This window comes from Pseudomonas sp. S2_H10 (assembly GCF_054668285.1).
Window position 1 is genome coordinate 2,093,384 of record NZ_CP162754.1, and the last position, 56,294, is coordinate 2,149,677.

A 56,294-nucleotide genomic window follows, 5' to 3' on the forward strand; every position below is an offset into this window, starting at 1 on the left:
AGCTGCTGAACAACTTCCCGAACAAAGTCGTCGGCTGCCTGTTGCGGGTGATCGTGTTCCCGTTCGGGCGCCGGCACAAAGGGCCATCGGACAAACTCGGAGCCGAAGTCGCTGCGTTGATCGGCCGCGCCAAGGGCGACCCGGCCCTGGAGGAACTGCTTCTGGGCTGCTATCGCCCACAAGCGAGCAACGATCCGGTCGGCGCATTGCAGCACGCCTGCGATCTGCTGGGCGCGGCACAGCCGCTGCAGAAAAAACTGCATGTGGCACTCAAGAGCGGCCAGGTCAAAACGGTGGCCGGCGAGTCGCTGATCGATGCCGCGCTCGAGGCTGGCGTGCTGCAGCCGGTGGAAGCGCAAACCCTGCGTGAAGCCGAGGCGGCGCGGCGCAAGGTGATCGATGTCGATGACTTTGACCAAGAGGCTTTGACACTGGCCGCAGGAAAAGTCCGCTGATCCCTTCAAACATGTAAAAACGGGCGCGGGCGCTTTATACTCCCGCGCCCGTTTTGCTCTTGAGGACTTATCTCGTGTCCAACATCGTTGCCGATCATCTCGTTTTACTCGACCACCTGCGCAGCATCCTGGTCGCCGTAGGTGAGGCCGAGCAGGTTCCCGACGAAAGTCATGCCTTGTTCCTTGAGCGCTTCGACGAACTGCTCGCGTCACTGCCGATCGATCCGATCGAAAGCCAGTACCTGGGCCAGGATATCCTGTGCCAGGTCATCACTCGCTACCCGCAAATCGCCCATCTGGTGCCACGCGACCTGCTGTGGTATTTCGCCGGTGACTGCCTGCATTACATGCCCGATGATGAAATCGACCTGTACCAGGCCCTGGAAGAGCGGCGCTTCGAAGCCGAACAGAACGACGAACCTTTCGACTGGAATCAGGAAAAGCAGCTGCTGGCGTTGTCGAACCAGGACAGCAAGCACTGATCCCCGATCGGTCATGCAAAAAAGGCCCGCATGGTTGAACATGCGGGCCTTTTTTTGGTTTGGAGCTCACGCGGCCCCTTGTAGGAGCGAGCCTGCTCGCGATGGACGTCAACGATGACGCGTGCAGACTGGGTAAACGCGGCGCACTCGAGTCCATCGCCGGCAAGCCGGCTCCTACGGTTTTCCAGGATTGCGTGAAGAACCTGCTTTTCGTTCAGAACAAGCCGTCACTTTCCGGCAGCTCATACTCCGATGGCGACCAGCCCGGCCCATTCGACTTGCCGGGCTTGCCCAGCGTCGGCTCCTTCGCCAGACACTCCACCAGGTAATCGATCAACACCCGCAGTTTGGGCGGCAGGTAGCGGGTTGGCGAATGCAGCAGCCAGGCACCGCCGTGATAGGACGCGAGGAAGGTCCAGTCCGGCAATACTTGCACCATCAAGCCCTTCTCCAATGCATGCCGTGCGGTGAAGTACGGCAGGCTGCCGATCCCGATGTGCTGCAACACCGCGCCATAACGTACGCCGGTGTGATTGGCGGCGTAGCGTCCACGCACGCCGACGGTGACCGTCTTGCTGCCTTTCTTGAATTTCCAGCGCGCATCGCTCGGGGTTTCGCCCAGGTAGATGCAACTGTGGTTGAGCAAGTCGTGGGGGTGAGTCGGCGTACCGTGTTCGGCCAGATACTGCGGAGTGGCGCACAGCAAATGATCGATGGTCAGCAGCTGCCGCCCCACCAGCCCCGCGGGTGGCCGGTCGGTGATGCGAATCGCCAGGTCGACGTGATCATCGATCAAGTCGACCTGGCGGTCCTCAAGCAACAGCTCCACGTCCACCTTGGGATAACGGCGCAAGAACTCCGGCATGTGCGGGTGGATCACGATCCGGCCCACCGCTTTCGGCACGCTGATACGCACCAGGCCCTCGGGCTCATCCGTGAATTGACCACTGATCTCCATCACTGACCGGGCGGCATTGACCATTTCCTGGCAACGCTTGAACACCTCTTCGCCACCGTCGCTCAGGCGCAACTTGCGCGTGGTTCGTTGCAGTAGTCGCGTGGCGAGCGCCTTTTCCAGACGCGAAATGCTCCGGCTTACCGCCGAAGGCGAAGTACCCAACTGGCGAGCCGCCTCGGAAAAACTGCCGGTCTCGACAACCTTGACGAAAATCGCCATTTCACCCAGCAGCGGCAGCGGAAGATTTATGCTCACAGCGCAACAGTCCTTTGATGTTTGCCCGGATTATCACGCATTTACAGGCTTTCTATAATAAAAACAGATTATCAATACGAGCCTGGAATATGACGCTGCGCCTTTTTTTCCATAGTGATGAGCTCAAGGCCAACGTGGAAGTCCTGGAATGCACCCCCTGCGAACACGAATTTGCCGTGGTACTGCGCGCTACCCTGTTCCACCCTCAAGGCGGCGGACAGCCTTGTGACACTGGCTGGATCGGCGAAAGCCAGGTACTGCGAGTGGTGCAGGATCCCGAACGGATCATTCATTTTGTCGACCAACCGGTAAAAACCGGGATGACGCAGATCCGCGTCGACGAGCAGCGCCGGTTGTTCAATACGCGCATGCATTCAGCCGGGCATTTGATCGGCCACTTTGTACAAGCCATGGGCTGGATGCCGATCAAGGCGCATCACTGGCCTGGGGAAGGCCGTGTGCAATTCAAGCCGGGCAGTTCAGCCCAGGACGTTGAGGCCCAGGCGATCGAGCATGGCATCGGCCAGTGGATCGACCAGGACCTGCCGCGCCTGACCTCGCTGCGTGAAGGCGCCAGGGAAATCGGTTTCGGCGAACTGCCTGCCTACGGTTGCGGCGGCACCCACGTTCGCAGCCTGAAAGATTTGGGCGCGGTCACGATCAACGCTCTTTCGCAAAAGAAAGGCACGCTGTCCGTCCACTACCACGTGGACTGAACACCGGGCGATGCAAGCATTACCCGAAACGCAAAAGGCCCGCCCAGTCAGAATGGCGGGCCTATTTTTGCGTCGAGCATAAATCGAGGACAAACAAAAACGCCGCTCAATGAGCGGCGTTTTTGTTAAATATGGAGCGGGAAACGAGACTCGAACTCGCGACCCCGACCTTGGCAAGGTCGTGCTCTACCAACTGAGCTATTCCCGCAAATGGCGTCCCCTAGGGGACTCGAACCCCTGTTACCGCCGTGAAAGGGCGGTGTCCTAGGCCACTAGACGAAGGGGACACGCTGCCCGGAACACATGGTGTGTGTTTCGGTGCCCAGATCCGCATCCGAAGACTTGGTTCTGGTTTCACTCAGCCCTGCCCGAAAGCAACGCTGTTTAAAAATGGAGCGGGAAACGAGACTCGAACTCGCGACCCCGACCTTGGCAAGGTCGTGCTCTACCAACTGAGCTATTCCCGCATTGGCGTCCCCTAGGGGACTCGAACCCCTGTTACCGCCGTGAAAGGGCGGTGTCCTAGGCCACTAGACGAAGGGGACACACTACAACATTCACTCCCTGCTTCGTTTCGCTGTGTGCTTTACGCTGCAAGTGGCGCGCATTCTATGGATGGATTGAGAGGTCGTCAACCCCCTGATATAAATTTATTTAAATCAATGACTTCGCCATGCTTTTGGACGCCTTTGCGGTTTTTCCGCTGCCCGGCGTTTGACGCCTATATTCTGACACCCGCCAAGACGTTATAGTCCATCAGTGATGGCAATCTGTATATCGCGTGCCACCATTTATGGAAGCGCGGCTGCGGCCGATATAAGCGCAGGCATGTCCGATCCAACCCGTCATGCGGGCCTAGGCGCTCATATGCCAAGCCACTAAACTCGCATGCGTACCCTAAAAAGAGGTCTTACCGGTGACGCCACTCATGATCACCCTGCTAGTAGTAGCCGGGATCGCGCTGTTGATCGCCATTGGCTACATGAACCATGTAGTGGAAAACAACAAGCTGGAAAAGGCCCGTACCAAGATCGAGCTCAACGATCGCCTGCGACGCTGCGGCGAAATCACCGAGACTTTTCCCGGCCAGTTGATGACCCCGGCACTTAAACTGTTGTTGGCTCGCCTGGAAATGAACGTCTGCCAGCGCCTGCTCAACCTTGAAAAATCCAGCGCCAACCTCAAGGCACGGATCGCCGAACTGGAAACCCTTGTCGGCCAGGGTGAATCGATCCCGGTCAACAATCCGCCGGCACCGATCCAGACCGAAGCCAAGGCCAAGGATGTGCGCTTCCTGCTCGAAGCCCTGCACGGCCAGATCACCCGCGCGGCACAGGACGGCTTCCTGGCGCCGAACGAAGCCAAACGCTGGATCCGCGAGGTGCGCCACATTCTCGTGCTGCTGCACATCGAGTTCTTCAACAACCTCGGCCAGCATTCCCTGCAACAGAACCAGCCCGGGCAGGCTCGCCTGGCATTCGAACGCGGCGTGCAATACCTGCGCAAGCAACAGGAGCCACAGGTCTACGCCGAGCAACTGGAGTACCTGGAAAAACTCCTGGCCCGCGCCAATGACCAGGTCATGGATCGCATTGCACCGGTCGAAGGCGAGGTCAACCAGTTGACCGAAGGCCTCAAGGATGTCGAGGCGGACGCAGACTGGAAGAAGAAAGTGATCTACGACTGATCAGTGAAAACAGAAAAGCCACCAAGAGGTGGCTTTTTTTTGGTGTCTTGTTTGGGTGGCGAGTACAACCGGGGGGAAATACATCGCCTGCGTGACCATCATCGCGAGCAGGCCCGCTCCCACACTGTTGAGAGGAGTACACCCGTAGCTCTTCACCACTCAACAGGCCGAGCGTTAGCTCGCCTAGCGTTTTTGATTTTGATCCACCCGCCCCTTCGGGAGGCTGAGTGGAGGTTCTGCGCAGTGGGCAGCCCGGCATGGATGCCGGGCTAGCCGCCCCCGGCCATGGATGGCCGATGGCGGCGGGCCCACGGAGCAGGACCGGAGCGAAGGTACGCCGAGCCTAGGCGAGGTGCCGGACGCCGGGGCAAAGCCTTTTGCTTACTTTTCGGCGTTTGGAAAAGTGAGTCGCCGTAAGGGCGAAACCATAAGTGGCCGTTACCGCAGAATTGGATATACACACCATCCAAACGCTTGGTCGGCTTTCCCGCCGCCATCGCGGGCAAGCCCGCTCCCACAGGGTTCCGGGTACATTTCAAGTCCAACACCGGCCATTAACGCCGCAAGACTCAAAGCCTGAAATGCCCCACCATACCCTTCAGTTCAACGCCCAGTTGTGCCAACTCGATACTGGACGCCGCATTGCCCTGCATTGCCAGCGATGACTGATCGGCACTGGCGCGAATGCTGGTGACACTGCGGTTGATCTCTTCAGCCACCGAGCTCTGCTCCTCGGCCGCCGCGGCAATCTGCTGGTTCATCTGCTGGATCAACGAGACCGCCGCCGCAATGCTGCCCAGCGCGCTCTCGGTCTGCAAGGCATCGCTGACCGCCAGCTTCACCAACTCGCCACTGCTCTGGATCTGCTGCACCGACGAGTGCGCCGCCGAGCGCAAAGCGCTGACCAAGCGTTCGATTTCCTCGGTCGATTGCTGGGTTCGCCTGGCCAGTGCGCGCACTTCATCGGCCACCACCGCAAAGCCCCTGCCCTGCTCGCCAGCCCGGGCCGCCTCGATTGCGGCGTTCAGCGCCAGCAGGTTGGTTTGCTCCGCCACGCTTTTGATCACACTCAAGACCGTGCCGATGTTCTGGATTTCTGCACTCAGGCTTTCGATGCTCGAACTGGCCGAGGACGCCGAATCCGCCAGCTGTTCGATCCGCGCCATGCTCTGGCGCACCACCTGCTGACCCGTTTCAACCTTGCCGTCAGCCGTTTGCGCAGCCTGGGCGGCTTCCTCTGCGTTACGCGCGACATCATGCACCGTGGCCGTCATCTGATTCATCGCGGTGGCGACCTGTTCGGTTTCTTCCTTCTGCGTACTGACTTCGAGGTTGGTCTGTTCAGTGACCGCCGACAGCGATTGGGCGGAACTGGCCAACTGTTCGATACCCGCCTGCAAGCCGCTGACGATTTGGCTGAGCCCCGCGCCCATTTGCTGCATTGCCTGCATCAACTGGCCGATTTCGTCACGCCGGGTCACGTCAATGGTCGCACTCAAATCCCCCGAGGCAATCTGCTGCGCCACATGAATCACACTGCGCAGCGGCGCCACGATCACGCGGGTGATGAACCACGCGGCAACCAGCCCGACCAGCAACGCCAGGGCGGAAGAGGCCAGGATCAGCATCGAGTTCTTTTTCAGTTCGGCCTGCATCGCCTGGTCTTGCGCGACATAAGCCTGATCCACGCGCTCGACCACTTGGGCGGCACGCTGGTGCAATTGTTGATAGACGGTTTTTTCCTGTTCCAGCAGGCCGGTGTACTCGGAGAGTTTTTCACTGAAACTGGCGATATGACCCGCCACCTCGTTGAGCACGGTCTGGTAACCCTCGTCCTTGACCGTGGTCTTGAGCTGCTCGGCCTGGGCCAGGGCCTGGCTGGCCTGTTCGATCTTGCCCTGCCCGGCGCTGTCGTCGCTCTTGCGGCTTTGATCCAGACGCACGCGCGCTTCATTCATGGCTTGCAGCATCAGGCGTGAAACCTGGCTGACCTGACTGGCCTGTTCGATGAATTGCGCACCGTCCTTGCCCTCGGAGTCCTTGAGCGTATAGGCGCCGTCATCGGCGAGCCCGGATTGCAGTACATCCAGATTGTTGGCCACGCTGGACACCGACCAACTGGCCATTTCCAGCGCCAGGTCCTTGGCCTGGGTGAGCGAGACAAACTCGTCGAAGGCCTTGCGATAGGCACCCAGGGACTGTTCGACATCATTCATCACCGGTACGTTGGCCGCCGACGCGGCCTTGAGCTGGCTGGCCAGGGCGATCAGACCATCGACGCCCTCGTGCAGGGCATCGACGGTTTTCGGATTGCCGTGCAAGGCGTACTCCTGCTCCAGCAGCCGTACCTTGAGCAAACCGCTGTTGAGCGATGACATCTGCTTGAGCCCGTCGAAGCGCTGACTGATGGTTTGCAGGGACCAGACGCCAATGCCTGCCACCAGTGCAGTCAACAACAGCACCAGGACAAACCCGACACCCAGTTTTTTCGCCATACCGAGGTTGGCAAAACGTCCTTGCACGGCCGAAATCATTTGCACTTAGTCCCCTGCCAAAGTCTGTAGACGCAGATTCGCAACGGGCCAGTAGCAACACAAGGCTCTGGCGCCGGAATAATGGCAAAAAGCTACGCCAGCGTCGTTTTCAGAACGCTTGAGGTCGATCCCGAGCAGTGGCCTGAAAGAACGCACGGGCACGCGAGTCGCAGGCATAGGCCACGTTGATACGCTGCCAGTCACTGGCTTCACCCGAGGGGTTGAAGGCCGTCTTCGACGACAGCAATACACCCAGACGCCGCGCCTGGGCCCGCACCTGATCGTAGTCCGACATTTGTGAGCGCGCCCAGATGAACAAGCCTCCCGCCGGCTTGCCGAAAACCTCCCACTCGGCGTCCTCGAGCATTTGCAGCACCGCCAGCCGGTCGTTGTTCAAACGTTGGCGCTGGCGTTGCACCAGTTTGCCGTAGGCACCATTGGCCAACAGGCACGCCAGCACCGACTCGCAAAACCGCGAGGCTCCCATGCCGGTGATCATCTTGACCTCGGCCAGCCGCGCAATGACTGCGCAACCGGCCACCACAAAACCGACCCGCAGCGAACTGCTGAGGGTCTTGGAATAGCTGCCCACATAAATCACGCTGTCGTCCAGCGCAGCCAGTCGCGTACCGGAACCGCTGCGCAAGTCCGCATAAACGTCGTCTTCGATCACCTGCACGCCAAAACTCCTCGCCAACTGCAGCACGCGGCGCGCCACCACCGGCGCCAGACTGGTTCCGGTGGGGTTGTGATAGAAGCTATTGATGAGCAACCCTTGAGGCCGGTGCTCGACCAGCACCGATTCGAGCGCCTCCACGTCCAGCCCGCGCGGCGTTCGCGGCACATGGACCATTTGAATGCCGTGCAGCCTGAGCAGATCGAACAACACCGGATAACCGGGACTCTCCACGACCACACAATCACCGGGCTTGAACAGTGTCCGCACAATCAGGTCCAGGCCCTGACTGGCACCTGCGGTGGTCATGATCCGGTTGTCCTGCACGCGGATGTCCAGCTGCCTGAGGCGCTTGAGTATCTGTTGTCGCAAGGCTGGCGAACCCAGCGGCGTGCTGTAGTTGAACAGGCTGGCCGTATCGGTACGACTGACTTGCTGGATCGCGTAAATCAAATCGTCGGTCTCGCGCCAGCTTTCAGGCAGCCCGCCACAGCCCAGCCTCAACCCATCCGACAAAGCCCCACACTCGGGCTCCGTCCCCTCGAACCACGCAGACTCTCGCCTTGCCCCCGTGGCCAATGCCGGATTGGCAACCCTATAGCCAGGCCCATGGCCTGACGCCAGCACTCCCTGCGTCACCAGACGCTCACACGCCTGAGCGACGGCTGACTGACTGAGCAAATTGATCCGAGCTATCTGTCGCACCGAAGGCAGGCGCGTACCGGGCGACATCCCACTGGACTGAAGCCAGCAGGTCAGCGCATCGACAATTTGCTGTACGACGGGCACCAGCGCCTGTCGGTCGATTCTCAACTCCATGAGCAAGCAAACTCCTGTTTTTTTTGCGACAAACAGTTAATCACAGGAGTATTCGAAGGCATGTGCGACAACGCCGCCAAAAACATTCGAACTAATCATTTGCAACACATTGCCCGATCCCTTTGTGAAACCAAAAAACCTGCGGGAGCGGCGGTGCGTCACTTGTTAAAAGGCAGTAACGCCACCATCCACCGCCAGCGAATGGCCGGTAGTGAACGCCGCGCCATCGCTGCACAGGTACAGCACCGCGCTGGCGATCTCTTCGACCTTGCCGATGCGACCGACCGGGTGCATGGCGTTGGCGAACTCGGCTTTTTTCGGGTCGGCTTCATAAGCACGACGGAACATATCGGTGTCGATCACCGCCGGGCACACGGCGTTGACCCGGATCTTTTTCTTCGCGTACTCGATGGCTGCCGACTTGGTCAGACCGATCACCGCATGCTTGGAGGCTGCGTAGATGCTCATTTTCGGCGCGGCCCCAAGGCCGGCCACCGATGCCGTATTGACGATCGCGCCGCCCCCTTGCGCCAGTAGCAACGGCAGCTGGTATTTCATGCACAACCACACGCCTTTGACGTTGACGCCCATGATCGCGTCGAACTCATCGAGCGTACCTTCGGCCAACTTGCCTTTCTCGATTTCGATGCCGGCATTGTTGAAGGCATAGTCGAGACGACCGTAAGTATTGATCACCTCATCCATCAGGTTTTTTACGTCGCTTTCCAGGGTAACGTTGCAGCGCACGTAGGTCGCTTCGCCACCGGCCGTACGAATCAGCTCCACCGTGCCCTCTCCGCCCGCCGCGTCCATATCGGCAACCACGACCTTCAGGCCCTCGGCGGCGAATGCCTGTGCGGTCGCGCGGCCAATACCGGCGGCCCCGCCTGTCACCACGACCACCTGGCCGGAAAACGTCATGCTCATTGTTATGTCCTCGAAGAGATGAAAGCGGAAGATCGCGCAGGACCAGTCTAGCCATGACGGTCTTGAACACGGCAGCACTATCAAGACTCCGGTTGGGCCCCCATGAGTTGCAGTGATGGAACTTCCGTACCAACTATCACTGCACTGGATCAGCATGCATTCGCCGCATCAGCCGAACTTGCGGCATCGGCGCTGACGGGCTATCAACAAGGCTTCATTCACTTTGAGTGCCTGCCCCATGACCTCCCTGACCAATCGCCAATTCCTGCTCGCCAAACGTCCGGTTGGCGCGGCGACCCGCGAGACATTCACTTACCAGGAAGTACCGGTCGGCGAACCGGCGGCGGGTCAGATCCTGGTCGAAAACCAATACCTGTCCCTGGACCCGGCCATGCGCGGCTGGATGAACGAAGGCAAGTCCTACATCCCGCCGGTAGGCCTGGGTGAAGTCATGCGCGCCTTGGGTGTAGGCAAGGTCATTGCATCGAACAACCCGGGGTTCGCGGTCGGGGACTACGTGAATGGCGCCATTGGTGTGCAGGATTATTTCCTCGGCGAGCCACGAGGTTTCTATAAGGTCGATCCGAAACTGGCACCTCTTGAACGTTACCTGTCCGCATTGGGCATGACCGGGATGACCGCGTACTTTGCCCTGCTCGACGTCGGCGCTCCGAAGACCGGCGACACCGTGGTGTTGTCGGGTGCGGCCGGCGCCGTGGGCAGCATCGCCGGGCAGATCGCCAAGATCAAAGGGTGCCGTGTCGTCGGCATCGCCGGCGGCGCGGACAAGTGCAAGTTCCTGATCGATGAACTGGGTTTCGATGGCGCTATCGACTACAAGAACGAGGACGTCCTCGCCGGCCTCAAGCGCGAGTGCCCGAAAGGCGTCGACGTGTATTTCGATAACGTGGGTGGCGACATCCTTGATGCGGTGTTGAGCCGTCTGAACATGAAAGCCCGCGTGGTGATTTGCGGAGCCATCAGCCAGTACAACAACAAGGAAGCGGTCAAGGGACCGGCCAACTACCTGTCACTGCTGGTCAACCGTGCGCGCATGGAAGGTTTTGTGGTGATGGACTACGCCGCCCAATACGCCAGCGCCGCTCAGGAAATGGCCGGTTGGATGGCCAAGGGCCAACTCAAGAGCAAGGAAGACATCGTCGAAGGACTGGAGACCTTCCCGGAAACGCTGATGAAATTGTTCAGCGGGGAGAATTTCGGAAAGCTGGTACTGAAGGTCTGACACAGCCCTTGTAGGAGCGAGCCTGCTCGCGAAGAACTCAAAGACACCGCGTTTATCCATGATATGCGCGCCATCGTTGACGACCATCGCGAGCAGGCTCGCTCCTACAGGGTTGGTGTTTAAGCCAATTCGGCCACAACCGAAGCCAGTGCCTTGGCCGGATCTGCCGCCTGGCTGATCGGACGGCCGATCACCAGATAGTCGGAACCGGCATCCAGCGCCTGACGCGGGGTGAGGATACGACGCTGATCGTCCTGGGCGCTGCCCGCCGGGCGAATCCCCGGAGTTACCAGTTGCAGCGACGGGTGCGCGGTTTTCAGCGCCTGGGCTTCCAGGGCCGAGCACACCAGGCCATCCATCCCGGCTTTCTCCGCCAGGGCGGCCAGGCGTAGCACCTGCTCTTGTGGCTCGATGTCCAGGCCGATGCCCGCCAGGTCTTCACGCTCCATGCTGGTCAATACGGTCACGCCGATCAACAGCGGTTTCGGACCGTTGCGCTGATCCAGCACTTCACGGCACGCGGCCATCATGCGCAGACCGCCGGAGCAATGCACGTTGACCATCCACACGCCCATTTCCGCAGCCGCCTTGACGGCCATCGCGGTGGTGTTCGGGATGTCGTGGAACTTGAGGTCCAGGAACACTTCGAAACCCTTGTCGCGCAGGGTGCCGACGATTTCCGAGGCGCAGCTGGTGAACAGTTCCTTACCGACTTTGACCCGGCACAGCTTCGGGTCCAACTGATCGGCCAGCTTCAGTGCGGCGTCACGGGTAGGGAAATCCAGGGCGACGATGATAGGAGTCTGGCAGGCGGACATGAGTGGGCTCTCAGGCAAGTCGAAATCGGCGCGCATTGTAGCGGAACCAGCGCCGCTGCGGGACCCGATGATCGGTAAATCGTCGAGACGGCTCAGGCAAGACTAGCCCCTGAAGCCATTGTGTCGAGTTCGATACACACATGACACGCCCGCAACACCCGCGCCCGCTACCCTCGGCAACCGCAACGGGTCCTTACAACAGCACTTCCCGCCTCAGGGCCGGACGCCTATGCTGGAACCACAACCTCGCAGCCTATCTTTGTGGTTGGCAGCCTATCTGGCAGATGAACGCACGCATGCACAACACCCCAGCACCCGTGAACGACGACCAAAAAACGCCAGGCGACGACAAACGCTGGAGCATTCGCGCCCTGATCGTCGACGATGACGTCCCGATCCGCGAACTGATGATCGACTACCTGGCTCGGTTCAACATCCACGCCAGCGGCGTCACCGACGGCGCCGCGATGCGCCTGGCGATGCAGGCGGAGCATTTCGACGTGGTGGTGCTCGATCTGATGCTGCCTGGTGAAGACGGTCTGTCGCTGTGCCGCTGGCTGCGCGCCGAGTCGGACATTCCGATCCTGATGCTCACCGCCCGCTGCGAACCGACCGACCGGATCATCGGCCTCGAACTCGGTGCCGACGACTACATGGCCAAGCCGTTCGAGCCTCGCGAGCTGGTCGCACGAATCCAGACCATCCTGCGTCGGGTGCGCGATGACCGCAGCGAACAGCGGGCGAACATTCGTTTCGACAATTGGCGCCTGAACAGCGTATTGCGCCAACTGATTGCCGACAATGGCCTGGTGGTGCCGCTGTCCAACGCCGAATTCCGCCTGCTCTGGGTATTTATCGAGCGTCCGCGTCGCGTGCTCAGCCGCGAACAACTGCTGGACGCCGCTCGCGGTCGTTCGATCGAAGCCTTCGACCGCAGCATCGATCTGCTGGTGTCGCGCCTGCGCCAGAAACTCGGCGACGATCCCAAGGCTCCGCAGTTGATCAAGACCGTTCGCGGCGAGGGCTACCTGTTCGATGCCCGAGACATCGGCTGATGCGCGGGCGCTTCGATACGCTGTTCGGCCGCCTGTTTGGCGTGCTGTTGCTGGCGATTATCCTCGCGCACCTGCTGGCGTTCGCCTGGTTTCATCATTACGGCCCACCGCCACCGCCGCCTCCTGCGGAGTTTTCCGAAGGCCTGGACGGGCCACGTCCGCCACTGGACCCGCGCTTCGAGAAGCGGCCACCACGGCCATGGTTCGGCGGCCCCCTGGTGCCGCTCACCTTTCAATTGGTCTCGCTGATCATTGCCGCCTGGTACGGCGCCAAACTCCTGAGTCGACCGATCCAGCGTCTGAGCGATGCGGCCGAGCGCTTGAGCGAAAACCTCGACAGCCCGCCACTGGAAGAGTCCGGGCCACGGGAAGCACGGCAGGCGGCGCACACGTTCAACAAAATGCAGCGGCGCATCCTGGAACAGGTCAAGCAGCGCTCACGCATGCTCGGCGCCGTGTCCCACGACCTGCGTACGCCGCTGTCACGGCTCAAACTGCGGCTGGAGAAAATCGACGACGACAAGCTGCAAGGCCAGATGCGCCAGGACCTCGACGACATGATCAGCATGCTCGACGCCACCCTCACCTACCTGCATGAACAGCGCACCAGCGAAGCCCCGCAGTGGATGGACGTGCAGGCACTGGTGGAGTCCCTGAGCGAAAACGCCCAGGACCAGGGCGCAAACGTCCAGGCCAGCGGCCACTGCGCGCCCCTGCAGGTTCAGCCGATGGCCTTGCGTTCTTGCATCAACAACCTGATGGACAATGCCCTGCGCTACGCCGGACAGGCGCTGATCACTCTGGAGGACCAGCGCGAACAACTGGTGATTCGGGTCATCGACCATGGCCCGGGTATCGCCGCCGAACAACGTGAAGCCGTGTTCGAACCCTTCTTTCGCCTTGAAGGCTCGCGTAATCGCAACTCCGGTGGCGTTGGACTGGGCATGACCATTGCCCGCGAAGCCGCGCAACGAATGGGCGGCCAACTGACACTGGAAGAAACCCCCGGTGGTGGCCTGACAGCGCTGATTCGCCTGCCGCGAACCTGAGCCACCCACAGGTTCAGCGACTTTTTTGTGTGTACCACTCGGTACAAACTCCACATACCCGCGACAACTCGCCCCTTGAGTCTGGATCAGCCGGTACACCACCGGTTTATCTTTCCAGGGAGTGAGCCCGATGATCGGTAGCATCAGCAGCAATTACTCGAACTACACCAGCACCAACAGCACATCCAATAGCGCTCGCAGCCAGCAATTCCAGAAGGACCTGCTGGCCAGACTCGACAGCAACACCGACGGTACGGTCGATCAGGATGAACTCGAAAGTGCGTTGTCGCAGAAATCCGACGACGGATTGCTGGTCAGCCTGAGCAAGAATTTCACCGACCTCGACAGCGATGGCAGTGGCAGCCTGAGCAGCGAAGAAATGGCCACGATGGCGCCCCCGCCGCCTCCACCGGGCGATATGGCACCCAATACCGACCTCGCTGACGCACTGATCAGCGCGCTGGATGCCGACGGCGATGGCGTTATCAGCAGCGATGAGCTGAGTAATGGCCTGAGCAGTGCCAGCAGCAATTCGTCGACCAGCACCGACACCAGTGCCGCGCTGCTCAAGGCGCTGGACAGCGATAGCAGCGGTGACGTCAGCAGTGACGAACTCAAGGCGGCCCTGCAGGCCGGTCGCGAACAGAACACCGACAGCACCACCGATCAGGCGAGCATCAACGATGCATTGCAGAAAATGATCGCCAACCTGAGCAAGCAATACTCACTGGACAACGTGGCGAGCGTGGGCAAACACCTGAACGTGGCGACCTGAGTCAAAAAGCTCGCGAATCGGATTGCAGGAGCCGGCTTGCCGGCGATGGCGGTCTTGAAGTGCCATCGCCAGCAAGCCGGCTCCTACATTGATGGATGCAAGGAGGTTTCAGGGCAGGCGATCCTCGACCCGTGCCTGAGTCTTGCTCCAGTCGATCAACAGGCTGTAGGCCACCGCCAGCAATGTCGGGCCGATGAACAGGCCGATAAAACCAAAGGCTATCAACCCGCCAAACACCCCGAGCAGCACGATGACCAGCGGCAGGTTACCGCCACGGCTGATCAGGTACGGCTTGAGCACGTTGTCGACGCCGCTGATGACGAATGTGCCCCAGATGCCGAGGAATATGGCCATCCCGTAATCGCCTTTCCAGGCCAGCCACGCGGTCGCCGGAATCCATACCAGTGGCGGGCCCATCGGGATCAGGCTGAGCATGAAGGTCACGATGCCAAGCACCAGCGCACCCGGTACGCCAGCGATCAGGAAGCCGATCAGCGCGAGGATCGCCTGGGCCGCCGCCGTGCCGATCACGCCGTTCACCACCCGCTGTACAGTGCCCGCCACCAGCTCGATGTAGTAGCCGGCCCGCTGACCGATCAACCGCTCCAGCAACGTGTGGACAAACGCCGCCAGGCGCGGCCCGTCACGATAGAAAAAGAACACGAAGACGATGCTCAGGGTCAGTTCGAGAATACCGCCGCCGATCTGCGCGCTGCGCGCCAGCAACCAGTTACCCACCTGCCCCAGATAAGGCTTGAGCGACACCATCATCGCCGCGCCCTGCTCATCGATGCTGTTCCAGATCCCGACCAGCCGCTCGCCCACCAGGGGAATCGCCCCCAACCAGTGCGGTGCTTCGGGCAGCCCCTCGACCTGCGCATCCTTGATGAATGCGGTGGCATCACGCACATGATCGGCGAGGTTGAACCCCAGCCACACCAGCGGTGCCGCGACCAGCACCATCCAGCCCAGCGTCAACAATGCCGCCGCCAGCGACTCGCGGCCATTGAGCCAACGGGTCAGCAAGCGCATCAACGGCCAACTGGCAAATGCCAGGACCGCGCCCCAGAACATCGCCGACCAGAACGGCGCCATCACCCAGAAGCTCGCGCCGAACAGCACCACGAGCAGGATCTGCACCAACAGGCGATCGTTATTGATCATCAAGAATCCCGAAAATGTCAGTCAGCAAAAGAGTAGGCGAACGCAGCCTGCACGTTCGCCCGGTACAGCCTAGCGCAATAGCTCGATGTGCAGGCCAGAGCCTTCGGCACTGCCGGTTTCCAACCGCGCGGCACGCACGCCCTGGGTAATCAGGGCCTGACGCCAGGCTTCGGCGTTCGCTCCGGAAATACTGACCCGCAAAGTGGTGTCCAGATTCAGTCCGCGAGAAATCAAACGCAGCCAGGTCGCGTCAGGGGCGCTGTTCAACGTGGAAAAATCGAGCTCGCCGGTGCTCTTGAGTTCACGCAGCAAAGTCGCGGAGGTCGGCAACAACTCGCCCAGCGGTGCCGAAGCGTCGAACTGTTCGACATGCAGGTAGGCTTTGCGATTACCGCGGGTAATGCCGTACAGCGCGACGAGCGTGTTTTCCCGTGGAGCGGCAAGGCGCAGCAGAAGATAGGCTTGTTGATCGTCGGCGCCGTACAGCTTGGCATTGCCGAAGACTTCATTGGCCCAGAGGCTGCTTTCGCCGCAATCACGCGCCTGGCACCAGAAGAGCAACCCGGCGTCCTGCTTTTGTAAAGCCTCACGGGCAGCGGTAAACGCCTCGAGGGAAGAATGCTCCGGCGGCAACTCGTAGGTCACCGACGTGACGTTGCCGCGAGCGCTGACCTGACCGTCGAAGCGTAACTGGCCACTGATCTTGCGGATCGAACCCAAGGGGTAGATCCGCTCCAGCTCGGCGGCGGGGCGATAATCGACAATCTGCGCGTCGACCATGCGCGGCACTATCGGCAGGTCCTGACTGCCTGGAACATCGGCGGCGAACAACAAGGGACTGAAACTGCACAGCACCAGCAGACTGAATGAACGCATGGATAGACTCATCGGATCAGCATGGCCTGGGCACGGTCGACAATCGCCGGAATCCGGCCATTGGGGTTGATCTTGAGGAAGTCCGCGGACTTCTGTTCCTTCTTGTCGAAACTCAGGGCATGCACCGTGTAGGGCAGGCCGAGTTCCTCGAGCACGATAGAGACCTTATGGCCATTCGGGGTCGCAGCGGTGTAGAGATCTATCATGGTTGTCTCCCTTTTCAACCCGCCAAGCCTCGACAGTTGCCCGGCGCAAGTCAAGGAATGGCGAAAAACCGATTGAAACAGTCTGCGACAAGATCGGCACCGGCTTCGTCATTGAGGTGCAAATGGTGGCCGCCAGGCAGCTGTACACGGCTAAAGGGTAGACGCTCCAGCAATTCAGGATGTTTGGCGAGCATGCCGTCAGCCGCGACCACCAGTGTTGCTGGACATTTGATCCGCTGGACGAAGGCCATGGCCTGTTCGGTGGTCAGGCGCAGTGGCGACGGCAGCGTGAGGCGATTGTCGGTGCGCCAGGTGTAACCGCCCGGCACCGGCATCAGCCCCCGCTGCGCCAGCAGTTCGGCAGCTTCGCGACTGACCGCCACCAACCCTTTCATGCGCGCCTTGATGGCACGGTCGAGGGTGTCGTAGACCGGTTTGCGCTTTTCCCGCAGATCCAGTTGCGCCTGCAGAGCCATGCCCATGCGCTCGGCAGCGTTTTCACCCTTGTCTGTCGGTGGAATGATGCCGTCGATCAACGCCAGGTGGGTGATCCGCTCGGGCATCGATCCGGCGATGATCAACGAAGCGATCGCGCCCATCGAATGTCCCATCAGCGCAAACTTGTTCAATCCCAGCTGTTCGGCGACCTGCAGCACATCGTGGGCATAGTCCCACATGGCGTAGCCGGCGCCCGGCGGGCGATGGCCGGAATGACCGTGACCGGCCATGTCCAGGGCGATGATGCGCAGGCCTTTGAGTTTCGGCGCCAGACGGGCAAAGCTGTTGGCATTGTCCAGCCAGCCATGCAGGGCAATGACCGGCAAACCGTCTTCAGGCCCGAACAGGTGCGCCGCCAGTTCGATGTGCGGCAGGCTCAGGCGGACTTCTTCGACGACGTGACTCATGCGCAATCCTGTTGTCGACGGCCGCCCCAACGATGGAACAGGCCTTTGAGCATTTGTGCGGTATCAAGGGGACGTTCGAGCGGAAACATGTGGCCGCCGGGCATAGTCAACGACTCGCCCAACGGCAGGCGGTCGACCGAACTGGCGTGATGGCGCATCACCACACGGCTGTTGTGCCCGCGAACCACCGCCAGTGGCACCTGCAACTTGCGGGTGCTGCCTGGACTCGTGTGCGGCACGCCGCGATAGATGCTGATTTCCGTGGCCGGATCGAACCGCAGGCGCAGCTTGTCGTCGACCCGGTGCAAGCCATGTTGCAGGTAGGCATCGAAGCACTCCGGGTCGAAGCCGCGAAACAGGGTTTTGCCGGCAAAATACTTGCGGGCGCTGTCCAGGTCGGCGAACTCCTCTCGGCGGCCCAGGGTGCGCCCGGCCGGGGTCAGGCGATCAATGAAACCGAAGCGTTTGGCCGCACGAATGACCCATCGATCGGCTCGGGTCAGCACTGGTGAGTCGAGCATCACCACCCCGCGATACAACTCGGGGCAGCGCAAGGCCGCATGCAGGTGCAACACGCCACCGAAGGAGTGACCGACGCCCCACACGGGCTCGGCCTGTTGTTGCAGATGATGGATCAGCTCATCCACCAGGTTGTACCAGTTGTCGTCCGCCGGGAAACGCGGGTCGTGGGCGTGCTGCTCCAGATGCGTCACCTGAAACTCGGGTGCCAGCGCCGCAAACAACTTGCCATAGGTCCCCGAAGGAAAACCGTTGGCGTGGGCGAAAAAGATCTGTTGCGACATACCTGCAAATCCATGAGCGAAACAAAGGCTGATTGTCCGCAAAGAAACATCTTGCAGCAATGACCGTAACTGCCAGGAATGATGACAGACCTGCCGTGGCTATGGCACCACCGTGGGCGCCACCTGTTACTTCTGACAGTTGACTGTCAACCGGCATCAAGTGGATAAGAAGGGCTGTTCGTCGAGCCATGGGCACATTCACGATGACCCACGCCAACACTCCGGCCATCCAGGTTTTTGACCCTCGCGGGCTGAGCGTGCGTGGTGTGGGGTATCTGCGGCGCGAGAATGCGTCGACTCCGCAGCCTTGCATCACTCAGCAGGAATATGACGGCGCCGGTCGCGCCATTCTCAGTCGTGATCCACGCCTGTTCCGTTTACATCAGGACGGCCAAACGGCAGTCAATCAGCAGAACGTTTTCAGTTTTTCGGACGCGGTCATCCTTGCGCAAAACAGCGACGCGGGCTGGCGCCTGGGATTGCGCGGCGCCCATGGGCAAAGTGTTGAAGGATGGGATCAGAAACTCAGTCAGAGTCGCGTCGCCTATGATCTCCAGTGTCGCCCGGTCGCCAGTTTCGAGCGCGCGTGGCAAGGACCGGAACGTTGTATCGCACGGTTCACCTATGCCAGTACCGAGGCCGATGCCGACCGAAACCTGCGCGGTCAGTTGATTCGGCACGACGACACCGCCGGCACCCTGCTCTTCACCGGGTTCAGTCTCAACGCTACGCCGTTGCAACACGGCCGCGCCTTCATCGCCGACCCGCAATGGCTGGTTGACTGGCCCGAATCAGAGCCTGAACGCGACGCCTTGCTGGAGAGCGAGCGAGCCATCACGCGCCTTCAGTGCAACGCCGCCGGCGAGCCTGTCAGCCAGACCGATGCATGGGGCAACCGGCAAACGTTCATTCATACCTGCGCAGGCGAACTGCGCGAAATCCGCGTGAAGCTTGCCGGACCGGCCGATGAAACGACACTGGTCCGGGATATCCGGTACAACGCCTTCGCCCAGATCGAACTGCAACGTGCGGGAAACGGCGTTGTTTCATGTGCGACTTATCGGCCCGAGGACGGTCGACTGCAACACCTCAAAGCCTATGTAACAGGACAACCGGCCCTGCAGGATCTGACTTATGAGTATGACGCGGTGGGCAATGTCACCGGCATCACCGACGCCGCCGAAGCGACTCACTATCATCGCAACCAGCGCATCGAACCCGTCAGTCGCTATCGCTACGACAGCCTCTACCGCCTGATCGAGGCCAGTGGCCGGCAACTACGCAACGCGGCGGGTGGACCACAGCTGCCGGATTTCCAGTGCGCTGCCGACCCCGGTCAGCTGGAGAACTACACGCGTTTGTACACCTACGATGAAGCCGGCAACCTGACGATCATGCAGCATCAGGCCGACAGCGCCAGCCGCACCGAACTGACGGCTGTGGCACGGTTCAGCAATCGCAGCCTGCCCGAAAAAGCCAATGGCGAGCTGCCCGACGAACAGGAAATCGCCTTCGGTCATGACCCGAATGGCAACCGTACCGGCCTTCAACCGGGGCAAACGCTGCAATGGGATCTGCGCAATCAACTGCGGCAGGTCGATCAGGTGGTGCGTGAAGATGAACCGGACGATTGCGAGTTCTATGTGTACGACGGCACTGGTCAGCGTCAACGAAAAATCCGTCGGGCCTACACCGGCACATTGATCCGCACCCACGAAACACGATACTTGCCAGGTATGGAAGTGCGCATTTCTGCCGAAGAGACGCTCCACGTCCTGACGATCAAGGCCGGACGCTGTACGGTGCAAATCCTGCACTGGCAGGCCGAACCGCCAGCCGGAATCTCCCAGGACCAGCATCGCTACAGTTTTACCGATCATTTGGGTTCCAGCGCTCTGGAGCTGGACAAAACAGCCCTGCTCATCTCCCGGGAAAGTTACTACCCCTACGGCGGGACCTGCTGGTGGACCGGGCGCAACAAGCTCGAAGCCAGCTACAAGACGCTGCGCTATTGCGGTCAAGAGCGGGATGCCACCGGGTTGTACTACTACGGGTTGCGCTATTACGTACCCTGGTGCCAACGCTGGCTCAACGCGGACCCGGCGGGAATTGCCGATGGGTTGAACCTGTATGCCATGGTGCATGGCAATCCGATCGGGCACGTGGATCTTCAGGGGCTGATCACCGTGGGAGAGGTGTTCGGTGCAGCCGCCGCGACGCTTGGCCGCGACGGTGTGAGTGCCCTGGCCGGTGGCTTTGTCCGGTACTTTGCAGGACAAGGACTGGAGCAGCTGGCAAGCACGTCCACGGATGATCCGGATGCCCGGTCGGTTGCCCCCGCCGCCAATCTGGCGCTGACCCTTGCAGGCGCTACGGTCGGGGCATTCGCGGGTGGATCCATGGGGGTGGGCGCGGGAAGCAACATCGCCTCCCGATACAGCAACAACCGCGCTGCGCAGTGGGCAGGCGCAGCCATCGGCGGGTTGGTCGGCGCGGCAGCAGGTGCCGCTACCCCGCTCTATTCCTATTGGAGCAACCCTGAAAGCCTCAATGCAGTAGCCGTCAGCCTCATCACCAGCGCGGTCGGCAATCTGACACGGGAAACAGGGCAACGCATCAGCGCAGAACTGGGCCCCAGACTTTCACTCCCGCCGTCAGGTGTCGCAAGTGCCCTGCGCACAGGCGTCTATGGCGGATTGCTGTTCGCTGGCGGCATGATTCGCGAAGAGCTTCCGCCCCTGTCAGACGTCGCCATCAATGCCGCCGTCGAGGGTCTTGATGGCGTATCCATCGTCATTATCAATGCCTGGCGCGGAGGCACCTTCACCCGGGGCACTAATGCATTGAGCAGACCGAATGGCCTGGAAGTGCTGTATGGCTGGGCTACGCGCACGGCCGGCTCAGGCTTGACCGCCTCGCTGACATTCATGTCCACCCCGCTGACCGGCGCGATTGCCAACCCCAATCTGCGGATGGGCGCCATTGCTGCAATGGCTACCCTCACAGAACTGCGAACGTATTTGGGGCAACATGTTCAACGCGGCATCGCCGCATTGTTCAGATATGACGATGCAGACTTCGTGCTGGACCACTTCACCCAGGCGAACAGCCTGTGGAACGGGCACCCGGACATACCCACTGACAACGCACTTCCAATGATAGCGTTCAGGTCCCGTGCTTCGAGCTTGCCTTAACGCGCTGGCGGTGCCTCACCCAACGGCACCACCGCCATGGTCAGCCGCGACACGCAACTGGCCTTGCCCTCATCGCTGGTCAGGCGAATGTCCCAGACATGGGTCGTGCGGCCGATGTGGATCGGCCTGGCCACCGCCGTCACCCGGCCGCTGCGCAGGCCGCGCAAATGGTTGGCGTTGATTTCCAGGCCCACGCAATAGAACTTGCTGGCATCGATGCACAGGTAGCTGGCCATGGAGCCGACCGATTCGGCCAGCACCACCGAGGCGCCGCCATGCAGCAAACCGTAAGGCTGATGGGTGCGGTGATCGATGACCATGCTGGCGGTCAGGGACTCCTCGTCGAATGCTTCGAAACGGATGTCCAGCACTTCGCCGATGGTGTTTTTCTGGATTGCGTTCAACTGTTCGATGTTCGGGGTGGTGCGCCACAGGCTCATCGCAGAGTTTCCTTGTTGGTTTTGTTCGTGGATCAATCCTGCCACAGCACGGCTTCGCTGCGCTCGCTCCATTCCTCGAAGCGCCCACCGTAAGCGGCTTCGATCACGTTGCGCTTGATCTTCAAGGTCGGCGTAAGAAAGCCGTTTTCCACGGCCCAGCTGTCCTTGACCACCACCAGGCGCCGCAGTTGTTCATGCTTGTCGAGGGCGCCGTTGACCTCTTCCAGCAGTTTTTCCAGGCTCGAATGCAAGCCGACGCGCCCGACCCCGCCGGCATCCTGCTGGCCGACCGCCGACAACACGCACAACCCCAGCGGCGCACTCAAGCCATCGCCCACCACGCAGACCTGTTCGATGCGCGAATGCACGGCCAGGCGATTTTCGATCGGTGCCGGCGCCACGTATTTGCCTTTGCTGGTCTTGAAGATTTCCTTCAGGCGCCCGGTCAGGCGCAGATTGCCTTCTGCGTCCTCCTCGCCCTTGTCGCCGGTGCGCAGGAAGCCGTCCTCGGTAATGGTTTCAGCAGTTTTTTCCGGCTCCTTGAAATAGCCGAGCATGGTCGCGCCACTGCGCACCATGACCTCCCCCGTCTCGGCGATCCGCACTTCGACTTCCGGGCACGGCTTGCCGATCCAGCCCGGTTTGTTCTGGCCCGGCATGCAGATGTGCGAATAGCCGCAGCTCTCTGTCATGCCGTAGACCTCCAACACGTCCAGCCCCAGCTTGCGGTACCACAGCAACAAGGTCTGCGGCACCGGCGCAGCGCCGGACAGCGCAATGCGCAATGCATCCAGGCCCAATCCGGCGAGGACCTTATGCCCGACCCGTTTGCCGATGATTGGCAGGCCGAGCAGGAAGTCGAGGCGTTTTGCCGGGATCTTGCTGTACACGCCCATCTGGAACTTGGTCCAGATGCGTGGCACGCCAAACAGCGCGGTCGGGCGCGCACGCTTCAGGTCGGTGAGAAAGGTGTCGAGGCTCTCGGCGAAAAACACCGTCTGGCCGGTATAGATCGACGCCAGTTCGACGAACATACGTTCAGCAACGTGGCATAGCGGCAGGTAGGACAGCAACCGGTCCGACTCGTTGAGGCCGAACAACGAAGTGCCACGCGTGGTGGCGAACCCCAGATTGCCGAAGCTGTGCATCACCCCTTTGGGCATGCCCGTGGTGCCGGATGTGTAAATGATGGTCGCCAGTTGATCGGCGCCAGGCTTGGGATTGTCCTGGATCGGCGAGCTGCGTTGCAGGTCGGCCCAGCTGAAATCGAACATGCCCGGCGGATGCAGGGGCAGACTGACGGTCGGCAGGTCGGGGCTGACGCCACGGGACATGCCAGGCCAGTCGTCGAGCTTGCCGATGAACGCCAGCGCTGCTTCCGAGTGTTCGAGCACCTGGGCAACCGACTCGGCGGTGAGGTTGGGGTACAACGGCACCGACACATGGCCGGCCATCCAGATCGCCAGGTCGGCAATGATCCAGTGCGCACAGTTCTTCGAGATCAGGGCGATATGGCTGCCCTGCGGCAGTTCCCGCGCCCGCAACCAATGGGCCGCGCAACGGGCCTGATGACCGACGTCGGCCCAGGTCAAGGTCTCGACCTGGCCGCCTCCCACAGGCTGGACCAGAAAGCGCTGGCGGGGATGACGGGCCTCACGCTCGTAGAAAACGTCCAGTGGCAAACGAAAAGCAGCAGACATGCGACTCGCTCCTGTGATTTTGGTCTGGAGCAAGCGTAGTCAACCAAGCAAGTGCTTGGTTGACTATTTTATTCAAAACCTTCGGGGTGAGACGTACCTGTGGGAGCGTGGCTTGCCCGCGATGCAGGCGCCACGGTTCATCAGATAAACCGCGGCGATGCCTTCGCGGGCAAGCCACGCTCCCACAGAAAAGCGGCGCTACGGGTGCTTGATGCTGTCGAGTTTCATCGACCCGACCAGCAGCTCATCACCCTTGAGCTCCGCCAGACCGGCAGTGCTGACCCTCTCCGGCGGATGTCCGGCACCATGTTGCAGGTAGCTCAGCAGATTCCCCACCAGCGGGTTGTGACTGACCAGCAACACGTTGCTGACCGCGACCATCTGCTCGGCCACCTTGTCCGGCTCCGTGTCCGGTGTCAGCCACTCGACGGTGCGGATTTCCGGTTCGAAACCCAATGCATCCCGTACCAGCTGCGCGGTTTGCTGCGCTCGCCGGTACGGGCTGGCGTAAATGCCGGTCAGCGGCTGCCCCACCAGCTCTGCGGCGACTTTCAATACTTCCTTGCGACCGTTTTCCGTCAGTTCCCGCTCCGAATCGTGGGGACGGGAGCCGTGCGGTACAGCTTCACCATGACGCAATACCCAGAGTTTCATAGCTTGGGTTCCTCATCTCGGGCCGGATGCGGTGCCGGTGCCACGACATGCGGCGCTTCACCTTCCGGCGTACGCGGCGTCGGCCAGTCGGCGAACGGCCAGGGCTTCTGGTCGCTGTGAAAGCTGCCGAACCGGCCGATCTGCGCCAGAAACTGGCTCAGGCTGTCGCCGAAGTTCATCAGGCTGGCGCTCGGGGCGCCATAGAACAAACGATAGATCAACTGCACCAGCACGACGGCGCCAAGGATGAACTGCGCCACTTGCCACACCAGCACGAAGACGATCATCCACAACGCGCGCAGGAGGATGGACTCGTATTGGGCTTCTACTTTTGGATCGTTCATGCGCAACTCCCTGCTTTTCTGGCAAGCGTGATTAGTTGAAACCACTGGTGGAAATAAAGTCGACGTCGGTTTTCGGCTCGCCACGCATCAACAGACCGATGACCTGCTCCAGCGTGCGCCCCTCGAACAGGATCGCGTGAAGCCCGGCGACCAGCGGCATGTACACGCCAACCTCCTGAGCCTTGGCCTTGAGTACTTTAAGGGTGTTGACCCCTTCGGCGACCTCGCCCAGGCGTGTGACGGCTTCGTCCAGGCTCAGGCCCTGACCGAGGGCGAAGCCGACCTGATAGTTGCGGCTCTTGGGCGACGAACAGGTCACGATCAGATCGCCCACGCCCGCCAGGCCCAGGAAGGTCATCGGGTTGGCGCCCTGATTCACCGCAAAACGGGTCATTTCCGCCAATGCCCGGGTGATCAGCATGCTCTTGGTGTTTTCCCCCATGCCCAGCGCCACCGCCATGCCGGCAATGATCGCGTAGACGTTTTTCAACGCCCCGCCCAACTCCACGCCGAAACGGTCGGCGCTGGCGTACACACGAAAGGTGCGGCCATGCAGCGCGGCCTGGACCTGCTGGCACAGCGCTTCGTCTTCACTGGCGACCACCGTGGCGGTCAGCGCATGCTCGGCGATTTCACGGGCCAGGTTGGGGCCGGACAGGACGCCGATGCGCGCCTGCGGGGCGATCTCTTCGAGGATTTCGCTCATCAGCTTGAACGTGTGGGCTTCGATGCCCTTGGTCAGGCTCACCAGCATCTTGCCGGTCAGGCGATCGGCGTGCGGCACCAGCACCGAGCGCAGTGCGCTGGACGGCAATGCGACGAAACACAGGTCACAGGCATCCAGGGTGGCTTGCAGGTCGGTCACCGCTGTGACGCCAGGCAGAATCTTGATGCCTTTGAGGTAACGCGGGTTTTCGCGATTGACCCGAATGGCCTCGGCCTGTTCGGGGTCACGCATCCACTGAAGGACCTGATGCCCGTTCTCGGCCAGCAGATTAGCCACGGCGGTTCCAAAACTTCCGCCTCCCAGGACCGCAATCGGGCGCTGTTCAGTCATATGCAATCCGTTAATCCATACCAGTGGCGATCTCGGCATTATACGGGGCAGCCCATCGGCGGCCAGCCCCGACATCAAATACAGCTACCCGTAGGAAGAAGACCAATAAAGCCGAGGAAAATGCAGACATCGTGAATGGAAAAGTCGTTCGGCTCGGTTAACATGCGCGCCATCAATCATGGACAGGGATGTGTTGTGTCGGCTCCTTCACCGCATTCGCCTCTGGTACTGGCGCTGATGTTCAGCTCGCCATTGCTGGCCGACGATCTGTTCCTGGACAGCGAACAGCTGCCGCAGGTGCTCACGGCCACGCGCCTGAAGCAATCGCCGGCCGCGGTTCCCGGAAGCATGACGGTGATCGACAGCGCCCTGATCCACGCCAGTGGTGCCCGCGACATCAGCGAGCTGCTGCGACTGGTGCCGGGGATGATGGTCGGCAACATCAGCGGCAATCAGGCGGCGGTGAACTACCACGGCACCAATGCGACGCAAGCGCGGCGCATGCAAGTGCTGATCGACGGGCGCTCGGTGTATCGCGCCGGCCTGGCCACGGTGGACTGGAGTGACATTCCGGTGGCCATGGAGGACATCGAGCGCATCGAAGTCTTTCGCGGGCCGAATACCGTCAGCTACGGCGCCAACGCCCTGATGGCGGTGGTCAACATCATCACCCGGCGGCCGGCCGACAGTCACGGCACGCGCCTGAAAGTCACCCGGGGCCAGCGCGGCATCAACGACTTTTACGCCAGCCAGGGCATGGGTTGGGAAGACGGTGACTTGCGCCTGTCCCTGTCCGGCCAGCAGGACGACGGCTTCGACACTGACCGAAGCGGAGCCGACTATCATGACAGTCGCCGCCTCGATCGCTTCAACCTGGCTGTCAGCCAGGCCCTCGACGAACGGCAAAGCCTCGATTGGCAATTGAATGCCAAGGACGGCACCAACCAGCGGCCCTATACCTACCGACCGGTGTTCCCGGGGATTACCCGCGCGGGCGACGACTCCGACGTCACGGCCAAGGACTACGCCGGCTCATTGCGCTGGAATCTGGACATCAATCCCGACCACAGCCTTTATATCCAGGGCTCGGCCCAACACTGGGATCGCCAGCAAACCTGGCGCGCCTGCGACGCAGAAGTGTCGTTCAGCCCGCAACTGACCGAACTCTGGCAGTTGAACCCGAACTACACCGAACGGCTGGCCCGCAACATCACACGCTTCATCGGCCGTGGCGCGCCGGCCGGCACACCCGCCGAGCAGGCGCTGGCCAACCAGGTACTCGATCAATGGCGCAACGGCGCGAGCCAGACCGTTTGTGGCGACATCGACCAGAGCACCCGGGAATCGCGCTACGACCTCGAACTGCAGGACACCCTGAGCCTTGCCGATAACCTGCGGCTGGTCAGCGGCATGAACTATCGTTACGACCGGGCGGATTCCGAGACCTACTTCAATGGCACTCTCGATGACACGATCTGGCGGGCGTTCGGCCAGTTCGAGTGGCGCGCCAGCGAACACTGGCTGCTGCAGGGCGGTGCCATGTTCGAGGACACCCGCTTGATCGGCAGCTCGCTGACACCTCGCATGGCCGTGAACTACCTGATCAATCCGCGCCACGGCTTGCGTGCGGTGTATTCCGAGGCTGTGCGTTCGCCGGACATGTTCGAGAACAACGTCAACTGGAGCTATCAGGTCTCCAACCTCAGGCCCGGCGCCTTTGGCCAGTCCAGCGCCCGCTATTTCGTCAGGACCCGCGGCCCCGGCGACCTTGATCAAGAGCACATGCGCTCCCGGGAACTGGGCTACAACGGCTACTTTCCGGAGCCTGGGCTGGCGCTCGACGTGAAGCTGTTCCACGACGAAATCACCGGCATGATCAGCGAACCACTGCGCAACAATCAGTACATCGCCAGCAATGCGAACAAAGAGCGTTTTACGGGAGCCGAAACCCAGCTGGACTGGCGTGTCGGCAACCTCGATCGCCTGCGATTGACCTATGCCTACGTCGATGCCGACGCCAGCAACCCGCTGGATGCCAGGCAGACCGCACGCAACAGCGGTTCGGCCGGATGGCTGAGGGATTGGGGACAAGGCTGGAACAGTGCGCTTTTCTATTATGGCGATGACGCCCTCAACGGCTATCGCTTCGAACGGGTCGATGCGCGCATTGCCAAACGCATCGCCTTGGGCAAGGCCAGCCTGGAACTGGCCGGAGTGCTCCAGCAGCGGTTGGACAATCAGCCAGCCACCTTCAACGACAACAACTATGACCAGCGCCACGTGATGTATTTCAGCGCGGAGCTGGAGCTTTAGGATGCGTTATCGCCCGGCCTGGAAAATGCCGTCCCTGGGTCGGTTGCTGGCCATGCTGTGCCTGTTGTTCGGCAGCCCGGCGGGTAACGCCGCCGACATTTTGCTCACGGGGGCCGAAGACAGCCCCGGTGTGCGGGCGTTTACCCAGGCCTTGAGCGAGTTGCGACCGAGCGACAACGTACGATTCCAGGCACTGGCCAGTTTGCCGATCCCCGACAGGTTGCCGGAAAACATCCGTTTGATACTGCTCGACCTGCCCAGCCTCGACTGGCGCCTGCAGGACGCCGAGGGCCCGGCGACACTGGTGCTGCGCATCAGCCGCCTGCAAGCCCGGCAACGCTTGAACAACACGCTGCCTGCGCGTCTTTGCCTGCTATGGAGCGATCCACCCGTGGATCGCCAGTTGCGCTTGACCCACACCCTGTTACCCCAAGCCAAACGCATCGGCGTGCTCTACGACAACCACAGTGAGTTCCTGTTGGCTGAGCTGCGTGAAGCCGCCCGCCCCCTGGGTCTCGAGGTGGTCACCCAGCGCTGGGACAACATTCACGACAGTCGTCCGTTGCAGGCCTTGCTGAAGAACAGCGACGTGTTGCTGGGCCTGGACGACGCCGACCTGTACAACCCGCAAACCGCAAAAAACCTGCTGCTGAGCAGCTACTCGCGCCAAGTGGCGCTGATCGGACCCAACGCCGGATTCGTCAAGGCCGGGAGCCTGGCCAGCACCTATAGCGATCAGGACGATTGGCTGGCGGTACTCAACGAATTGCTCGACCGGCCCCCGGCCACCTGGCCGCGCAGCCATTATCCCCAGCGATTCAAAGTCGCGAGCAACCCGCAAGTAGCGCGCTCCCTGGGTATCGAGCAGATCAACGAAGCGTCTGTCGCCACGTTGCTGGCTGAAGGAGAACGCCGCCCATGAACTTTCGCCGTCGCTGGGACATCAACACCCGCACCCAACTCATCAGCCTCGGCCCTGCCCTGCTGCTGACCTTGTTGCTGATCAGTTTCTTCACCTTCGTACGCATTCAGGATCTGCGTCAGGAAATCACTCACACCGGCCAATTGATCGCCAACCAACTGGCCCCCGCCACCGAATACGGGGTGATCTCGGGCAACAGCGAAGTGCTCGAAACCTTGCTCAAGGCAACGCTGGCCACGCCCAACGTGAGCTTTCTGGAGATCCAGGACAGCGCCAACCGGGTTCTGGTGTACGTCGAACAACCGAACGAACACCACAACCGCGCGCAACAACTCGAAGTATTCCAGGCACCGATCCGGCTCCAGCGCATCGCGCTGCACAATGACTTTTTCCAGAGCAGCAAAACCGTCAGCGCGGCCCCCGCCGAAGACTATCTGGGCCGGGTGATCGTCGGCCTGTCCAACGATGCCTTCAGCCGTCGCCAGCAGGAAATCGTCCTCAAGGCTGCGATTCTGGCGCTGTTCGCCCTGCTGTTTACCTTCATCGTGGCCCGGCGTCTGGCGGGCAGCCTGTCGCAACCGATCCGTGATATCGGCAATGCGGTCAAGGCGATTCAGGACGGCGACTACAAAACACCGCTGCCCATTGTCGACGACGCCGAACTGGGGGCGTTGTCGCAACACATCAACAACCTCGCCAGCGGTCTCGAACAGGCCAGCCGCGAACAGCATCAAGCCATGGCGCAGTTGATCCAGACACGCGAAGAAGCGGAAAAGGCCAACAATGCCAAGTCCGACTTCCTCGCCATGATGAGCCATGAACTGCGCACGCCCATGAATGGCGTACTGGGCATGCTGCAGTTGTTGGAAACCACCGACATGACCGAGGAACAGGTCGAGTACGCGGCACTGGCCTCGGAATCCACCGAGCACCTGCTCAAGGTCATCAACGACATCCTCGTTTTCTCGCGGATCGAACGTTCGGAACTGGAGCTGGAGCACATTGCGTTCAACCTCAGCGACCTGATCGGCAGTTGCGCCCAGTCGTTCCAGCACAGCGCCGCGCAACGCGGTCTCGACCTGCAACTGATGATCCCCGACGACATGCGCAGCCTGCAGGTCAAGGGCGACCCGACGCGTATCCGGCAGATTCTGGTCAACCTGGTCGGCAATGCGTTGAAGTTCACCGAACAGGGCCGCGTCACCATCGAGGCACAGTGGCAGTCGCTGGACCACGAGTTGCTGTGGTTCACCTGCACCGTGCGCGACAGCGGCATCGGCATTCCGGCGCAAAGCCTGGAATTGATGTTCGACGCGTTCCAGCAGGCCGACAGCTCCATTTCAAGGCGCTACGGCGGCACCGGGCTGGGCCTGCCGATTGCCCGCACCCTCGCCGAACGCATGGGTGGCACCCTGCGCGCGCAGAGTGAGGAAGGCCGCGGTTCGGTGTTCACCCTGGAAATTCCCCTGGCACTGCACCAGCAGACACAACCGCCGCTGGCGCCACGCGCGCAACCGCGCAACAGCGACGGCGAAGGACGCAATGTGCTGCTGGTCGAAGACAATCCGGTCAACCAGACGGTCATCGAAGCCATGTTGCGCAGCCTGGGTTTCAAGGTCAGTGTCGTGGCCGACGGCGCCCAGGCGGTACGCAGTGCCGAGAGCCTGATTTTCGAAGCGATCCTGATGGATTGCCGCTTGCCGGTCATCGATGGCTACGAAGCCACCCGGCAGATCCGCAAGCTGCCCGGTTGCACCGACCTGCCGATCATCGCGCTGACTGCCAACGCCCTGCAGGGCGATCGCGAAGCCTGCCTGTCGGCAGGGATGAACGATTACCTGGCCAAGCCGTTCAAACGCACTGATCTGCAGCAAATTCTGCAACGTTGGGTGCAGTAGTGCAGGCCTTTCGACCATCTGCGACTGGCGTGAAAGGCGAAAGTGCGGCAGTCTTAGGCACCCGTACAGGCCCGAAAAGGGGCTTGAATAAAAATTTCAGTGCACAAGTGTACATTCATGTCCTTGGTGCTGTGACTTTCACCACAACGCAATAGTCTATGAGTAGGCTGCCGGTTCGAGGCATGAACGCTTCGATCGGCCGGGAAGATTTGCCCCACCTGCCGCATGGGACTATTGAGGAGCTCGCATGACCAAACAAAACGCCTTTACCCGGGAAGACCTGCTGCGCTGCAGTCGCGGTGAGCTGTTCGGCCCAGGTAACGCGCAACTGCCCGCCCCGAACATGCTGATGGTTGATCGCATCACCCTGATCAGCGAAGAAGGTGGCAAGTACGGCAAAGGTGAATTGGTCGCCGAGCTGGATATCAATCCGGACCTGTGGTTCTTCGCCTGCCACTTCGAAGGCGATCCGGTGATGCCGGGCTGCCTGGGCCTCGACGCCATGTGGCAACTGGTCGGCTTCTTCCTGGGCTGGCAAGGCCTGCCGGGCCGTGGCCGTGCGCTGGGTTCGGGCGAAGTGAAATTCTTCGGCCAGGTCCTGCCGACCGCCAAGAAAGTCACCTATAACATTCATATCAAGCGCGTCCTCAAGGGCAAGCTGAACCTGGCCATTGCCGACGGTTCGGTGACTGTCGACGGTCGCGAAATCTACACCGCCGAAGGCCTCCGGGTCGGCGTGTTCACCTCCACTGACAACTTCTAAGGGTTATCCGCATGCGCCGCGTCGTTATCACTGGTCTGGGCATCGTTTCTTGCCTGGGCAATGACAAAGAGACCGTCTCCGCTAACCTGCGTGCAAGCCGCCCTGGCATCCGGTTCAACCCGGAATATGCCGAAATGGGTCTGCGTAGCCAGGTTTCCGGCTCCATCGACCTCAACCTTGAAGAACTGATCGATCGCAAGATCTATCGCTTCGTCGGCCACGCGGCAGCTTATGCCTACCTGGCCATGAAAGACGCCATCACCGACTCCGGCCTGACCGAAGAGCAGGTGTCCAACCCGCGTACCGGCCTGATCGCCGGTTCCGGTGGCGCATCGACACTGAACCAGATGGAAGCGCTGGACATCCTGCGCGAGAAAGGCGTCAAGCGCGTCGGCCCATACCGCGTCACGCGGACCATGAGCAGCACCGTTTCGGCTTGCCTGGCCACTCCGTTCAAGATCAAGGGCCTGAACTACTCCATCGCTTCTGCCTGCGCCACCAGTGCTCACTGCATCGGTACCGCCATGGAACAGATCCAGATGGGCAAGCAGGACATCGTCTTCGCCGGTGGCGGTGAAGAAGAGCACTGGAGCCAGTCGTTCCTGTTCGACGCCATGGGCGCCCTGTCCAGCAAGCGCAACGACACCCCGGAAAAAGCCTCCCGTGCCTACGACGCTGACCGTGACGGTTTCGTCATTGCCGGTGGTGGCGGCATGGTCGTGGTTGAAGAGCTGGAACACGCTCTGGCCCGTGGCGCAAAAATCTACGCGGAAATCGTCGGCTACGGCGCGACCTCCGACGGCTACGACATGGTTGCCCCGAGTGGCGAAGGCGCGATCCGCTGCATGCAGCAGGCGCTGTCCACCGTCGACACCCCGATCGACTACCTGAACACCCACGGCACTTCGACTCCGGTCGGCGACGTCGCGGAAATGAAAGGTGTGCGTGAAGTGTTCGGCGACAAGGCTCCGGCCATCAGCTCCACCAAGAGCCTGTCGGGTCACTCCCTGGGCGCCGCCGGCGTTCACGAAGCGATCTACTGCATGCTGATGATGGAAGGCAACTTCATTGCCGGTTCCGCCAACATCGACGAACTGGACCCTGAAGTGGCCGATCTGCCGGTGCTGACCAAGACCCGCGAAAACGCCACCATCAACACCGTGATGAGCAACAGCTTCGGTTTCGGTGGCACCAACGCCACGCTGGTACTGAAGCGTTGGGAAGGCAAGTAATTTCCCGCTGCTGAACCGCACATGAAAACGCCCCGACTGGTTCGGGGCGTTTTTTTTTCCTCAAAAACATGGCGCCAGTGTCGCTTTCGTAGGAGCCGGCTTGCTGGCGATGGCATTTTCAAGGACGCCATCGCCAGCAAGCCGGCTCCTACAGGTGGTGTCTGAACATGAAACGTTTGTCATGAAACCCAGGGGCCTGCGACCGAATGTCACGTGTTTAGCGGGCTGCGGGATTTTCTCCAATTTTGCAAAAGTCTGTTTCCAAATCGAAGCGTTTACTTAGCAAGCTACCAAACTCTATAACAGAGTCCTGCACATGCCTTGCTGCAGATAACAGAGATTGGAGCTAGCAGATGACTGTAAAAGTAACTGAACGCGACGATTCACATAAATCCCATGAGGGTGTAGCCGCCGGTATCCGGATCTGGGACGTGCACCAGCAAGACCTGCTGGTCGGAATGTTCCATTCCGAGACCGACGCGCAAAACTACAGGGCCGAACTGGAAATGCTCGAGCGTAAACGCGAGCTCGCAACCGGTTGAAGACTGACTCCACGTGCAGCCTGCCCTCTTCCTGGCGGGCAGGCTGCAAGCCGAATCAGACAACCTCGATCAACGTCAAATGAAGGTTGTCATCGATCAGCACCGAAGGGACACTTTCAAGAATCCAGCCCGCTTGAAGCCTGACCACCTCGACCTCGCCATCGCCCATTCCGTCATTGCGGATCGAAAACTGCAGCGATGACGGGTGACGCTTGGCGTAATCGAAACTCATGCCGCACGCGATCAGGAAATCGATTTTTGCCTCGGTCAGTTCAACTTGAGTATCGCGCTCGCCTTCTTTCAGACTGTAGTAATCCAGGCACAGGTTGATTGTAAAAGGGCAGCCATTGACGAGACTGTTGATGAACCTTCCTTCATAACCACCAAAATAACTGTGCTCTGCCCGCACACTGCTGAGCTTCTTCACCCTCACCTCGATCCCTTCGGACAGTTTGAACAACCAATACTCCCTATCCGAACCCTGGTGGCTGCCGAAGTCGATACCTGATACATGACGCTTTGGCCACATCGACATCAATGGAATATCAACCTCATAATCTTTATTGGTTATCGCCAACAAATAATTAATAACATCATAATAACTTGACTCACCCTCCCCTACTTTTATAAGTGTCGCACAGCTTCCCGCCAGCAATACGATCTTGCCATAACGCTCCACTGGCAGTTCAGTCATCAATAAAGCCACACACGCTGGCACTTTCTCCAGATAGGCAGAGTTCAGCTCATGGAGCTCCTCTTCATTGCGAACCACGTGCCAGGGTATGTTCCAGAAGAATTCGGGCAGGGTAAAGAACACACAAGCGGATGCGCCATGGTCCTCGCGAGCGGCTTTTGCGGCGATCTTGATTTTTCGGCGCACAAGCTCGGCACGAGCGACCAGCTCATCGTCCAGATAATCGCCAATGGATTGATCGTGCGGTCGCGGCTGTGAAAATTGCGACTTGAAAGTTGGCTGGCGTAACGAAGCGATACTTACAAACATTTATTCCATCCTTGGAAACTAAAGTTTATTAAATTTGTTTTCTCAGACCACAAACATCTTTATAAGCAAAGATTATTTTTGGCAAAAGAAAACCCGAAAGATCGTATCGACACGATCATTCGGGCTCAATGTATAAATCATGAAAAGTACTAGCAAACATGTAAGCCTGCTAGAACATTAAATCGATTACCACATCAGGTCATCAGGAATCTGGTACGCCGCGTACGGATCGTCTTCGACGCTGACCTCTTCGGTCTTCACGTTCATCTGCACGATGCGCTGCGGGTCGCGCTCCTGGATCTTCAGCGCGGCTTCACGGGGGATGACTTCATAGCCGCCGCCATGATGGACGATGGCCAGCGAGCCATTGCTGAGCTTGTTGCGCATCAGGGTATTGACCGAAAGGCGCTTGACCTTCTTGTCGTCGACAAAGTTGTAGTAGTCCTCGGTCGTCAACTTGGGCAGGCGCGTCGCTTCGATCAATTGCTTGACCTGGGCGGTACGGGCCTTGGCCTCAGCCTTTTCCTGCTGCTGGCGGTTGAGTTCCTGGTCGCGCTTGACCTTCTCGGCCATGGCTTCCTGTGCCGCACGCTGCTGGGAGTCATCCAGTTCGACCTGGCCTTTGTGCGCCAGGCGCTGTTGTTTCTGTTTGTCTTTGCTGACCTGCTTGGCCTGCTTCTGGTTGACCAGCCCTGCTTTGAGCAACTGGTCGCGAAGGGAAATGCTCATGGTGCTTATTACTCACTTAGGCCACTGCTCAACCGCAGCTGGGCAAATTCTTTTCCTGACGTTTGGCTTCGCCCCACAAGGCGTCCAACTCTTCGAGGGTGCAATCTTCCATGGGACGACGGGTATCGCGCAATGCCTGTTCGATAAAACGAAAGCGTCTTTCAAACTTGCCGTTGGCGCCACGCAGTGCGGTTTCCGGATCGACCTTGAGATGCCGCGCCAGATTGACCACGGAAAACAGCAGGTCGCCGATCTCGTCGGCCACGGCCTCGGGATCGTTTTCCGACATGGCTTCGAGGACTTCATCGAGCTCCTCACGCACTTTATCCAGCACCGGCAAGGCGTCCGGCCAGTCGAAGCCGACCTGCGCTGCGCGCTTCTGCAATTTTGCCGAGCGCGACAGTGCAGGCAGTGCAGCGGGGACGTCATCGAGCAACGACAACTGCTCCGGTGCCGACGACTTTTCCGCGCGCTCCTCGGCCTTGATCTCTTCCCAGCGCTGCTTGACCTGTTCTTCACTCAGGCGCGGGACATCCAGCGGTGCGTACAGCTCACCCGTGGGGAATACGTGGGGATGACGGCGGATGAGCTTGCGGGTGATGCTGTCGACCACGCCGGCGAACTCGAAACGCCCCTCTTCCCTGGCCAACTGGCTGTAATAGACCACCTGGAACAACAAGTCGCCGAGTTCACCCTGCAAGTGATCGAAGTCACCGCGCTCGATGGCGTCGGCGACTTCGTAGGCTTCTTCCAGAGTGTGGGGGACGATGGTGGCGTAGGTTTGCTTGATGTCCCACGGGCAACCGTACTGCGGATCGCGCAGGCGGTTCATCAGGTGCAGCAAGTCTTCAAGGCTGTACATCATTTATCTGTCTCACCACAAAATCCTGTGGGAGCTGGCTTGCCAGCGATGGCATCACCTCGATACTCCTGAGAGACCGAGTTGCCTGCATCGCTGGCAAGCCAGCTCCCACATTGGATCGATGTCACCATTACGGCGTTCGGTTACGCCGCGTCTCGATGATGTTCGGCAACTGGGATATCCGCCCCAGCAGCCGCCCCAGTGCATCCAGCCCCGGAATCTCGATGGTCAGGGACATCAGCGCAGTGTTGTCCTCCTTGTTCGAGCGGGTGTTGACCGCCAGCACGTTGATCCGCTCGTTGAGCAGCACTTGCGAGACGTCACGCAGCAGACCGGAACGGTCGTAGGCGCGGATGACGATGTCCACCGGATAGGTGAGCACCGGCACCGGCCCCCAGCTGACCTGGATGATCCGCTCGGGCTCGCGCCCGCCCAGTTGCAGCACCGAGGCGCAGTCCTGGCGGTGAATGCTGACGCCACGGCCCTGGGTGATGTAGCCGACGATCGCATCGCCCGGCAATGGCTGGCAGCAGCCGGCCATCTGGGTCATCAGGTTGCCGACGCCCTGGATCTGGATATCGCCGCGCTTGCCCGGTTTGTAGCCGGTGGCCTTGCGCGGAATCAGTTCCAGCTGTTCGTTGCCGCGCTCCGGCTCGACCAGTTGCTGCGCCAGGTTGACCAGTTGCGCCAGGCGCAAATCGCCGGCACCGAGGGCGGCGAACAGGTCTTCGGCGGTTTTCATGTTGGCCTTGTCGGCCAGCTTGTCAAAATCCACCGCCGGCAGGCCGAGGCGATTGAGCTCGCGCTCGAGCAGGGTTTTACCGGCTGCGACGTTCTGGTCACGGGCCTGCAGCTTGAACCAGTGAACGATCTTGGCCCGCGCCCGCGAGGTGGTGACGTAACCCAGGTTCGGGTTCAGCCAGTCACGACTCGGGGTGCCGTGCTTGCTGGTGATGATCTCGACCTGTTCACCGGTTTGCAGGCTGTAGTTGAGCGGCACGATGCGCCCGTTGATCTTGGCGCCGCGGCAGTTGTGACCGATTTCAGTGTGTACGCGGTAGGCGAAGTCCAGCGGCGTCGCGCCCTTCGGCAAGTCGATGGCATGACCGTCCGGGGTGAAGATGTAGACCCGGTCCGGTTCGATATCGACCCGCAACTGTTCCGCCAGGCCACCGATGTCGCCCAGTTCTTCATGCCACTCGAGCACCTGGCGCAGCCAGGAGATTTTCTCTTCGTAGTGATTGGAACCGGATTTGACGTCGGTGCCTTTGTACTTCCAGTGCGCGCAAACCCCCAGCTCGGCCTCTTCGTGCATGGCGTGGGTGCGGATCTGCACTTCCAGCACCTTGCCCTCGGGGCCGATCACCGCCGTGTGCAGCGAGCGGTAGCCGTTTTCCTTGGGGTTGGCGATGTAGTCGTCGAACTCTTTCGGGATGTGTCGCCACAGGGTGTGGACGATACCCAGCGCGGTATAGCAATCGCGCATTTCCGGCACCAGCACACGCACGGCACGCACGTCGTAGATCTGGCTGAACTCCAGACCCTTGCGCTGCATTTTGCGCCAGATCGAATAGATGTGTTTGGCCCGGCCGCTGATGTCGGCATCGACGCCGGTGGCCTGCAATTCGTTTTTCAGCTGGCTCATCACCTCGCTGATGAAGCGCTCGCGATCCAGCCGCCGCTCGTGGAGCAACTTGGCGATCTGCTTGTACTGGTCCGGCTCCAGGTAACGGAAGGACAAGTCCTCCAGTTCCCACTTGATGTGACCGATACCCAGGCGGTGGGCCAGTGGCGCATAGATGTCGAAGACTTCACGGGCCACGCGGTTGCGTTTTTCGTCGTCGGCGGTTTTCACCGCACGAATCGCGCAGGTGCGTTCGGCCAGCTTGATCAGGGCGACGCGAACGTCGTCGACCATGGCCACCAGCATCTTGCGCAGGTTTTCCACCTGGCCCTGGGTGCCCAGCACCAGGGATTTGCGCGGGCTCAGGCTGTCGCTGATCGCGGCCATGCGCAGCACGCCATCGATGAGCTTGGCCACCACCGGGCCGAAGCGCTGGCTGACGGCCGGCAGCTTGATCTGAGCTTCACGCACGCCCCGATAGAGGATCGCGGCGACCAGTGAGTCCTGATCGAGCTTGAGATCGGCGAGAATCTCGGCGATCTCAAGGCCGGTACGGAACGTGGAGTTCCCTTCCGACCATAGATTCTGTGCAGCATTGGCTTGCTGCTCAGCCTCGCGAGCGTACTCGCAGGCTTCTTTCAAGGCTTCGCGATCCAGTGCCAAATCGACACTCACCGCGTGATCGAGCCAAGCCTCGAGATTGATACTGCCGTCGGTGTTGATCGGCTGGTGTGCTCTCACCTGTACCATCTTGCTTACCTTCCCTACGACGCAGATTCAATGCGTCAAATCGCTGACCTTCGTTGCCCGTGTGCCCACGTCGGGCTGGGGTGCGCGGCTGCACGGGCGGGCCAGTCGGACCAGACGAGCATCCTAGCTCGCTTCAAATAACGCCATGGCCTCGACATGTGCCGTTTGAGGAAACATATCGAGAATCCCGGCACGTTTTAACCGGTAGCCCTGCTTGATCAATTCGACCGTGTCGCGCGCCAGAGTTGCCGGGTTGCATGACACATACACCAACCGCTCGGCGCCCAGGGTCTTGAGCTTGCGCACGACCTCGAAAGCACCGTCACGCGGTGGGTCCAAGAGTACCGCACAAAAGCCTTCGGCGGCCCATTCGGCATCCGTCAAAGGCTGGGATAAATCGGCCTGAAAAAACTTCGCGTTATGCAGATTATTGCTAGCGGCGTTCGCGGCTGCCCGCTCGACCATTACCTGTACGCCTTCGACCGCAACGACTTCGCGAACGGTCTGGGCCAGCGGCAAGGCAAAGTTGCCCAGGCCGCAGAACAGATCGAGAACACGCTCATCCGCGGTCGGTTTCAACCACTCCAGCGCCTGGGCTACCATCGCTTCGTTGACCCCGGCGTTGACCTGAATGAAATCTCCAGGCCGGTAAGCCAGCTCCAGATCCCACTGTTCCAGACGATAGCCCAACGCCCGGTCTGCTTCGACCGGCTGCGGTTCACCCTCACCATGCAGCCACAACTGGGCTTCATGGAACGCGCAGAAATCCTTGAGGATGGTCAGGTCGGCTTCCGATAACGGCGCCATGTGTCGAAGCAAAACCGCCAGCGAGGAACCGCTGAACAATTCCACGTGCCCGAGCGCCTGAGGCTTGCTCAAACGACGGAGCATCTCCGGCAAACGGGTCATGATCGGTTGCAAGGGCTGTACCAGCACCGGACATTCATTGATACCAACAATGTCCTGACTGCCAGCGGCGCGGAATCCTACTTCGAGTTTCTTTGCCTTCATGTCCCAGCGCACGGCGACGCGGGCACGGCGACGGTAGCCGAATTCCGGACCACTCAAAGGCGCCGCCCATTCTTCAGGCTCGACACCGGCAACCTTGGACAATTGCTCGGCAAGCATGCGCTGTTTCAGGGCAAGCTGTTCGTCATGAGGCAGATGCTGCACGCTGCAACCGCCGCAACGGCCGGCATGGGCGCACGGCGCCGGACGACGCAATTCGCTGGCCGTGAACACTCGCTCGGTGCGCGCCTCGACCACTTTGCCGTGGGCACCGAGGACGCGCGCTTCGATTTCTTCACCGGCCAACGCACCGATGACGAACCAGGTGCGGCCTTCGAAAAACGCGATGCCGCGACCGTCATTGGCCAGGCGCTCGATGGTCAGGCGCTGCTTCTTGCCGGTCGGGACTTGCGGGGCCTTGCTGCCGCCGGTGGGCTGGAAGCGCAGGCCTCTTTCATGTTTGGCCATCAGTTGGGCGCGTCGAAAATGCCGGTCGACAGGTAACGGTCGCCACGGTCGCAGATGATCGCGACGATCACCGCGTTTTCAACTTCTTTGGACAGGCGCAGCATCGCAGCCACGGCACCGCCCGAGGACACGCCGCAGAAGATGCCTTCTTCGCGGGCCAGGCGACGGGTCACGTCTTCGGCTTCGCTTTGCGCCATGTCGACGATCCGGTCCACGCGGTCAGCCTGGTAGATTTTCGGCAGGTATTCGTGAGGCCAGCGGCGGATACCCGGGATCGCCGAGCCTTCCATCGGTTGCAGGCCGATGATCTCGACGTTTTCGTTCTGCTCTTTCAAGTAGCGCGAAACGCCCATGATGGTCCCGGTGGTGCCCATGGAGCTGACGAAATGGGTGATGCTGCCCTGGGTCTGGCGCCAGATTTCCGGGCCGGTGGTGGTGTAGTGCGCCTCGGGATTGTCACCGTTGGCGAACTGGTCCAGGACCTTGCCGCGACCTTCGGCTTCCATCTTCTGCGCGAGGTCACGGGCACCTTCCATGCCCTGCTCCTGGCTGACCAGGATCAGCTCGGCGCCATAGGCCGTCATGGCCGCCTTGCGTTCGGCACTGGAGTTGTCCGGCATGATCAGGATCATCTTGTAACCCTTGATCGCAGCGGCCATGGCCAAGGCGATCCCGGTGTTGCCCGAGGTCGCTTCGATCAGCGTATCGCCGGCGTGGATCTGCCCGCGCAGTTCGGCGCGGGTGATCATCGACAGCGCCGGACGGTCCTTGACCGAACCCGCCGGGTTGTTCCCTTCGAGCTTGAGCAATAGGGTATTGCTGGTGGCGCCGGGCAGGCGCTGCAAACGGACCAGCGGAGTGTTGCCGACGCAATCGGCGATGGTTGGGTACTGCAAGGTCATGGCGTATTCGCAATCCAGACTGCGGGGGCGCCTATCATACCGGCAAACCTCGCAAGGCCATATCACGCAAAGTGTGGTGCTTATGGCTTATGGGAATAAGGCTTGGTTTTGTGGTGAATGGATCGGCCTCATCGCGGGCAAGCCCGCTCCCACAGAGGGCTGAGGTGATCACACATTTTGCGGTTGAAACACCGTCAGTGTGGGAGCGGGCTTGCCCGCGATGGCGTCGTCAAGAGCATCACCATCATCCGCCAACAACCGCATATTCAGCCGCAACCCGGTCCCGGTGTTCTGCGCCCAAAGCTGTCCACCCTGACGCTGCACTGCGTTCCTGGCGATGCTCAAGCCCAACCCAAACCCACCATCCCCCGGCCTTGAGCCGTCAAGACGGGTAAACGGCAGGAAGATCCGCTCCAGATCAGCTTCCGCCACACCGCCACCCTGATCCTCTAGCCACAGGTACCAGAAATCGCCATCACGCCGTCCGCCTAATTGGACAATGCCTCCGGCCGGCGAATGACGAATCGCATTTCGCAGAATGTTTTCCAGTGCCTGGGCCAGGGTATTGAGATGACCGCGCACCCAGCAGGATGAGTCCACCGTGCATTGCAACCGGGTATCCGGCCAGCCACTTTCATAGCAGGCATTCTCGGTGAGCATTTCCCACAGCGCCTGGATCTGGATGGCTTCGTCGGGCAGCCGGGTGCGTTCGGTGTCCAGCCAGGCCAGTTGCAACGTGTCTTCCACCAGGCGCTGCATGCCATCGACCTCACGACCGATGCGTTCGCGCAACAACTCCAGCCCCTGCTCACTTTCACTGGCCACCCGCAGGCGGCTCAAGGGCGTACGCAATTCGTGGGACAAGTCGCGCAGCAGTTGCTGTTGCAAGGCCACGGTACTTTGCAGGCGCTCGGACATGTGATCGAACGCCCTGCCCAACTCACCCAGTTCATCGGAACGATTGGTGGTCCGGCTCGATAGCCGTACGTTCAGCTGATCGGCACGCCAGGCATTGGCCTGCGCGCGCAGGTGGTTGAGTGGCACCACCAACAGACGGTACAACCCGACGCACAGCAGCAGGGTGAACAATCCCGGAATCACGCCGTTGGTGATCACCCGCCAGAACACTCGGTAATGCCCGGGAACGAAGCGCTTGGGCAGCTCGATCACCAGGCTGCCGACGGAAGGATCGCCGGGAAAGGGTATGCGCATCCAGGGCCGGCCTTTCTTGTGGATCGGCCAATCGAGGCCGCGCAAAAAAGTCAGGCGTTCGACTTCCTTGTCGGTCAGCGCCTGGTTGCTCAAGGACTGCAAATCACCGCCTATGACACCGACCCAGCCTTTTTCCCGCTGATGCATGCCTTGCAGCCAGTCATCGATGCCGGCGCTCTGGCGCTGCTGCCAGGCCTGTTCGGCTTCGGCGGCGTAGCGCGTCAGGGTGCCGCGGGCCTCATCGGAGAGGAACTGGTTGCGCTGCTCCATGTAACGGCCCCAGGACCAACTCAACCAGATCATCAGCAGACAGAAAGCGACCAACAGACAAGCCAGTTTCCAGAACAGCGAATGCCTGCCCGGCAATTTACATTTCATCGGCGGCGCTCAGGATGTAGCCCTTGCCCCATACCGTACGCACCTCGCGATCGGTGTAGCCAATGGCCTTGAGCTTGCGGCGGATCTGGCTGATGTGCATGTCCAGGCTGCGGTCATGGGCTGCGTATCCGCGCTGCAGCACCTGCTGATAAAGGAAGGCTTTGCTCAATACTTCGTCGGCGCTGCGGTGCAGCGTCTCCAGCAAACGATATTCACTGCGGGTCAGGCCGCCAGCCTGCTCGCCATAAAACACCTCGAAGCTTTCATCGTCGAAGCGCAGGTTGTCCATCGAAGGGGTCGGTACCGGGGGTGCGGGCCGACGGTCGAGGGCCACCCGTCGCAGAATGGCTTCGATGCGTACCCGCAACTCCACCATGCTGAAGGGCTTTGGCAGGTAATCGTCGGCCCCCAGGCGAAAGCCACTGATGCGATCGGCCTCGGCGCCGAGGGCCGACATCAGCAACACCGGGGTGGCATGGCTCTGGCGCAATTGGGTGAGTACCGCCAGGCCGTCCAGGCCCGGCAGCAGAATATCCATCAGCACCACGTCGAAGGGTTGCCGGCGGGCGATGTCCAGGCCCTCCTGGCCGTTCTGGCACCAGGTCACCTGGAAGCCGCTGCGGTCCAGGTGCTCGTGAACATAGGCGCCGAGCACCGGGTCGTCTTCGATGGACAGGATTCGGGGAAGGCCGGCAGCGATGGGAGTCATGACTATCTGCAAATAATTCTCAGTTGATCGATTATTCAAGATTGCTTCGCCAGGGGCAACCCACGGTTTGTCCGTATCGCCAAAGAGCCGCCCGGGCCGACGAATGACAGCACCATTTATACGAAGATTGCCCGCGAGCAAATCGCTACACTGCGCAAGTGGTGCATGGCGGATGCATGTGCAGTTCTATGAATAGCGGGATGCAGGAGAGATGCGTGCTCAAGAAACTGGGAATCAAAGGCCGCGTGCTGTTGCTGACCCTGTTGCCGACCAGCCTGATGGCGTTGGTGCTGGGGGGGTATTTTACCTGGATGCAACAGACTGACCTGCAAACCCAACTCATGCAGCGCGGCGAAATGATCGCCGAGCAGTTGGCGCCACTGGCGGCGCCAGCGATGGGCCACCAGGACAACGAACTGCTCGAGCGCATCGCCACCCAGGCCCTGGAACAAACCGATGTACGGGCCGTGACCTTCCTGGCTCCCGACCGCACCCTGCTGGCCCACGCCGGGCCGACCATGCTCAACCAGACACCCTCCGGCACCGGCACGCAGATGCTGCGCCGCAGTGGCAGCGATGCGACCCGCTACCTGCTGCCGGTGTTCGGCAAACACCGCAACCTGGCCGGCGACGTGATTCCCGAAGAAGCCGACCGCCTGCTGGGCTGGGTCGAACTTGAACTGTCCCATAACGGCATGCTGTTGCGCGGTTACCGCAGCCTGTTCGCCAGCCTGATGCTGATCATCGGGGGACTGATCGGTGCGGCACTGCTGGCCCTGCGCATGGGCCGCACGATCAATCGGCCGCTGAGCCAGATCAAGCAGGCCGTGACTCAACTCAAGGACGGTCACCTGGAAACCCGCTTGCCGCCTCTCGGCAGCCAGGAGCTGGACGAGCTGGCGTCGGGCATCAACCGCATGGCCGGCACCCTGCAAAACGCCCAGGAAGAATTGCAGCACAGCATCGACCAGGCCACCGAAGACGTGCGCCAGAACCTGGAAACCATCGAGATCCAGAACATCGAGCTGGACCTGGCGCGCAAGGAAGCCCTGGAGGCGAGCCGGATCAAGTCCGAATTCCTCGCCAACATGAGTCATGAAATCCGCACGCCGCTCAACGGCATTCTCGGTTTCACTCACTTGTTGCAAAAAAGCGAGCTGACCCCACGCCAGCTCGACTACCTGGGCACCATCGAAAAATCCGCCGACAGCCTGCTGGGCATCATCAACGAGATTCTCGACTTCTCGAAGATCGAGGCCGGCAAGCTGGTGCTCGACCATATTCCGTTCAACCTGCGCGACCTGCTGCAAGACACCCTGACCATCCTCGCCCCCGCCGCCCACGCCAAGCAGCTGGAACTGGTGAGCCTGGTATACCGCGACACGCCGCTGTCCCTGGTGGGCGACCCACTGCGGCTCAAGCAGATCCTGACGAACCTGGTGAGCAATGCGATCAAGTTCACCCGCGAAGGCACCATCGTCGCCCGCGCCATGCTCGAAGAAGAACACGAAGACACCGTGCAGTTGCGCATCAGCATTCAGGACACCGGCATCGGGCTGTCGAACCAGGACGTGCGCGCCCTGTTCCAGGCCTTCAGCCAGGCCGACAACTCGCTGTCGCGGCAACCCGGCGGCACTGGCCTGGGCCTGGTGATTTCCAAGCGCCTGATCGAACAGATGGGCGGCGAGATCGGCGTCGACAGCACGCCGGGGGAAGGCTCGGAATTCTGGATCAGCCTGAGCCTGCCGAAAACCCGCGACGATGCCGAAGACTTGCCCGCCGCGCCCTTGCTCGGACGCCGGGTGGCGGTGCTGGAAAACCACGAGCTGGCGCGACAGGCGCTGCAGCATCAACTGGAAGACTGTGGCCTGAGCACCACGCCGTTCAATACCCTGGAAAGTCTGACCAATGGCGTCACCGCCGCCCACCAGACCGATCAGGCGATCGACCTCGCCGTGCTCGGCATCACCAGCAACGACATGCCGCCGGAACGCCTCAACCAGCACATCTGGGATCTCGAACATCTTGGCTGCAAAGTGCTGGTACTGTGCCCGACCACGGAACAGACACTGTTCCATCTTTCCGTGCCCAACCCCCACAGCCAGCTCCAGGCGAAACCGGCCTGCACGCGCAAGTTGCGCCGCTCCCTGTCTGACCTGGTCAGCCCGCGCCCGATGCGCAATGAACCGGGCGAGCCGCTGTCCAGCCGGGCCCCGAAGGTGCTGTGCGTCGATGACAATCCGGCCAACCTGATGCTGGTGCAGACCCTGCTCGAAGACATGGGCGCCAAGGTGCTCGCCGTGGAAAGCGGTTATGCCGCCGTCAAGGCAGTGCAGAACGAGGCATTCGATCTGGTCTTGATGGACGTGCAGATGCCCGGCATGGACGGACGCCAGAGCACCGAGGCGATCCGCCAGTGGGAAAGCGAACGGCATTGCACGCCGCTGCCGATCGTGGCCCTCACCGCCCACGCCATGGCCAACGAAAAACGCGCGCTGCTGCAAAGCGGCATGGACGACTACCTGACCAAACCGATCAGCGAACGGCAATTGGCGCAGGTGGTGCTGAAGTGGAGCGGCCTGGCGCTGCGCAATCACAGCCCGGAGCGCTCCGGCGACGGGCATGGCGGCGCCCATGAACTGCTGGTGCTCGACCACGAGGAAGGATTGCGCCTGGCCGCCGGCAAGGCGGATCTGGCGGCGGACATGCTGGCCATGCTGCTCGCCTCCCTGGAGGCCGACCGCGAAGCCATTCGCCTCGCTCAGCAAAGCAATGACCACAACGCCCTGATCGAACGGGTCCATCGCCTGCACGGCGCGACGCGTTACTGCGGCGTGCCGCAATTGCGCGCGGCCTGCCAACGCAGCGAAACCCTGCTCAAGCAACAGGACCCGAAAGCCAGCATGGCGCTTGATGAACTCGACCGGGCGATCAATCGTCTGGCGGCCCAGGCGCGCATGAATGCTTGATGCAGCGCAAACACTGTAGGAGCCGGCTTGCCGGCGATGACGGCCGCAAAATCCACGTAGCCCTTGAGGCCGCCATCGCTGGCAAGCCAGCGCCTACGGAAATGGGACAGAGAGGAAATCATGCGTACGATTTTTTTCAGCAGCCAGAACTACGACCGCGACAGTTTTCTCGCTGCCGAACAACCGGCCGGCATCGAGCTGCAATTTCAGCCTGCGCGCCTGAGCCTCGACACGGTGGCGCTCGCCCAGGGCCATGAAGCGGTCTGCGCGTTCATCAATGATGACCTCGGCGCACCGGTGCTCGAACGCCTGGCCGCTGGCGGCACACGCCTGATCGCCCTGCGCTCGGCCGGTTACAACCACGTCGACCTGCCGACGGCAAAGCGTCTGGGCCTGGCCATCGTGCGCGTCCCGGCCTACTCGCCCCACGCCGTGGCCGAACATGCGGTAGCACTGATCCTCGCACTCAACCGCCGCTTGACCCGCGCCTACAACCGCACCCGCGAAGGGGACTTCAGGCTGCAGGGTCTGACCGGTTTCGACCTGGTGGGCAAGACCGTCGGCGTGGTCGGCACCGGGCAGATCGGCGCCACCTTTGCAAAGATCATGAACGGTTTCGGCTGCCAACTGCTGGCCTTTGACCCCTACCCCAATCCAGAAGTCGAAGCCCTCGGCGCGCGTTACCTGAGCCTGCCGCAACTGCTGGCCGAATCGCAGATCATCAGCCTGCACTGCCCGCTCAACGAGCAGAGCAAGCACCTTATCAACCGCCAATCACTGGCGCAGATGCAACCGGGCGCGATGCTGATCAATACCGGGCGTGGCGGCCTGGTGGACACGCCGGCGCTGATCGACGCCTTGAAAGACGGCCGCCTGGGTTACCTGGGACTGGATGTGTATGAGGAAGAAGCGCAACTGTTCTTCGAGGACCGCTCCGACCTGCCGCTGCAAGACGATGTGCTGGCACGGTTGCTGACTTTTCCTAACGTGATCGTCACCGCGCACCAGGCCTTCCTGACCCGCGAAGCGCTGGACGCGATTGCCACCATCACATTGCGCAACATTTCAGCCTGGGCGGCGGGCACCCCGGAAAACCTGGTGACGGGAGACTGAAACGGATCGAAGGTCATCTGCCTGCGCGATGCGGTGTGCAAGCCCGTGATAGCATATCGCGCATATTTGGAGGACCCATGGTCGAACACGATTTCCGCTACAGCCTGATGAACCCGCAACACACCCTCACCGAATGCCGCGCCCTGGTGCCGGGGCGTTATCAGGTCACCGGCAACGGTGGCTCGATTCGCAACAACGACGTGCTGGTCGTGACCCTCAAGGGTGCCAAGGACTTGTCCATGCGCCTGACCGTCGAAACGGTTCGCCACCTGATCAACCCGCCAGGCCAATGGGTCGCGGTAGCCAGTGGCCCGGTGTTCGGCGAACTGGCGATTCACACCTGGCAAGTGAACTGTGACAGCTGCGCCAAAGAGCTGAGCTTCGAGTTCGCCGTCGATGCCAAGCTGGGCAACAAGGCCGAAAAGCCGGCCGCCTCCGCGCGAATCGCCGAGCTGGGCTGGACCACCGTCGGCGAGAAACACCTGTGCCCGAAATGCCAGGAGCCCGCGTGATGAAACGCCTCGCTCTGACCGCCATGGTCGGCGCCAGCCTGCTGGGCTGCGCCGCCGAGCCGGTGCAACTTGAACCAAACCGCAGCTACATTCTGGAGTGGATCGGCGAGCGGCCGCTGATGGACTACAGCCACCTGACCATTACCCTTGGTGAAGATGGCCGGGCCTATGGCAATGGCGGCTGCAACCACTGGTTCGCGCCGTACACCCTCGATGGCGACAAACTGACCTTCGGCAAAGTCGGCAGCACCCGCAAAATGTGCGCGCCGGCATTGATGGAACAGGAAAAGCGTTTCCTCCAGGCCCTGGAAAACGTCCAGCGCTGGGACGTCTCCCCGATCGAGCAGATCCGCTTCTGGCCAGCCGAAGGCAAACCGCTGCGCTGGTGGCTTGAGGAGGGTTGATCGCCCTCTGTTTCATGTGAATGACTGTGGTGAGGGGGCTTGCCCCCTCGCCACAAAAAGCCCGATCGCCACAGTGTTCAATTTTTCGCCTGCAACGCCTCAAGCTTCGCCATCACCCCCGCCGCCGTCTGCTCCCCCATCAACTGCTCACGCACCTTGCCCTTGTTATCGATGATGTAGGTCACCGGCAACGCCTCGCTGCGCGGTAGCTCAAACACTTCGGAAGGGTCCTGGGCCAGCACCGTGAACCTGATCCCCAGTTTCTCGCTCGCACTCTTGAGCTCTTGCCCCTGGACGTTGTCGAAGTTGACTCCGAACACACCGATTTTCCTGTCCTTGAGTTGCTCGGCCAGGGTGTTCAACTCCGGGATCTCGGTTCGGCAAGGCCCGCACCATTCCGCCCAGTAGTTGAGCACCAGCCATTTGCCGTCCAGCCGGTCGGCGGCGATCTTGTGGCCGTCCTGGTCGATGCCATAGTCATTCCCGCAGCCCCCCAGCATCAACGCTCCGATGATCGCCAATGCTGCTGCCAGTCGCCTTGTCATGTCGTGTTCCTTGTCAAAAATTGAATGCGCCTGCGACCCATCGCCTCTCACGGTTCTGGATTGCGCGCTGCACAGTTAGAATAGCCGCCACCTTACGCAAGATGCGACCCGCTCATGACCGATCTGACGCTTTATCACAACCCGCGCTGCTCGAAATCCCGCGGTGCGCTCGAACTGCTTGAAGCCCGTGGCCTGACCCCGACCGTGGTCCGTTACCTGGACACGCCGCTGGACGCCGCGCAAATCCAGGGCCTGCTGGGCAAACTCGGGATCAGCGCCCGGCAACTGCTGCGCACCGGCGAAGACGAGTACAAGACCCTCGACCTGGCCGACACCAGCCTGAGCGAAGCGCAATTGATCGCCGCCATCGCCGCCCACCCGAAACTGATGGAGCGCCCGATTCTCGAAGTCGGCGACAAAGCCATCATCGGCCGTCCTCCGGAGCAGATCCTGGAACTGTTGCCATGACTGCGCCTTACATTCTGGTCCTGTACTACAGCCGCAGCGGCTCGACCAACGAAATGGCCCGGCAGATTGCCCGTGGCGTTGAACAGGCCGGGCTTGAAGCGCGCCTGCGCACGGTGCCGGCGATTTCCACCGAATGCGAAGCCGTGTCCCCGGAAATTCCCGACGAAGGTGCGCTCTATGCCAGCCTCGACGACCTGAAGAACTGCGCCGGCCTGGCGCTTGGCAGCCCGACCCGCTTCGGCAATATGGCCGCGCCGCTCAAGTACTTCCTCGACGGCACCAGCAACCTGTGGCTGACCGGCGCCCTGGTGGGCAAACCGGCGGGTGTGTTCACGTCCACGGCGAGCCTGCACGGCGGCCAGGAAACCACCTTGCTGTCGATGATGCTGCCGCTGTTGCACCACGGCATGCTGATCACCGGCCTGCCCTACAGCGAATCGGCACTCCTGGAAACCCAGGGCGGCGGCACGCCGTACGGCGCCAGCCACCATGCCGGTGCCGACGGCAAAAGCGGCCTGGATACCCATGAAGTGGCCCTGTGCCGCGCGCTGGGCATGCGCCTGGCGAAGACTGCACAGAAACTGGAGAGCTGAGGTGGCCAAGAAGCCGAAGATTCTGCCCACCCTCGAATGGCTCGAACCACGCGTGAAGGCGATGCGCGTCATCAGCCTGCTGTGTTTTTTGGGGCTGGTGGGACTGTTGTGCGTCTACTACCTGCTGGTCGCAGACCTGCATGGCGCCCGGCCCTGGGTGATTCTGCTGATCGAACTGGTGCCACTGTTGATATTGGCGCCAGGAATGATCATCGGCAGCCCGCGCGGGCATTCGTGGATGTGCTTTGTGGTGAACCTGTACTTCATCAAGGGCGCATTGGCGGCCTATGACCCGAACCGGCAGATCTTCGGCTTGCTGGAGATGGGCGCGAGCCTGGCGGTGTTCTGCTCGGCGCTGCTGTATGTGCGCTGGCGGTATCAGTTGAACCGCAAGCTGGCTGGCGAGGGTGAGATTTCCGTCGCCTGATCGGGCCTCATCGCTGGCAAGCCAGCTCCCACAGGTTTTTTTGTGTCGATCACACATTTGTGATTCAACAGAGATCCTGTGGGAGCTGCGGTGCGACGATTCGACTTGCCCGCGATTCGGGCGACTCGATCTTAATGATTCACTGTATAAGCCAGCATCATCGAAATCTGGCTCATCGGCCGCCCACCGCTTTCTTCATGCCACCGGTTGAACACGTCCTGCACCAACGCCAGGTCGCGCAGGCTGCTCGGCACTTTGTCGATGATGTCCTGCGCATTCAGTGCCGCCACTACATCATAGCTCGGTACAAACGTGTCCTTGCCGATCATCCGCAAGAAGCGCGGGGCTGACAGCCCGCCCAACTGATGGCCGCGTTTTTTCAGGAAGGTCCAGAGCCCGACGATATCGGTCACCGGCCAGTCGGCGACCAGCGCACCGAAGCTCCCCTTTTCATGGGCCACGTCCAGAATGAACTGCGCATTGCGCGGCACGCTCTTGAGCTTGCCCAGGTGACGGATGATCCGCGTGTCCTGCATCAGGCGCTCAAGGTGCTCGGCGCTCATCAGCACGACTTTTTCCGGGTCGAACCTGAAGAACACTTCTTCGAAAGCCGGCCACTTGGCATCCACCAGGCTGTGCTTGAGCCCGGCGCGGAACACCCGCAGCGCCATCGTCGAGAGGTAGCGATCGTCGCTGATCTTGCGCAGTTGTGCGGGAGTCTTGGGAACGGGCAGATGGGCTTCCAGTTCAGCCGCCGAACCGAAGCGGTTCAGGCAGTATTCGTTCAGCCACTTGTAATCGCGCATGCCCTCTCCTGAGGAATGAAAAATGAACTGCCCACTTGCAACAAAACCTGTGGGAGCCAGTCTGCTGGCACCCACAGTAATGGTGTTTAGAGGTTGACCACGTTGACGAAGCGCGATGCCGCGGACTCGTCAATCTTCAGGCTGGTGAAGTCAAACAGATTGCGGTCCGCCAATTGCGACGGGATCACGTTCTGCAGGCTGCGGAAAATGCTCTCGGTCCGGCCCGGGGTCTTGCGATCCCAGTCCTGCAGCATGTCCTTGACCACCTGACGCTGCAGGTTTTCCTGGGAGCCGCAGAGGTTGCACGGGATGATCGGGAATTGCTTGAAGTCCGAGTAGGCCTGAATGTCTTTTTCGTTGCAGTAGGCCAGCGGGCGGATCACCACGTTACGACCATCGTCGGCGCGCAACTTTGGCGGCATGGCCTTGAGCGAACCGTTGAAGAACATGTTCAGGAAGAACGTTTCGACGATGTCGTCGCGGTGGTGACCGAGGGCCATCTTGGTCGCGCCGATTTCGTCGGCAAAGGTGTAGAGCGTGCCGCGACGCAGACGCGAGCATAGCGAGCAAGTGGTCTTGCCTTCCGGAATCAGCTCCTTGACCACCGAATACGTGTCTTTCTCGACAATGTGGTATTCGACGCCCAGTTCTTTCAGGTAGGCCGGCAGCACGTGCTCCGGGAAGCCCGGCTGCTTCTGGTCCATGTTCACGGCCACGATCTCGAACTTGATCGGCGCGACCTTCTGCAAGTGCATCAGCACATCGAGCATGGTGTAGCTGTCCTTGCCACCGGACAGGCAGACCATGACCTTGTCGCCGTCTTCAATCATGTTGAAATCGGCAACCGCCTCACCGGCCAGTCGGCGAAGGCGCTTTTGCAGTTTGTTCTGGTTGACCGTGAGAGTGCCCATGACGCGAAATCCGTGAGGTGTGACGAAAGGCGGGCATTTTACGCAAAAACGCCTCAGGGGCGAAGTGTCCCGCCAAAAGGGCTGCCCGGCACAGACCCGGCGGCGATTAACAGCTGTGTTTACAGCGCGATTTGCTCTAAAGCCCTTACTCCCTCTGGGGAAACTCCTCCCTATACTGCGACATAAGGTCGTGTACAAATTTCAGACCTGTGACTTGCTTGGCCGCATTGGCCCGTAGGCGCTCCACTGGGGGGCGACGGTAAAGACAAGAGGAGTGACTGGCATGATCCATCACGTAGTGGGGCTCTTCACCCACCCTGACCAAGAATGGAAAGACATCCGTGGCGACCAGGAGGAAAGCATCAGCCACATGTACCTGACTCATACCCTGATCCTGGCGGCGATCCCCGCGGTGTCGGCCTTCATTGGCACCACACAGGTCGGCTGGGTCATCGGCAATCGGCCTCCCGTGATGCTGACCGTGGAAAGCGCGATATGGATGACGGTCATGTCGTACCTGGCGATGCTCGGGGGTGTAGCGGTCATGGGCGCATTCATTCACTGGATGGCCCGCACCTATGACGCCAACCCAAGCCTCGCCCGCTGCATTGCATTTGCAACCTACACCGCTACACCGCTGTTCATCGGTGGCCTCGCCGCCTTGTACCCGCACCTGTGGCTGGGCATGATCATCGGCACCGCCGCCATCTGCTACACGGTGTATTTGCTGTATGTGGGCCTGCCGACATTCATGAACATTCCATCTGACGAGGGCTTCCTGTTTTCCAGCTCGGTACTCGCCGTAGGCCTGGTGGTGCTGGTCGCCATCATGGCGTTCACCGTGATCGTCTGGGGACTCGGCGTGGGGCCGGTCTACACCAGTTAGCCGCACATCACTGAAAACCGGAACCGCCGACAAGGGCCGCCGCAAGGCGGCCTTTTCATTCTTCAGCAACGAGACGGCTCACGACCATTCGTCAACCTGGCGATTCGCAAGGTCCGAGGGTTGCGGCATACTCGAGCGCTCTGGAGATCCATCAAGCATGCCCGAGCAACTCAATACCCGCGTCGAAGACTGTTTCCAACAAGCCGAATCCTTTTTCAAACGACCTTTCAAGCGCCCCGTGGTGAGCCTCAAGCTGCGCGGGCAAAAAGCCGGTGTCGCGCATCTGCACGAGAACCTGCTGCGCTTCAACCCGCAGTTGTACCGGGAAAACACCGAGGACTTTCTCAAGCAGACCGTGGCCCATGAAGTCGCACACCTGATCGCCCATCAGCTGTTTGGCGACCGCATCCAGCCCCATGGCGAAGAGTGGCAATTGATCATGCGCGGTGTGTACGAACTGCCGCCCAACCGCTGCCACACCTATGACGTCAAACGCCGCAGCGTGACTCGATACATCTACAAGTGCCCGTGCGCCGACAGCGACTTCCCGTTCTCGGCCCAGCGCCACGGCCTGGTTCGACAGGGGCGGCGGTACTTGTGCCGGCGGTGTCGCAATACCCTGGTGTTCAGTGGGGAGATGCGGGTCGAGTAGTTGGATTTCCGGTGTATGTGCTGCCGCCATCGCGAGCAAGCTCGCTCCCACAGTGGTCGGGGTTGTCCACAAAACTTTTAATCAACGCTGCCCCCTGTGGGAGATTCTATGGTTGAGGGGAAGCCCTCAACTGGCTTTTGGTTGGTATTCGCTCTGCCCCTTCAGTAGGGCGAATACGATCCGAGCAAGCTTGCGAGCCAGTATCACCAGTGCCTGAGTGGTGCTGAAGCCTCGAGCTCTTTGCTCTTCGTAAAAGCCTTTCCAGGCTGACGTTCGGCTGGCCGACATCGCCGCGTTGTGCAAAAGCCGGCGGGCTTCCGGGTCACCTCGCTTAGTCAAACTCCGGCGACCGTCTTTTTGTCCTGACTTCGACACTCGTAAATCCATCCCCAGAAAGGCGATAAACGCATCCGCGCTTCTGAACTCGCCCCGCTGAAACGTCGTGAGCAAACGGGCTCCGGTCAGAAATCCAATGCCTTCAACTTTCAGGCAACGCTTCAACTGACCGAGCAAACCAGCTTCTTTGAGACGATCGTTAATCGTCTTTTCGACCAGCGTTTCAAGCTTTTGCATGGACTTCACTTGCTCGGCGAAAGCAGATTTCAGCAGCGGCTCATTCGCCCAGCTTTGCACCAGCCCGACCCGCGCCTGAACCAAGGCTGCGCGACGACGAAAAAGGCTCAAGAGCTGGCGGTACAGCGGTGATGGCGGGGTCCAAGGGTGAAGATCATCACCTTCGTTCTTCAGATAGCGAGCGAGCAGTCTGGCATCCAGCGCATCGGTTTTGGCGCGGATATTCACCCCTTTGCGGTAATGGCTGAGTTCATAGCCACCCACCATATAAATCACGCAGCCGGCCTCATAGGCCAGATCGGCAAACTCCAGGTGATAGATATTGGTCGACTCAATGGCTACAGCAACAGTCCCCGACAGGACCTTCAACCAATGCTTGATGGCTGTTTTGTTGTTGGGGATCTCTTCGAGCAGGTCAAGTTCGGCGTGATAGATCACCAGTTCGTTCTTGGCGACATCCACGCCTACGATCGGCTTTTTGACAGAAACCGGCATTGCCATTGGATTTCCTCCGGGATATGGTTTTGAGCACTTGAAGGGCTCACCCAGAGGCGCAGGCTTGTTCCTATCGTCGGTCTAGCCAGATGCATTCTTTATCGGCGCTTGGGTGAAAGGAGGAGGGGCGAAATCTCCCACGGATCTGTACTGCGTCAACAGTCAGAATCGGGCTTTGTCCCTCCTCCTCCCTTCAAGTCCTACCATACAAGCGGGCTTGCCCGCGAAGAGGCCGGTGCAGACGCTAGAGAATTACCTTGGCGAACCGCAATTCGGCAATCCGCTCAACACTGAACCCCAACTCCCCCAACACCTGATCCGTATGCTGCCCCAGCGTCGCACCGATATGCTTCGGCTCTGGCAAGCCATCGGAAAACTTCAGCGGGCACGCCATCTGCGCTTGGCTCGAGCCATCGCCACGAGGCACATCGGTCACCAACTCCCGCGCCTGCAACTGCGGATGACTTAGCGCTTCTCCCAAGCTCAACACCGGCTCGACACACGCATCCAGTTCGGCGAACAGCGCGCGCAATTCGGCAAAGTCATGCTTTTCGAATTCGACCTTCAACGCGTCTTTAAGCTGTTTCTGATGCGCCGGTTGCGGTGACAGGCCAAGTCCGGCCAGCGCCTCCAGCCCCAACGCCGTGCACAACTGCTTCATGAAGGTCGGCTCCAGGCTGCCCACCGACAGCCAGCGCCCATCCCGGGAGCGGTAGTAATCGTAGAAGCTGCCGCCATTGAGCACCTGGTTTTCCGGGCCTGGCTCGACACCACAGGCCAGATATCCGGCACCCGCCAGCGCATTCAGGCTGACCGCGCAGTCGGTCATGCTGACATCCAGGTGCTGGCCCTGGCCGGTCTGCTGCCGGGCAATGACCGCCGCCAGCAAGCCAATCACTCCGTGCAGCGAGCCACCGGCGACATCCGCCACCTGCATGCCCAACGGCAGCGGCCCGCTGTCGGCCCGGCCGGTGTAACTCGCCAGCCCGGACAAGGCCAGGTAGTTGATGTCATGGCCGGCGCGGTCCTTGTAGGGACCGGTCTGGCCGTAGCCGGTGATCGACACATAAATCAATCGCGGATTGATCGCCTTCAGGGCTTCGTAACCCAGGCCCAGACGCTCCATGACACCGGGGCGGAACTGCTCGAGCACGATGTCGTAGTCTAGCAGCAACGACCTGATCACCTCCAGCGCCTCGGGCTGCTTGAGGTCCAGGGCGAGGCTGCGCTTGTTGCGGTTGAGGTACGCATGACTGGCTGACACGCCTTGATCGTGGGGCGGCAACACCCGCAGCAGATCCATCCGGGTCGGTGATTCGATGCGCAGCACTTCGGCGCCCATGTCCGCCAGCAGCAACGAGGCAAACGGCCCCGGCAGCAGGGTCGAGAAATCCAGAACCTTGAGTGATGCCAGTGGACCGAGCATGAACGTTCTCCCTGAATGATGCCCCCCAGACTAGGCAGTCGAACGCTCAGGGGCAATCACCTTATGTGCCAGTGACGCTGACCTTTGTGCTCATCTCGCAGGCAGAAAAAAACCCGCCGAAGCGGGTTTTTTATCACGACAAGGTTTACTTGGCGCTGGTCGGGGTTGCTCCTTCGACATGCCCCAGAACATCGTCTTTAGGCTCATCGGCAATGCCACGACCGCCCGAAGCCAACTCGGCTTGCAGCACGTCGGTGTCCAGTTCCTTGACCCACTTGGCAACTACGATGGTGGCCACGGCGTTGCCGACCAGGTTGGTCAGGGCGCGAGCTTCGGACATGAAGCGGTCGATGCCGAGGATCAGCGCCAGGCCGGCAACCGGCAGGTGGCCAACAGCGGACAGGGTG

Annotated in this window: 52 protein-coding genes, 4 tRNA genes and 2 pseudogenes (2 of these 58 running past the window's edge); 24 read left to right on the top strand and 34 right to left on the bottom strand. The window is 60.7% G+C overall.

Annotation, left to right across the window (positions count from 1 at the left end; genetic code table 11):
• A protein-coding gene (locus AB4O16_RS09140; RefSeq protein WP_460157572.1) for an acyl-CoA dehydrogenase crosses the window boundary here: on the top strand, positions 1-455 show its end. Its footprint begins 1,993 nt before the window's first position; only the last 455 of its 2,448 coding nucleotides appear in the window; the start codon falls outside the window, past its left edge; its stop codon occupies positions 453-455.
• A gap of 74 nt (positions 456-529) precedes the next feature.
• Entirely contained in the window at positions 530-937 is a 408-nt protein-coding gene (locus tag AB4O16_RS09145) for a PA2817 family protein (protein WP_150754013.1), read from the top strand.
• A gap of 214 nt (positions 938-1,151) precedes the next feature.
• On the opposite strand, the gene AB4O16_RS09150 is transcribed toward AB4O16_RS09145, so the two are convergent.
• A complete protein-coding gene (locus AB4O16_RS09150) occupies positions 1,152-2,150 on the bottom strand; it encodes a LysR family transcriptional regulator (protein ID WP_460157573.1) in 999 nt (332 codons plus the stop codon).
• Between the two features lie 89 nt (positions 2,151-2,239).
• On the opposite strand from AB4O16_RS09150, the gene AB4O16_RS09155 reads away from it, so the two are divergent.
• Complete coding sequence (locus AB4O16_RS09155) at positions 2,240-2,866, top strand: alanyl-tRNA editing protein (RefSeq protein ID WP_460157574.1); 627 nt, start codon at positions 2,240-2,242, stop codon at positions 2,864-2,866.
• Between the two features lie 132 nt (positions 2,867-2,998).
• On the opposite strand, the gene AB4O16_RS09160 is transcribed toward AB4O16_RS09155, so the two are convergent.
• The 4 genes from AB4O16_RS09160 to AB4O16_RS09175 form a co-directional block, all read right to left on the bottom strand.
• Positions 2,999-3,074 (bottom strand) — tRNA-Gly (locus AB4O16_RS09160).
• Positions 3,075-3,077: 3 nt separating this feature from the next.
• A tRNA-Glu gene (locus AB4O16_RS09165) sits at positions 3,078-3,153 on the bottom strand.
• Between the two features lie 104 nt (positions 3,154-3,257).
• Positions 3,258-3,333: transfer RNA gene (locus AB4O16_RS09170), tRNA-Gly, on the bottom strand.
• Positions 3,334-3,335: 2 nt separating this feature from the next.
• A tRNA-Glu gene (locus AB4O16_RS09175) sits at positions 3,336-3,411 on the bottom strand.
• 383 nt (positions 3,412-3,794) lie between these two features.
• Between AB4O16_RS09175 and AB4O16_RS09180 the strand changes: the two genes are divergently transcribed.
• On the top strand, positions 3,795-4,553 hold the full coding sequence (locus AB4O16_RS09180) for a hypothetical protein (RefSeq protein ID WP_178120610.1): 759 nt from the start codon (positions 3,795-3,797) through the stop codon (positions 4,551-4,553).
• Positions 4,554-5,122: 569 nt separating this feature from the next.
• Here the strand turns inward: AB4O16_RS09180 and AB4O16_RS09185 are convergent.
• The 4 genes and pseudogenes from AB4O16_RS09185 to AB4O16_RS09200 form a co-directional block, all read right to left on the bottom strand.
• Complete coding sequence (locus AB4O16_RS09185) at positions 5,123-6,004, bottom strand: methyl-accepting chemotaxis protein (protein ID WP_460158046.1); 882 nt, start codon at positions 6,002-6,004, stop codon at positions 5,123-5,125.
• Positions 5,981-7,087 (bottom strand): annotated as a pseudogene (locus AB4O16_RS09190) (HAMP domain-containing protein); the annotation flags it as partial. The pseudogene AB4O16_RS09190 and the gene AB4O16_RS09185, both read right to left, overlap by 24 nt.
• 109 nt (positions 7,088-7,196) lie before the next feature.
• The gene (locus tag AB4O16_RS09195; RefSeq protein WP_160387311.1) at positions 7,197-8,582 is read right to left on the bottom strand and encodes an aminotransferase-like domain-containing protein; all 1,386 of its coding nucleotides are present in this window, start codon (positions 8,580-8,582) and stop codon (positions 7,197-7,199) included.
• A gap of 165 nt (positions 8,583-8,747) precedes the next feature.
• Entirely contained in the window at positions 8,748-9,509 is a 762-nt protein-coding gene (locus AB4O16_RS09200; protein WP_160387309.1) for an SDR family oxidoreductase, read from the bottom strand.
• Between the two features lie 238 nt (positions 9,510-9,747).
• On the opposite strand from AB4O16_RS09200, the gene AB4O16_RS09205 reads away from it, so the two are divergent.
• Positions 9,748-10,752 (top strand): NADP-dependent oxidoreductase, encoded by a 1,005-nt coding sequence (locus AB4O16_RS09205; protein WP_160387307.1) that lies wholly within the window; start codon positions 9,748-9,750, stop codon positions 10,750-10,752.
• Positions 10,753-10,871: 119 nt separating this feature from the next.
• Here AB4O16_RS09205 and pyrF read toward each other — a convergent pair whose 3' ends face one another.
• Positions 10,872-11,570, bottom strand: a complete 699-nt coding sequence (gene pyrF, locus AB4O16_RS09210; RefSeq protein WP_160387306.1) for an orotidine-5'-phosphate decarboxylase — start codon at positions 11,568-11,570, stop codon at positions 10,872-10,874.
• A gap of 296 nt (positions 11,571-11,866) precedes the next feature.
• Between pyrF and AB4O16_RS09215 the strand changes: the two genes are divergently transcribed.
• The 3 genes from AB4O16_RS09215 (at position 11,867) to xopAW (ending at position 14,449) form a co-directional block, all read left to right on the top strand.
• Complete coding sequence (locus AB4O16_RS09215) at positions 11,867-12,625, top strand: response regulator (RefSeq protein WP_160387304.1); 759 nt, start codon at positions 11,867-11,869, stop codon at positions 12,623-12,625.
• Positions 12,625-13,674: a sensor histidine kinase gene (locus AB4O16_RS09220; RefSeq protein WP_160387302.1), complete on the top strand. Its 1,050-nt coding sequence runs from the start codon at positions 12,625-12,627 to the stop codon at positions 13,672-13,674. The genes AB4O16_RS09215 and AB4O16_RS09220 overlap by 1 nt, the downstream gene beginning before the upstream one ends.
• A 130-nt stretch (positions 13,675-13,804) precedes the next feature.
• Positions 13,805-14,449: a XopAW family type III secretion system calcium-binding effector gene (gene xopAW, locus AB4O16_RS09225; protein ID WP_460157575.1), complete on the top strand. Its 645-nt coding sequence runs from the start codon at positions 13,805-13,807 to the stop codon at positions 14,447-14,449.
• Between the two features lie 108 nt (positions 14,450-14,557).
• Here the strand turns inward: xopAW and AB4O16_RS09230 are convergent, their stop codons facing one another.
• From AB4O16_RS09230 to AB4O16_RS09250, 5 genes and pseudogenes are all read right to left on the bottom strand, one after another.
• Complete coding sequence (locus tag AB4O16_RS09230) at positions 14,558-15,613, bottom strand: AI-2E family transporter (RefSeq protein ID WP_160387298.1); 1,056 nt, start codon at positions 15,611-15,613, stop codon at positions 14,558-14,560.
• 69 nt (positions 15,614-15,682) lie between these two features.
• Positions 15,683-16,489, bottom strand: coding sequence for a DUF4892 domain-containing protein (locus AB4O16_RS09235; RefSeq protein WP_460157576.1), 807 nt, complete (start codon positions 16,487-16,489; stop codon positions 15,683-15,685).
• A gap of 32 nt (positions 16,490-16,521) precedes the next feature.
• Positions 16,522-16,695 (bottom strand): annotated as a pseudogene (locus tag AB4O16_RS09240) (glutathione S-transferase N-terminal domain-containing protein); the annotation flags it as partial.
• A 50-nt stretch (positions 16,696-16,745) separates the two neighbouring features.
• Positions 16,746-17,600 (bottom strand): alpha/beta hydrolase, encoded by an 855-nt coding sequence (locus AB4O16_RS09245; protein WP_460157577.1) that lies wholly within the window; start codon positions 17,598-17,600, stop codon positions 16,746-16,748.
• Positions 17,597-18,403: an alpha/beta fold hydrolase gene (locus tag AB4O16_RS09250; protein ID WP_160387292.1), complete on the bottom strand. Its 807-nt coding sequence runs from the start codon at positions 18,401-18,403 to the stop codon at positions 17,597-17,599. The genes AB4O16_RS09245 and AB4O16_RS09250 overlap by 4 nt, the downstream gene beginning before the upstream one ends.
• 188 nt (positions 18,404-18,591) lie before the next feature.
• Here AB4O16_RS09250 and AB4O16_RS09255 point away from each other — a divergent pair, with 188 nt between their 5' ends.
• Positions 18,592-21,597: an RHS repeat domain-containing protein gene (locus AB4O16_RS09255; RefSeq protein ID WP_460157578.1), complete on the top strand. Its 3,006-nt coding sequence runs from the start codon at positions 18,592-18,594 to the stop codon at positions 21,595-21,597.
• On the opposite strand, the gene AB4O16_RS09260 is transcribed toward AB4O16_RS09255, so the two are convergent.
• From AB4O16_RS09260 to AB4O16_RS09280, 5 genes are all read right to left on the bottom strand, one after another.
• Positions 21,594-22,037 (bottom strand): hotdog fold thioesterase, encoded by a 444-nt coding sequence (locus AB4O16_RS09260; protein WP_160387289.1) that lies wholly within the window; start codon positions 22,035-22,037, stop codon positions 21,594-21,596. The two genes, AB4O16_RS09255 and AB4O16_RS09260, sit on opposite strands and share 4 nt — an antisense overlap.
• A gap of 32 nt (positions 22,038-22,069) precedes the next feature.
• On the bottom strand, positions 22,070-23,737 hold the full coding sequence (locus AB4O16_RS09265; protein ID WP_160387287.1) for an AMP-binding protein: 1,668 nt from the start codon (positions 23,735-23,737) through the stop codon (positions 22,070-22,072).
• 198 nt (positions 23,738-23,935) lie between these two features.
• The gene (gene sixA / locus AB4O16_RS09270) at positions 23,936-24,391 is read right to left on the bottom strand and encodes a phosphohistidine phosphatase SixA (protein WP_160387285.1); all 456 of its coding nucleotides are present in this window, start codon (positions 24,389-24,391) and stop codon (positions 23,936-23,938) included.
• Complete coding sequence (locus AB4O16_RS09275) at positions 24,388-24,735, bottom strand: DUF4389 domain-containing protein (RefSeq protein ID WP_160387283.1); 348 nt, start codon at positions 24,733-24,735, stop codon at positions 24,388-24,390. Before AB4O16_RS09275 ends, sixA begins: the two co-directional genes overlap by 4 nt.
• Before the next feature lie 31 nt (positions 24,736-24,766).
• Positions 24,767-25,792 carry an NAD(P)H-dependent glycerol-3-phosphate dehydrogenase gene (locus AB4O16_RS09280; RefSeq protein ID WP_160387281.1) on the bottom strand — a complete coding sequence of 342 codons (1,026 nt, stop codon included), beginning with the start codon at positions 25,790-25,792 and terminating at the stop codon, positions 24,767-24,769.
• Positions 25,793-26,029: 237 nt separating this feature from the next.
• On the opposite strand from AB4O16_RS09280, the gene AB4O16_RS09285 reads away from it, so the two are divergent.
• The 6 genes from AB4O16_RS09285 (at position 26,030) to AB4O16_RS09310 (ending at position 33,462) form a co-directional block, all read left to right on the top strand.
• On the top strand, positions 26,030-28,105 hold the full coding sequence (locus AB4O16_RS09285) for a TonB-dependent receptor plug domain-containing protein (RefSeq protein WP_460158047.1): 2,076 nt from the start codon (positions 26,030-26,032) through the stop codon (positions 28,103-28,105).
• A 1-nt stretch (position 28,106) separates the two neighbouring features.
• Entirely contained in the window at positions 28,107-29,027 is a 921-nt protein-coding gene (locus tag AB4O16_RS09290; protein WP_160387279.1) for an ABC transporter substrate-binding protein, read from the top strand.
• Positions 29,024-30,925 carry an ATP-binding protein gene (locus AB4O16_RS09295; protein WP_460157579.1) on the top strand — a complete coding sequence of 634 codons (1,902 nt, stop codon included), beginning with the start codon at positions 29,024-29,026 and terminating at the stop codon, positions 30,923-30,925. The genes AB4O16_RS09290 and AB4O16_RS09295 overlap by 4 nt, the downstream gene beginning before the upstream one ends.
• Positions 30,926-31,172: 247 nt before the next feature.
• Entirely contained in the window at positions 31,173-31,688 is a 516-nt protein-coding gene (gene fabA / locus AB4O16_RS09300; RefSeq protein ID WP_003227150.1) for a 3-hydroxyacyl-[acyl-carrier-protein] dehydratase FabA, read from the top strand.
• A gap of 11 nt (positions 31,689-31,699) precedes the next feature.
• On the top strand, positions 31,700-32,920 hold the full coding sequence (gene fabB / locus AB4O16_RS09305) for a beta-ketoacyl-ACP synthase I (protein WP_007974551.1): 1,221 nt from the start codon (positions 31,700-31,702) through the stop codon (positions 32,918-32,920).
• A gap of 353 nt (positions 32,921-33,273) precedes the next feature.
• Positions 33,274-33,462 carry a hypothetical protein gene (locus AB4O16_RS09310; RefSeq protein ID WP_056728002.1) on the top strand — a complete coding sequence of 63 codons (189 nt, stop codon included), beginning with the start codon at positions 33,274-33,276 and terminating at the stop codon, positions 33,460-33,462.
• A gap of 55 nt (positions 33,463-33,517) precedes the next feature.
• On the opposite strand, the gene AB4O16_RS09315 is transcribed toward AB4O16_RS09310, so the two are convergent.
• The 8 genes from AB4O16_RS09315 to AB4O16_RS09350 all read right to left on the bottom strand — a co-directional run bounded on the left by AB4O16_RS09315 (position 33,518) and on the right by AB4O16_RS09350 (position 43,107).
• Positions 33,518-34,465, bottom strand: coding sequence for a hypothetical protein (locus AB4O16_RS09315; protein WP_160389663.1), 948 nt, complete (start codon positions 34,463-34,465; stop codon positions 33,518-33,520).
• A 186-nt stretch (positions 34,466-34,651) separates the two neighbouring features.
• Positions 34,652-35,194 carry a DUF2058 domain-containing protein gene (locus AB4O16_RS09320; RefSeq protein WP_160389664.1) on the bottom strand — a complete coding sequence of 181 codons (543 nt, stop codon included), beginning with the start codon at positions 35,192-35,194 and terminating at the stop codon, positions 34,652-34,654.
• A gap of 28 nt (positions 35,195-35,222) precedes the next feature.
• The gene (mazG, locus tag AB4O16_RS09325; RefSeq protein ID WP_160389775.1) at positions 35,223-36,056 is read right to left on the bottom strand and encodes a nucleoside triphosphate pyrophosphohydrolase; all 834 of its coding nucleotides are present in this window, start codon (positions 36,054-36,056) and stop codon (positions 35,223-35,225) included.
• Positions 36,057-36,186: 130 nt separating this feature from the next.
• Entirely contained in the window at positions 36,187-38,430 is a 2,244-nt protein-coding gene (gene relA, locus AB4O16_RS09330; RefSeq protein ID WP_160389665.1) for a GTP diphosphokinase, read from the bottom strand.
• A gap of 123 nt (positions 38,431-38,553) precedes the next feature.
• On the bottom strand, positions 38,554-39,906 hold the full coding sequence (gene rlmD / locus AB4O16_RS09335; protein ID WP_460157580.1) for a 23S rRNA (uracil(1939)-C(5))-methyltransferase RlmD: 1,353 nt from the start codon (positions 39,904-39,906) through the stop codon (positions 38,554-38,556).
• A complete protein-coding gene (gene cysM, locus AB4O16_RS09340) occupies positions 39,906-40,808 on the bottom strand; it encodes a cysteine synthase CysM (protein WP_160389667.1) in 903 nt (300 codons plus the stop codon). The genes rlmD and cysM overlap by 1 nt, the downstream gene beginning before the upstream one ends.
• Before the next feature lie 168 nt (positions 40,809-40,976).
• Positions 40,977-42,398: a sensor histidine kinase gene (locus AB4O16_RS09345; protein WP_160389668.1), complete on the bottom strand. Its 1,422-nt coding sequence runs from the start codon at positions 42,396-42,398 to the stop codon at positions 40,977-40,979.
• Positions 42,388-43,107 carry a response regulator transcription factor gene (locus AB4O16_RS09350; protein ID WP_160389669.1) on the bottom strand — a complete coding sequence of 240 codons (720 nt, stop codon included), beginning with the start codon at positions 43,105-43,107 and terminating at the stop codon, positions 42,388-42,390. Before AB4O16_RS09350 ends, AB4O16_RS09345 begins: the two co-directional genes overlap by 11 nt.
• 215 nt (positions 43,108-43,322) lie before the next feature.
• On the opposite strand from AB4O16_RS09350, the gene AB4O16_RS09355 reads away from it, so the two are divergent.
• The 4 genes from AB4O16_RS09355 (at position 43,323) to AB4O16_RS09370 (ending at position 48,105) form a co-directional block, all read left to right on the top strand.
• Positions 43,323-46,076 carry a response regulator gene (locus AB4O16_RS09355; RefSeq protein WP_160389670.1) on the top strand — a complete coding sequence of 918 codons (2,754 nt, stop codon included), beginning with the start codon at positions 43,323-43,325 and terminating at the stop codon, positions 46,074-46,076.
• Positions 46,077-46,196: 120 nt separating this feature from the next.
• Positions 46,197-47,189, top strand: coding sequence for a 2-hydroxyacid dehydrogenase (locus tag AB4O16_RS09360; protein WP_460157581.1), 993 nt, complete (start codon positions 46,197-46,199; stop codon positions 47,187-47,189).
• A 77-nt stretch (positions 47,190-47,266) separates the two neighbouring features.
• A complete protein-coding gene (locus AB4O16_RS09365) occupies positions 47,267-47,701 on the top strand; it encodes a hypothetical protein (RefSeq protein ID WP_460157582.1) in 435 nt (144 codons plus the stop codon).
• Positions 47,701-48,105 (top strand): META domain-containing protein, encoded by a 405-nt coding sequence (locus AB4O16_RS09370; protein WP_160389673.1) that lies wholly within the window; start codon positions 47,701-47,703, stop codon positions 48,103-48,105. The genes AB4O16_RS09365 and AB4O16_RS09370 overlap by 1 nt, the downstream gene beginning before the upstream one ends.
• Before the next feature lie 77 nt (positions 48,106-48,182).
• On the opposite strand, the gene AB4O16_RS09375 is transcribed toward AB4O16_RS09370, so the two are convergent.
• The gene (locus AB4O16_RS09375) at positions 48,183-48,650 is read right to left on the bottom strand and encodes a TlpA disulfide reductase family protein (RefSeq protein ID WP_160389674.1); all 468 of its coding nucleotides are present in this window, start codon (positions 48,648-48,650) and stop codon (positions 48,183-48,185) included.
• 114 nt (positions 48,651-48,764) lie between these two features.
• Here AB4O16_RS09375 and arsC point away from each other — a divergent pair, with 114 nt between their 5' ends.
• Genes arsC through AB4O16_RS09390 form a run of 3 tightly spaced genes read left to right on the top strand, consistent with a single transcriptional unit; the run spans position 48,765 to position 50,138 of the window.
• A complete protein-coding gene (arsC, locus tag AB4O16_RS09380) occupies positions 48,765-49,118 on the top strand; it encodes an arsenate reductase (glutaredoxin) (protein WP_160389675.1) in 354 nt (117 codons plus the stop codon).
• Positions 49,115-49,711, top strand: coding sequence for an NAD(P)H:quinone oxidoreductase (gene wrbA / locus AB4O16_RS09385; protein WP_160389676.1), 597 nt, complete (start codon positions 49,115-49,117; stop codon positions 49,709-49,711). The genes arsC and wrbA overlap by 4 nt, the downstream gene beginning before the upstream one ends.
• A gap of 1 nt (position 49,712) precedes the next feature.
• Positions 49,713-50,138, top strand: a complete 426-nt coding sequence (locus tag AB4O16_RS09390) for a DUF2069 domain-containing protein (protein WP_160389677.1) — start codon at positions 49,713-49,715, stop codon at positions 50,136-50,138.
• Positions 50,139-50,269: 131 nt separating this feature from the next.
• Here AB4O16_RS09390 and AB4O16_RS09395 read toward each other — a convergent pair whose 3' ends face one another.
• Positions 50,270-50,944, bottom strand: coding sequence for a DNA-3-methyladenine glycosylase I (locus tag AB4O16_RS09395; RefSeq protein WP_160389678.1), 675 nt, complete (start codon positions 50,942-50,944; stop codon positions 50,270-50,272).
• An 86-nt stretch (positions 50,945-51,030) separates the two neighbouring features.
• Entirely contained in the window at positions 51,031-51,855 is an 825-nt protein-coding gene (gene ttcA / locus AB4O16_RS09400) for a tRNA 2-thiocytidine(32) synthetase TtcA (RefSeq protein ID WP_160389679.1), read from the bottom strand.
• A gap of 283 nt (positions 51,856-52,138) precedes the next feature.
• Here ttcA and AB4O16_RS09405 point away from each other — a divergent pair, with 283 nt between their 5' ends.
• Entirely contained in the window at positions 52,139-52,741 is a 603-nt protein-coding gene (locus AB4O16_RS09405) for a Yip1 family protein (protein WP_160389680.1), read from the top strand.
• Between the two features lie 157 nt (positions 52,742-52,898).
• Positions 52,899-53,393 carry a SprT family zinc-dependent metalloprotease gene (locus tag AB4O16_RS09410; RefSeq protein WP_048394212.1) on the top strand — a complete coding sequence of 165 codons (495 nt, stop codon included), beginning with the start codon at positions 52,899-52,901 and terminating at the stop codon, positions 53,391-53,393.
• Positions 53,394-53,519: 126 nt separating this feature from the next.
• On the opposite strand, the gene AB4O16_RS09415 is transcribed toward AB4O16_RS09410, so the two are convergent.
• The 3 genes from AB4O16_RS09415 to AB4O16_RS09425 all read right to left on the bottom strand — a co-directional run.
• The gene (locus AB4O16_RS09415) at positions 53,520-54,467 is read right to left on the bottom strand and encodes an IS110 family RNA-guided transposase (RefSeq protein ID WP_460155370.1); all 948 of its coding nucleotides are present in this window, start codon (positions 54,465-54,467) and stop codon (positions 53,520-53,522) included.
• A gap of 238 nt (positions 54,468-54,705) precedes the next feature.
• Positions 54,706-55,887, bottom strand: coding sequence for a CaiB/BaiF CoA transferase family protein (locus AB4O16_RS09420; protein WP_460157583.1), 1,182 nt, complete (start codon positions 55,885-55,887; stop codon positions 54,706-54,708).
• 145 nt (positions 55,888-56,032) lie between these two features.
• Positions 56,033-56,294 carry the end of a dicarboxylate/amino acid:cation symporter gene (locus AB4O16_RS09425; RefSeq protein ID WP_160389682.1) on the bottom strand. Its footprint extends 1,073 nt past the window's final position, so the window shows 262 of its 1,335 coding nt (coding positions 1,074-1,335); its start codon lies off the right edge, out of view — the gene reads right to left on this strand; it ends in the stop codon at positions 56,033-56,035.

What these genes read in the sequence shown, in the direction of transcription:
- AB4O16_RS09255 (WP_460157578.1), top strand. Translation starts at nt 18,592, where the DNA reads ATGGGCACATTCACGATGACCCACGCCAACACTCCGGCCATCCAGGTT.
- xopAW (WP_460157575.1), top strand. Translation starts at nt 13,805, where the DNA reads ATGATCGGTAGCATCAGCAGCAATTACTCGAACTACACCAGCACCAAC.
- AB4O16_RS09365 (WP_460157582.1), top strand. Translation starts at nt 47,267, where the DNA reads ATGGTCGAACACGATTTCCGCTACAGCCTGATGAACCCGCAACACACC.
- AB4O16_RS09320 (WP_160389664.1), bottom strand. Translation starts at nt 35,194, where the DNA reads ATGAGCATTTCCCTTCGCGACCAGTTGCTCAAAGCAGGGCTGGTCAAC.
- wrbA (WP_160389676.1), top strand. Translation starts at nt 49,115, where the DNA reads ATGACTGCGCCTTACATTCTGGTCCTGTACTACAGCCGCAGCGGCTCG.
- AB4O16_RS09275 (WP_160387283.1), bottom strand. Translation starts at nt 24,735, where the DNA reads ATGAACGATCCAAAAGTAGAAGCCCAATACGAGTCCATCCTCCTGCGC.
- AB4O16_RS09205 (WP_160387307.1), top strand. Translation starts at nt 9,748, where the DNA reads ATGACCTCCCTGACCAATCGCCAATTCCTGCTCGCCAAACGTCCGGTT.
- AB4O16_RS09310 (WP_056728002.1), top strand. Translation starts at nt 33,274, where the DNA reads ATGACTGTAAAAGTAACTGAACGCGACGATTCACATAAATCCCATGAG.
- AB4O16_RS09295 (WP_460157579.1), top strand. Translation starts at nt 29,024, where the DNA reads ATGAACTTTCGCCGTCGCTGGGACATCAACACCCGCACCCAACTCATC.
- sixA (WP_160387285.1), bottom strand. Translation starts at nt 24,391, where the DNA reads ATGAAACTCTGGGTATTGCGTCATGGTGAAGCTGTACCGCACGGCTCC.
- AB4O16_RS09260 (WP_160387289.1), bottom strand. Translation starts at nt 22,037, where the DNA reads ATGAGCCTGTGGCGCACCACCCCGAACATCGAACAGTTGAACGCAATC.
- AB4O16_RS09235 (WP_460157576.1), bottom strand. Translation starts at nt 16,489, where the DNA reads ATGCGTTCATTCAGTCTGCTGGTGCTGTGCAGTTTCAGTCCCTTGTTG.
- AB4O16_RS09230 (WP_160387298.1), bottom strand. Translation starts at nt 15,613, where the DNA reads ATGATCAATAACGATCGCCTGTTGGTGCAGATCCTGCTCGTGGTGCTG.
- pyrF (WP_160387306.1), bottom strand. Translation starts at nt 11,570, where the DNA reads ATGTCCGCCTGCCAGACTCCTATCATCGTCGCCCTGGATTTCCCTACC.
- AB4O16_RS09195 (WP_160387311.1), bottom strand. Translation starts at nt 8,582, where the DNA reads ATGGAGTTGAGAATCGACCGACAGGCGCTGGTGCCCGTCGTACAGCAA.
- AB4O16_RS09375 (WP_160389674.1), bottom strand. Translation starts at nt 48,650, where the DNA reads ATGACAAGGCGACTGGCAGCAGCATTGGCGATCATCGGAGCGTTGATG.
- AB4O16_RS09290 (WP_160387279.1), top strand. Translation starts at nt 28,107, where the DNA reads ATGCGTTATCGCCCGGCCTGGAAAATGCCGTCCCTGGGTCGGTTGCTG.
- fabA (WP_003227150.1), top strand. Translation starts at nt 31,173, where the DNA reads ATGACCAAACAAAACGCCTTTACCCGGGAAGACCTGCTGCGCTGCAGT.
- AB4O16_RS09410 (WP_048394212.1), top strand. Translation starts at nt 52,899, where the DNA reads ATGCCCGAGCAACTCAATACCCGCGTCGAAGACTGTTTCCAACAAGCC.
- AB4O16_RS09200 (WP_160387309.1), bottom strand. Translation starts at nt 9,509, where the DNA reads ATGAGCATGACGTTTTCCGGCCAGGTGGTCGTGGTGACAGGCGGGGCC.
- AB4O16_RS09415 (WP_460155370.1), bottom strand. Translation starts at nt 54,467, where the DNA reads ATGGCAATGCCGGTTTCTGTCAAAAAGCCGATCGTAGGCGTGGATGTC.
- AB4O16_RS09370 (WP_160389673.1), top strand. Translation starts at nt 47,701, where the DNA reads ATGAAACGCCTCGCTCTGACCGCCATGGTCGGCGCCAGCCTGCTGGGC.
- relA (WP_160389665.1), bottom strand. Translation starts at nt 38,430, where the DNA reads ATGGTACAGGTGAGAGCACACCAGCCGATCAACACCGACGGCAGTATC.
- AB4O16_RS09155 (WP_460157574.1), top strand. Translation starts at nt 2,240, where the DNA reads ATGACGCTGCGCCTTTTTTTCCATAGTGATGAGCTCAAGGCCAACGTG.
- fabB (WP_007974551.1), top strand. Translation starts at nt 31,700, where the DNA reads ATGCGCCGCGTCGTTATCACTGGTCTGGGCATCGTTTCTTGCCTGGGC.
- AB4O16_RS09250 (WP_160387292.1), bottom strand. Translation starts at nt 18,403, where the DNA reads ATGTCGCAACAGATCTTTTTCGCCCACGCCAACGGTTTTCCTTCGGGG.
- AB4O16_RS09220 (WP_160387302.1), top strand. Translation starts at nt 12,625, where the DNA reads ATGCGCGGGCGCTTCGATACGCTGTTCGGCCGCCTGTTTGGCGTGCTG.
- mazG (WP_160389775.1), bottom strand. Translation starts at nt 36,056, where the DNA reads ATGTACAGCCTTGAAGACTTGCTGCACCTGATGAACCGCCTGCGCGAT.
- cysM (WP_160389667.1), bottom strand. Translation starts at nt 40,808, where the DNA reads ATGACCTTGCAGTACCCAACCATCGCCGATTGCGTCGGCAACACTCCG.
- AB4O16_RS09280 (WP_160387281.1), bottom strand. Translation starts at nt 25,792, where the DNA reads ATGACTGAACAGCGCCCGATTGCGGTCCTGGGAGGCGGAAGTTTTGGA.
- AB4O16_RS09360 (WP_460157581.1), top strand. Translation starts at nt 46,197, where the DNA reads ATGCGTACGATTTTTTTCAGCAGCCAGAACTACGACCGCGACAGTTTT.
- AB4O16_RS09180 (WP_178120610.1), top strand. Translation starts at nt 3,795, where the DNA reads ATGATCACCCTGCTAGTAGTAGCCGGGATCGCGCTGTTGATCGCCATT.
- AB4O16_RS09265 (WP_160387287.1), bottom strand. Translation starts at nt 23,737, where the DNA reads ATGTCTGCTGCTTTTCGTTTGCCACTGGACGTTTTCTACGAGCGTGAG.
- rlmD (WP_460157580.1), bottom strand. Translation starts at nt 39,906, where the DNA reads ATGGCCAAACATGAAAGAGGCCTGCGCTTCCAGCCCACCGGCGGCAGC.
- AB4O16_RS09350 (WP_160389669.1), bottom strand. Translation starts at nt 43,107, where the DNA reads ATGACTCCCATCGCTGCCGGCCTTCCCCGAATCCTGTCCATCGAAGAC.
- AB4O16_RS09420 (WP_460157583.1), bottom strand. Translation starts at nt 55,887, where the DNA reads ATGCTCGGTCCACTGGCATCACTCAAGGTTCTGGATTTCTCGACCCTG.
- AB4O16_RS09345 (WP_160389668.1), bottom strand. Translation starts at nt 42,398, where the DNA reads ATGAAATGTAAATTGCCGGGCAGGCATTCGCTGTTCTGGAAACTGGCT.
- AB4O16_RS09285 (WP_460158047.1), top strand. Translation starts at nt 26,030, where the DNA reads ATGTTCAGCTCGCCATTGCTGGCCGACGATCTGTTCCTGGACAGCGAA.
- AB4O16_RS09245 (WP_460157577.1), bottom strand. Translation starts at nt 17,600, where the DNA reads ATGAGTCACGTCGTCGAAGAAGTCCGCCTGAGCCTGCCGCACATCGAA.
- AB4O16_RS09405 (WP_160389680.1), top strand. Translation starts at nt 52,139, where the DNA reads ATGATCCATCACGTAGTGGGGCTCTTCACCCACCCTGACCAAGAATGG.
- AB4O16_RS09185 (WP_460158046.1), bottom strand. Translation starts at nt 6,004, where the DNA reads ATGCAGGCAATGCAGCAAATGGGCGCGGGGCTCAGCCAAATCGTCAGC.
- arsC (WP_160389675.1), top strand. Translation starts at nt 48,765, where the DNA reads ATGACCGATCTGACGCTTTATCACAACCCGCGCTGCTCGAAATCCCGC.
- AB4O16_RS09315 (WP_160389663.1), bottom strand. Translation starts at nt 34,465, where the DNA reads ATGTTTGTAAGTATCGCTTCGTTACGCCAGCCAACTTTCAAGTCGCAA.
- AB4O16_RS09215 (WP_160387304.1), top strand. Translation starts at nt 11,867, where the DNA reads ATGCACAACACCCCAGCACCCGTGAACGACGACCAAAAAACGCCAGGC.
- ttcA (WP_160389679.1), bottom strand. Translation starts at nt 51,855, where the DNA reads ATGGGCACTCTCACGGTCAACCAGAACAAACTGCAAAAGCGCCTTCGC.
- AB4O16_RS09395 (WP_160389678.1), bottom strand. Translation starts at nt 50,944, where the DNA reads ATGCGCGATTACAAGTGGCTGAACGAATACTGCCTGAACCGCTTCGGT.